Genomic DNA, 56,573 nt, shown 5'->3' on the forward strand with positions numbered 1-56,573 from the left:
ACGGTGGTGGCGACCATGGCCTCCACCGCGGGCTCGTCCGTCACGTCCACGACCGCCGCGACGGCCCGCCCGCCGTCTGCGCGGATCCCGGCGGCGACCTGCTCGGCGCCGGCGCCGTCGAGGTCGGCGACGGTGACGTGCGCCCCCTCGGCGGCCAGCAGCCGGGCGAGCGCACGGCCGAGACCGGACGCGCCGCCGGTCACCAGGACGCCCTTGTCCGGGTAGCGGGACACCTCAGACGCGCCGGGCGTCGAAACGCTGGGCGGCGGCGATGGCGCGGGCGGCCTCGTCGAAGCTCGGGTGGACCCGGATGCCGGTGTCGGTGACGAAGCGGCGCAACAGGTCCGCGTCCTCGCCCGCCGCCACGTCCGCGTTGCGGGTCACCACCGCGAGGCGGACCGGGTAGCGGCGCGCCACCAGGTCCTGCAGCTCGGCGACGAGCGGGGCGAGCCCGGCGGTGCCGTAGCTGTAGTACGAGGCGACGTTCACGTGGACGAGCAGATCGAGGTACGGCTGGCCGTCCGCCGCGAGGATCGGGGCCAGCGCGTTCCCGACGATGCCGGTTGGGGACGCAGGACCGACCGGCACCTCCAGCGGGTTCGCGACACTGGTTCCCGCACCGAACCCGTTGTCGCGCAGGGTCTCCCGCAGACCGTCGCGCAGCGGGGTGAGGGTCAGCCCGGCGCGGTCGCACGCGTCGGTGGCGAGCACGGAGGCGCCACCGCCGAGGCCGATCACGAGGACCCCCTCGGCACCCGGTGCCGGGACGTGGTGGCGGTGGTGCTGCAGGTACCCGAGCCCGGCGACGAGGTCCTCGAGGGTCTCGACGAGGGTGAGCCCGGTGGCCTCCGCGACGGCCTCCCAGACCTGGGTGGCGCCCGCCATCGACCCGGTGTGCGAGGCGACGGCCGCGGAGCCCTGGACGCTGGAGCCGCCGCGCAGCGCCACGACCGGCTTGTGGCCGTCGGCCCGGCGCAGCGCCGCGAGCAGGTCCCGGCCGTCCTTCGTGCCCTCGACGTAGAGCCCCACGACCTCGGTCTCCGGGTCGTCGACCAGCCAGCCGAGCAGCTCGGCCTGGGTGACGTCGATGGCGTTGCCGATGCTGACGACCTTGCCGAACCGCACTCCGCGCCGCGACCCCACGGTGACGAGGTCGCCGGACAGCCCGCCGCTCTGCGACACCACCGCCACGCTGCCGCCCTCCTTCGGCGCGCCGAGGGTGAAGGTCTGGCGGCCCGCGGGAGCGAAGACGCCCAGGCAGTTCGGGCCGATCAGCCGGGTCCCGGTGCCGCGCACCGCGTCCGCGACCCGCTGTTGCAGCTCCGCGCCCTCCGCGCCCATCTCGGCGAAGCCGCCGGTGATGACGTGCACGAAGGCCGTGCCCGCCGCGGCGGCCGCGGCGACGACTTCCGGCACGGCGCGGGCCGGCACGGCGACGACGAGGTAGTCCAGCCCACCGGGGACGTCCGCTGGCCCGGCGACGGCGGGCACCCCGTCGACCTCGGCGGCCGAGGGGTGGAGCGCGTAGAGCCCGTCGGTCCAGCCCATCTCGCGGTAGCCGGCGAGGAAGCGGTTGCCGAAGCTCGGCCGTTTGGTGGAGGCCCCCGCGACCGCGATCGTGCGCGGGGCGAACAGCGTGTCGAACGCGGTCGCCGGGTGGGTCGGGGCGGGCTGCGCCGCGTCCGGTTCGAGGACGAGCCGGGCGTCGAGCGCGGTGGCCCCCTCCGGCGTGACGACGACGGGGTTGCACTCGAACTCGACCAGCGCGTCCCCGACCGCGGCCACCAGCCCGTCCGGCCCCGCGACGGCGAGCAGCAGCCGGACCAGGGCCTCGGTGTCGACCGGCGCGCGGCCCCGGGCCCCGGACAGCAGCGGCGCCCCGGGGAAACCCTCGACCAGCGCGCGAGCGTCGTCCTCGGACAGTGGAGCGACCCGCAGGGCGTGCAGGCCGAGCAGCTCGGTGGCCACCCCGCCGAGCCCGAGCAGCAGGACGTGGCCGAAGGTCGCGTCCCGCACCACGCCGACGATGAGCTCCGTGCCGCCCGGGTGCTGCTCCTCGACCAGGAACCCGTCCGGGGTGATGCCCCGGGCGGCGAGTGCGGCGTCCATCGCGGCGACGGCCTCGTCCACCTCGGCCGGGGCGAGCCCCAGCCGCACGGCGCCGACGTCGCTCTTGTGCAGCAGGCCGGGTCCGAAGGCCTTGAGCACCACCGGGCCGGTGAGCGCGGACGCGTCGACCCGGTCCCCGCGGGCGGCGGTCGCGGACCGCGGGACGACCACGCCCCGCTGCGCGAGCAGAGCCTTGACCCGCGGCTCGGGGACACTGACCCGACCGGCGACCCCGCCCGCCTCCGCGCTGCTCAGGGCGACGGCGCCCGTCACCAGGTCGGACACGGGGCTGGTTGCTGATGAGGTCATCGACGCTCCTTCGAGTCGGGTGCACGCGCGTTGACGGGCCCGCTGCTGCACAGATACCTTGCAGTCGAAGCAAGCGCTTGGTCAAGCAGGAGGTCGACATGGGAGTCGAGACGCCCGAGGGTGCCGGCGCGGTGGTCCGCTACGAGCGCCGCGGCCCGGTGGCCGTGGTGACGATGGACCGTCCGGAGTACCGCAACGCCCAGAACTCGGTGATGACCTACGCCCTGGACGACGCGTTCTACCGCGCCGCGGAGGACGACGAGGTGTCCGTGGTGGTGCTGGCGGGGGAGGGGAAGCACTTCTCCGCCGGGCACGACATCGGGACCCCCGGCCGGGACGTCGAGGTCGCCTACGACCGGCGGGCCGGGCTGTGGTGGAGCCACGTCGGCCGCCAGGGCGCGGAGAACCGGCTGGCCCGCGAGTCCGAGGTCTACCTCGGAATGTGCCGGCGCTGGCGCGAGCTGCCCAAGCCGACCATCGCGATGGTCCAGGGTGCCTGCGTGGCCGGCGGGCTGATGCTCGCGTGGTCCTGCGACATGATCGTCGCGAGCGACGACGCCTTCTTCGCCGACCCGGTCGTGCGGATGGGCATCCCCGGCGTCGAGTACTTCGCCCACCCGTGGGTCATGGGCCCGCGCGCGGCGAAGGAGTTCCTGTTCACCGGGGAGCGGGTGCCCGCCCCGCGCGCCCTGGAGCTCGGCATGGTGAACCGGGTCGTGGCCCGGGACGCGCTGGAGGCCGAGACCTTCGCGATCGCCGAGAAGATCGCGGCGATGCCGCGGTTCGGGCTCGCGCTCACCAAGAAGGCCGTGAACCAGGCCGAGGACCTGATGGGCCTGCAGAGCGGCATGGACTCGGTGTTCGGCCTGCACCACCTCGCGCACGCGCACAACGCCGAGGTCGGCGGGGACTCGCTGGCGGGCCAGGACGCGCGGAGCATGCGCGACGCGGCGAAGTGACGGCGCCGTGAGCGACAACTGGGGTCGCTGGGGTGCGGACGACGAGCGGGGGGCCGCCAACCTGCTGACCCCCGACGTCGTCCTCGCGGCGGTGTCCTCGGTCCGGCAGGGGAGGGTCCTGCCGCTCGCCCAGCCGATCAGCGGCTCCACCTCGGGTCCCGGCGCGGGGCGCGTCCCGCACCTGGCCGGGCGGCCGCTGCCGCAGCACTTCATGTCCGTCGACGGCGGCGACTACGCCGCGGGGGCCCGGCGGCTGCAGGGCGAGATCGGCCTGTCCGACGACGCGCTCGTGCTCTCCCCGCACGGCACCACCACCCACATCGACGCGCTCGCGCACATGTGGCGCGGTGACGCGCTCTACAACGGCCACCCCGCCGACCGGGTCCGCAGCTACGGGGCGACCCGATGCGGGATCGACAAGCTGGGTCCGCTGGTCGCCCGCGGGGTGCTGCTCGATGTGGCCGCCCACCGCGGCATCCCGCACCTGCCCGCGGACACGCTCGTCGACGCCGCGCTGCTCGCCGAGGTCGCCGGCGCGGCGGAGGTCGAGCCGCGGGCCGGGGACGTGGTGCTGGTGCGGACCGGCTGGCCGCAGGTCTTCCGCGGCGAGCCCGCCCGCTACCAGGACGCGCAGCCGGGCCTCGACGGTTCCGGGGCGCGGTGGCTCGTGGAGCGGGACGTCGTGGCCATCGGCAGCGACAACGCCGCCGTCGGTGCCCTGGACCCCGGCTGCACGTTCCACGGAACCCTCGACGAGGACGTCCACCTGCTCACGCTGTGGCGGGCCGGGGTCACCCTGATCGAGATGATGGGGCTCGAGGAGCTCTCCGCCGCAGTCGCGGAGGGCGGGCGCGCCGACTTCCTGTTCGTCGCCGCGCCACTGCCCATCGAGGGGGGCACCGCCAGCCCTCTCACCCCGCTGGCGGTGCTGTAGGCCTCTGGCTGAACACCGTGCCGTCAGGACCCTCGACGGCGGTCGCGGCGCCGCGGGCGACCAGCAGGTCGAGGTGGGCCTTGGTCTCCATCGTCGCCAGCCCCTGCGAGAACTCGTCGAGCTCGGTGTAGGAGCGCTCGTGGCGGGTCCATGTCAGCTGTTGGGCGACCTCGTGCGCGGTCTGCGCGCCGTGGTCGAGCCCGGCGAGGCTGTTGCGCAGCCGGTCCTCGTGGTGCGCGGTGAGCTCGTCCACCCGGGTGTGGGACGACGGGGCCACCGGCCCGTGGGCCGGGAGGATCGTCAGGTCGGGCAGCGACCGGACCCGGGTGAGGGACGCCATGAAGTCGCCGAGGGGGTCGGGCACCGGCGGGACGGTGAACCCGATCGACGGGGTGATGGTGGGGAGCACGTGGTCGCCCGCGAAGAGCAGGCCGGCGCCCTCGTCGGCGAACACGTAGTGGCCGGGTGTGTGGCCCGGGGTGTGCACGGCGTCGAGGGCCCGGGTGCCGACGACGATCCGGTGGTCGGCCTCGAACCACCGGTCCGGGAGGCGCCAGCCCGCGGGGTCGGTCTCCTGGGGCGGCCGGGACGCCCAGTGCTCGGCGAGGTCCCGCGCGCCCGCGCGGACCAGCACCCGGGTGAACGGGGCCGCCTGGGCCTGCGGGTCCGCGTCGGGGGCGAGCAGGTCGAGGGCGGGCTTCTCCGGCAGGCCGAGGCTCACCTCCGCCCCGAAACTCGCGCCCCAGGACCGCAGCCAGGGTGTAGTGGTCGCGGTGGACGTGGGTGACCAGGAAGCGGCGGATGTCGCCGAACCCGTGTCCGAGCTCGCGCAGGCCTCGTTCGAGCACGTCGCGGGCGAGCGGGATGGACCACCCGCCGTCGATGAGGGTCAGCCCGTCCTCGCCCTGGAGCACGTAGACGTTGACGGCGCGCAGCGCGTCCGTCGGGAGGGGGAGCGGGATGCGGTGGACGCCGTCGGCGACCTTCCAAGCGCCCTCCGCCGCCCAGTGCTCGCCCGAGTCGGGGGACACGGCGTGGGCTGTGGACGTGCGCATGGAGGCTCCTCGCTGGTGTTCGATCCGGTCCGACCGAGCGCGTGTGCTCCACCCCGGACCGTAGACGGGGGCGCTCGGCGGAGTCGGCCAAGACGGCCGGCTGTACGTCAGTTCATGGTGATCCCGCCGTTGACGCTCAGGGTCTGCCCGGTCACGTAGGACGCCTCGGGGGAGCAGAGGAAGGAGATGCTCTGGGCGATCTCGTCCACGTCGCCGAGGCGGCGCATCGGAATCGCCTTGGTGAGCGCGTCGATCACGCCGGGCTTGGTCTCCGCGACCCCGCGCAGCATGGCGGTGTCGACGAGCCCGGGGCACACGACGTTGCTGGTCACCCCGGCGCGGGCAGACTCGCGGGCGAGGGTCTTGGCGAACCCGAGCAGGCCCGCCTTGGTCGCCGAGTAGACACCCTCGCCGCCCGCGCCGGCGCGGGCGCTGTCGGTCGCCACGAAGACCACGCGGCCCCAGCCGCGCTCGGTCATGCCGGGCAGCACGGCCTGGGCCAGCCGCATCGGCGCGCGCAGGTTCACCCGCCACAGCAGGTCCCAGCCAGCCGGGTCGCTGTCGACGAACCGCTCGACGCGGGACACGCCCGCGTTGTTCACCAGGATGTCCGCGGCAGCGAACCGGTCGGCGGCGGCCTCGATCGCGGCGTCGTCGCCGAGGTCCAGGGCGACGGGCTCGGCCGACGCGAGCCCCTTCGCCACCGCCGCGGCGGCTGCGGCGTCCCGGTCCACGACCAACACGTGCGCGCCCGCGGCGCCCAGCAGCTCCGCGGTGCGCGCGCCGATCCCGGCACCGCCTCCCGTGACGACGGCGGTTCGGCCGGACAGGGCGGCGGGGGAGAGGGTCATGGGGGCTCCTCGGGCTTCGACGACGACGAGACGTGTCCAGGGTATTGAGCAAGCGCTTGGTACACCATAGGCTGTCGGCAGGGCGAGAGGAGGACCGATGACGAACCTCGTGGACGCGCCGGTGCGCGCCGTCGTGGCGATGGTGCTCACCCACCGGGGTGACGTCTGTCTGCTGCGGCGCAGCGGGCGGGTCGGCTCGGACGTGGGGCGCTGGCACTGCGTCACCGGCTTCCTCGACCGCGGGGTGCCGCCCGCCCGCCACGTGCTCACCGAGCTCGTCGAGGAGACGGGGCTGACCGTCGCCGACCTGGACTGGTGGCGCCACGAGGCGGACCTCGTGCTGCCGGACGGGCGCTCGGGCAGCTGGCGGGTCCACGTCTACCGGGCCGAGGCCGCCACCCCCCGCGTCGTCCTGAACTGGGAGCACGACGACGTCCGCTGGACGCCCTGGGCGGCCGCCGCGGGCCTGGACCTCGTGCCCTGGCTCGGCGAGGTCGTCGCCGCCACGGACGTCGGCCACCCGGTCGCCGCCTGACCAGCCACCCGTTCGAACAGTGAGGTCTCCACGATGCCCGCAGTAGCTGACGGCACCGGCGCCGCCGGACCGGACGGGGGGTACGCCCTCGGAGTCGACGTCGGTGGCACGTTCACCGACGTCGTCCTGGCCGGACCGACCGGCCAGGTCGCCGTGGCCAAGACGCTCAGCACGCACGACGACCCGACCGAGGGGATCCTGACCGGGGTCGGCCAGGCGCTCGCCGCGGCCGGCGTCGCGCCGGGCGAGGTCACCCGGTTCGTGCACGCGACCACCCTGGCCACGAACCTGATCCTCGAGCGCAAGGGCACCCGGGTCGCCCACGTCGCGACCGCGGGCTTCCGCAGCATGCTGCCCCTGGGCCGGTACGCGCGGGTGGAGGAGGATCGGTTCGACACGTTCTTCGACCCGCCGTCCCCTCCGATCCCCGCGGCGGACTGCTTCGAGGTCCCGGAGCGGGTCTCCGCGCGCGGTGAGGTCCTGCTCCCGCTCGACGAGGAGGCCGTGCGCGGGGTGGCCGCGACCATCCGCGAGCGCGGCATCACCGCCGTGTCGGTGGCGCTGCTGCACTCCTACGCCGACGACCGCCACGAGCGGCGGGTCGCCGAGATCCTGCGCACCGAGCTGCCCGCGGGCTCCACGGTCGTCACCTCGTCGCAGGTGTGGCCGGAGCTGCGCGAGTACGAGCGGTCGACCACCACTCTGATGTCGGCCTACGTCGGGCCGATCATGGTCCGCTACCTGACCGGCCTGCAGGCCCGGCTCGCCGAGTCGGGCATCGCGGTCACCGTGCAGGTCATGGAGTCCGGCGGCGGCGTGATGTCCGCCGAGCTGGCCGGCCGCCGCGCGGTCGCGACCATCGAGTCCGGACCCGCCGCGGGCGTGCTCGCGGCGCGCGCGACCGGGCTGGCCGCTGGCCACGCCGACGTGCTGTCCTTCGACATGGGCGGCACCACGGCGAAGGCCTCGGTGATCCGCGGCGGCGAGCCTGCCATCACCACCGAGTTCCACGTCGGCGGCAAGGGCAGCTTCGGCGGCCGCCGGGCGGGCACCGGGGTGCCGATCAAGACCCCGGCGATCGACCTCGCCGAGGTCGGCGCGGGCGGCGGCAGCGTGGCCTGGGTGGACGAGGGCGGCGCGCTGCGGGTCGGCCCGCACTCGGCCGGGTCGCAGCCCGGCCCCGCCTGCTACGGGCTCGGCGGTTCCGAGCCGACCGTCACCGACGCGAACCTCGTGCTCGGCTACCTCGACCCCGACCACTTCGCGGGCGGCACCATGTCGCTCTCGCGCGACCTGGCCGAGAAGGCGGTCGACGACCGGGTCGCCGGTCCGCTCGGGGTGTCCCGCGAGCAGGCGGCGCAGGCAGTGCACGACATCGCGAACGCCGCGATGGGCGCGGCCTTCCGGGTCGTCACCGTGCAGCGCGGGCTCGACCCCCGCGGCTTCGCCGTGGTCGCCTCGGGCGGGGCCGGGCCGATGCACGCCGCCCGGGTCGCCGAGGCCTTCGACATCGGCACCGTGATCATCCCGCCGTCGTGCGGCGTCGGGTCGGCGGTCGGGCTGCTCGGCACGGACCTGTCCACCGACCGGCTCACCACCCGGCTGCGCCACGAGGACGCGCTCGACCCGGCCGAGCTCGACGCCGTGTTCGCGGAGCTGGCCACCGCGGCGGCCGACGACCTCGGCGTCGAGCTCGCCTCGGCGGACACGAAGGTCCTGCGCTCGGTGGACGTCCGGCTGGCGGGCCAGGCCCACGAGCTGACCGTCGACCTGCCGGGCGAGCGCTGGACCCCCGAGACCCTGGGAGCGCTCAAGGAGGCCTTCGGGCGGCGCTACAAGGAGTCGTACGGGATCGCCGCGCACGGCGCCGTCGAGCTCGTCAGCTACCGCGTGCGGGTCACCCGCGTCGTGCCGAAGGTGCCGCTGGGCCGCAGGCCGGGGGAGGGCGCCGGGTCCGGCCCGGTCGGCCACCGCCCGGTCTGGTTCGCCGAGTACGCGGGGTACCGGGATGTGCCGGTGCACGACCGGGACACGCTGCGCGCCACCGGTGCCGTGCCCGGCCCGCTGATCGTCGCGGACGAGGAGTCGACCGTCGTCGTCCCGCCGTCCTGGACCGCCCGCGTCGACGACGCCTTCGATGTCGTCCTCACCCGTTCCCCGGAGGACCGGTCATGACCACCCTCGAGACCGCCGAGACCCCCGACCTGCTCACCGCCGAGGTCCTGCGCAACGCACTGGTCGTCGCCGCGGAGGAGGCCAGCATCGTCGTGGTGCGCTCGGCCTACTCGACGTTCATCGTCGAGGGCTCCGACGCCTCCGCCGCGATCCTCGACGCCGACGGCAGGCTGATCGCGCACTCCATGGCGACCACCCTGATGAACTCCATGGCGCTGTCAGTGGCGGTGCCGTACCTGCTGCAGGACATCCCCGCCGAGACCATGCGGCCCGGGGACGTCTTCGCCACGAACGACGCCTACAAGGGCGGCATCCACACCAACGACATCCTGGTGTTCAAGCCGATCTTCGTCGACGGCCGGGTCGCCTACTTCACCGGCACGCTGATCCACGTCTCGGACATCGGCGGCGGCTCGGCGGGCGGCATGGCCTCGCTGGCCACCGACATCTTCGCGGAGGGGCTGCAGCTCCCGCCGGTGCGGATCGCGACCGCCGAGGGCCTGGAGGACTCCGTCCTGCGGATCCTCGCGCTCAACAGCCGCACGCCGGACAAGGTCGTGGGGGACGTCCGGGCGCTGATCGCCGGGGCCACCACCGCCGCCACCCGGGTCGAGGAGCTGATCGCCGAGCACGGCGCCGAGGGCCTCGCGGCCGGGGTGCGGGACTACCTGGAGTACAGCGAGGTGCGCACCCGCGCCGCCGTCGCCGCGCTGCCGGACGGCGTCTACCGCTCCTCTTACGTGATCGACGACGACGGGGTGCACGAGGGCGTCGAGCACACCGTGCGCGTGGCGGTGACGATCGAGGGCGAGGCGGTGCGCCTGGACTTCGAGGGCACCGACCCGCAGGTCGCGGCCGCGGTGAACGCCAGCATCTCGCAGTCGCTGGCCGGCGCGGTGTTCGCCTTCCGCTGCTTCCTCGACCCCACCATCCCGATGAACGACGGCTCGCTGCGGGTGCTCGACGTGCACCTGCCGCTCGGCTCGCTGCTCAACGCCACCTCGCCCTACCCGTGCGGCGGCCGGTTCCTCCCCGCCTACGCCGCGATGGAGTGCGTGCTCCAGGCGCTGTCCGAGGCCGTGCCGGAGCGGGCCATCGCCGCGTCGGGGATCCTGCAGCCCTTCTCCGTGGCCGCCACGACGGCGCCGTACTGGGTGCACCTGGCCTACGAGTTCGGCGGGGTCGGCGCACGGCACGGCAAGGACGGGCCCGACGCCAGCGGCATCCACTTCGGGCTCGGGCGCAACTCCGTCCCCCAGGTGGAGCCGGTCGAGGTCCGCTGCCCGCTGGTCGTCGAGGAGGTCGAGTACCTGCCGGACTCCGGCGGACCCGGCCGGTGGCGTGGCGGGCTGGGCACCCGCACGGTGTTCCGGCTGCTCGCCGACGCGCACGTGACGACGCGTGGGGACCGGCTGCGCAACGGCCCGCCCGGCCGCGACGGCGGGCGGCCCGGCGTGCCCGGCGGGTTCTTCAAGCGCACGGTCGACGGCGAGCTGGTCCGGCTGGCGGCCAAGGTCAACAACGAGCACTTCGCGGCGGGTGAGGCGTTCGTCGTCGAGACGACCGGTGGGGGCGGCATCGGCCGCCCCGAGGACCGGCCGGTGGCCGAGGTGGTCGCGGACGTCGCCGCCCACCGGATCACCGCCGCGGCGGCGGCGCGGGACTACGGCGTCGTCCTCGACGCGACCGGGCGGCCCGACGAGGTGGCGACGGCCGAGCTGCGCCGCACGCGGACCGGGGGGTGAGCGCGATGGACCTGACCTTCGACGAGGCCGACGAGCGGTTCCGGCTCGAGGCCCGCGAGTGGCTGGCGGCCCACGTGCCCACCGAGCCGCTGCCGTCGCTGGACACCGCGGAGGGGTTCGCCGCGCACCGCGCGTGGGAGCGGGAGCTCGACGCCGCGGGCTGGTCGGCGGTGCACTGGCCCACCGAGTACGGCGGCCGAGGGGTATCCCTGCTGCAGTGGCTGCTGTTCGAGGAGGAGTACTACGCGGCGGGCGCTCCCGGACGGGTGTCGCAGAACGGGCTGTTCCTGCTGGGCCCGACCCTGCTGGAGCACGGCACGCCCGAGCAGCGCGCCCGCTACCTGCCCGGCATCTCCTCCGCCGAGTCGATCTGGGCGCAGGCATGGTCGGAGCCCGGCGCGGGCAGCGACCTCGCCGCGATCCGCTCCACCGCGACCCGGGTGGAGGGCGGCTGGCGGCTGTCGGGGCAGAAGACCTGGAGCTCGCGGGCGGCCTTCGCCGACCAGGGGTTCGGGCTGTTCCGCTCCGAGCCCGGCTCCACGAAGCACCGCGGCCTGACCTACTTCCTCTTCCCGCTCACCGCCGAGGGCGTTTCGGTGCGCCCGATCCGCCAGCTCGACGGCGAGACGGGGTTCGCGGAGATCTTCTTCGACGAGGTCTTCGTCCCCGACGTCGACGTGCTCGGCGGGGTGGGGCAGGGCTGGTCGGTCGCCATGGCGACCGCGGCCTCGGAGCGCGGCATGTACCTGCGTAGCCCGGGCCGGTTCATGGCGACCGCGGACCGGCTCGTCGACCTGCTCGACCGGGTCGGCCCGGACGCGCACCCCGCCGCCGCCGACGCCGTCGCGAAGGCCTGGATCCAGGCCGACGCCTACCGGCTCTACACCTTCGCCAGCGCCACGACCCTCGCCGAGGGCGGGGACCTGGGCGTCTCGGCCAGCGTGAACAAGGTCTTCTGGTCCGAGCTGGACATCGCCATGCACGAGACCGCGCTGGAGCTGCTCGGACCGCTGGGTCCGCTCGACGCCGGGGCACCGGCCGCGGTCGACGGCGGCCGGTGGCTCGACGGGTACCTGTTCTCGCTGGCCGGCCCGATCTACGCGGGCACCAACGAGATCCAACGCAACGTGATCGCCGAGCGGCTGCTGGGCCTGCCGCGGGAGCCGCGAGGAGTGACGCAGTGAGGTTCGCGCTCAGTGAGGACCAGCAGGCCCTCGCCGACGGGGTGAGCGAGCTGCTCACCGCGGAGGCGACGGGCGAGCGGCTGCGCAAGGTCGTGGTGGACCCGGGGGAGCGCACGGGTGCCCTCTGGGGCCGGCTGCGCGACCTCGGCGTGTTTGGCGCGCTCGTGCCGGAGGACCGGGGCGGGCTCGGGCTGGGCGGGGTCGAGACGGTGCTGGTCGCCGAGCAGCTCGGCAGGCACACCGTGCCCGGGCCGGTCGCCGAGACCGCGCTGGTCGCCGGGCACGTGCTGGGCCGCTGGGGCGGCGCGGCCGCGAAGCCGTGGCTCGCCCGCCTCGCCGAGGGCGACGCCGTCATCGGGGTGCGCACCGACCCCGGCGGCCTGGTCGTCGACGCCGACCTGGCGCACCTCGTGCTCGCCGCGGGACCGGACGGCGTGGTCGGCTCGGCCGCGGCCGACCTGACGCTCACCGCCCAGCCCGGCGTCGACCCGACCCGCAGGCACTTCGCGGTCGCGGAGTCGGCCAGTGAGCTCCTCGCGCAGGGCGAGGCCGCCGCGGCGGCGTTGCGCCGGGCCGGTGCCGTGACGACCGCGGCCCAGCTCGTGGGCGCGGGCGCGGCGGTGCTCGACCAGGCCGTGGCCTATGCGCAGGAGCGTGCCCAGTTCGGCCGGGTGATCGGCTCCTACCAGGCGGTGAAGCACCAGCTCGCGACCGTCCGGATCGCCCTGGACTTCGCCCGCCCGCTCGTCCTGCGGGCGGGCCTGCAGCTCGACGGTGACGGTGGGCCGGTGGCGGACCGGGACGCGGTCGCGGCGAAGACCGCGGCGGCGGACGCGGCGAGGCTGGCTGCCGGCACGGCCCTGCAGGTGCACGGCGGCATCGGCTACACCGATGAGCTGGACCTGCAGCTCTGGCTCAAGCGCATCTGGTCGCTACTGCCGGAGTGGGGCACCGCCGAGGCCGGCCGCCGCGAGGTCCTGCGCGTCCTCCTGGGCGACCGCCGCCCTGTCCGCTACCCCTGAGCGGCCTCGATCGCGGTTCGTAGGTGCCGGATCCGGCACCTACGAACCGCGATCGGCTATTTGGCGTTCATGCCCGCATCCACCGGGAGCTGGATGCCGGTGACGTAGCGGGCCTCGTCCGACACCAGCCAGGCGACGGCGTTGGAGATGTCCCGCGGCTCCAACCAAGGGATCGGCAGCAGGTTCGTGGTGGCGAAGTTGGCCGACACGTCCTCCTTGGTGGGGTGCTCCAGGTCCGGGGCGAACACCTTGAACGTGGTGTCGTTGATGATCATCGTGGTGTCCACGCTGCCCGGGTGCACGCTGTTGACCCGGATGCCGTGCTCGGCGAGCTCCATGGCGAGGGTCTTGGCCAGGCCGGTGACGCCGTGCTTGGCCGCGGCGTAGTTGCCGTAGTTCGGGACGCCCTTGAGACCCGCTGCCGAGCTGGTGAGCACGATCGAGCCGCCGTTGCCCGCGGCGAGCATGTGCGGGACCGCCGCGCGGACGGTGGTGAACACGCCCGTCAGGTTGACGTCGATCGTGGTCTGCCACAGCTCGTCGGACATCTCCCAGACCTTGCCCGGGGTGCCGAAGATGCCCGCGTTGGCCAGCACGATGTCCAGCCGCCCGCCCAGCTCCGTGACCCCGTCCGAGACGGCCTCGGTCAGTGCGGAGACGTCCCGCACGTCCACCTGGCGGGCGACGATCCGCCGGTCGAGCTTCTCCACCAGCGAGACGGTCTCGGCGAGGTCCTCGGGGGTGGCGCCCGGGAACGGAACGGTCGGGATGTCCTCGGCGACGTCGATCGCGATGATGTCCGCGCCGTCCTCGGCGAGCCGGATCGCGTGCGACCGCCCCTGTCCGCGTGCCGCCCCGGTGATCAGGGCGACCTTGCCCTGCAGTCCTGACATGTGCTCCTCCTACAAATGCTCGTCCGGCCGCCTTGACACCTCAGCGGCGAGACTGCCAGTCTACCAAGCAAGCGATTGGTCACCAGTCTTTCGCCGGTTCGTCTCGGACCTTGCAGGCGCCGCAATGATGGGAGTCGCCCCACAATGAACGCTGACGTTCGTCGCCGGATGAAGTTCGGGGTCTTCCTGGGGCCGGAGCACAAGCCCAGCAACAATCCGACCTGGGACCTCGACCGGGACCTCGAGTTCGTCGAGCACCTGGACAAGATCGGGTTCGACGAGGCGTTCATCGGGGAGCACCACTCCAGCGGGTGGGAGATCATCTCCTCGCCGGAGCTGTTCATCGCCGCGGCCGCCCAGCGCACCAAGAACATCAAGTTGGGCACCGGCGTGATCTCACTGCCCTACCACCACCCGCTGATGGTCGCCGAGCGGATCACGCTGCTCGACCACCTGACCCACGGCAGGCTCATCGTGGGCGTGGGGCCGGGGGCGCTGCCCTCGGACGCCGCGATGATGGGCCTGGACTACACCTCGCTGCGGGAGCGGATGGAGGAGTCCCTCGAGGCGATCCTCGCGCTGTTCACCGAGGAGGGGCTGATCGACCGCAAGACCGACTGGTTCGAGCTCAACCAGGCCCAGCTGCAGATGCTGCCCTACACCCGCCCGCACCCGGAGATCGCCGTGACCGCGGTGATCTCCCCGGCCGGAGCGAACCTGGCCGGGCGCTACGGGCTCCCGATGCTGGCGCTGGCCGCGGCCACCCCCGCGGGGCAGAAGGTCCTGGCCTCGCACTGGAACATGTACAGCGAGCAGCTCGCCCGCCACGGCAAGGCCGAGCCGGACCGCAAGGACTGGCGGCTGGTCAGCTGCATCCACATCGCGCCCACGCGCGAGGAGGCCGAGCGGCAGGTCGCCTACGGCATCGACCACGCGGCGCGCTACGCGCTGCGGGACGCAAGCTTCCTGCAGGCGGTGCTGGACACCTCCGGGCTGCCCGCCGACGCGCCGTGGCTGGACATCTTCCGGGCCTCCGAGCTCGGGGTGGTCGGCACCCCGGAGGACGCCATCGAGCACATCGAGCGCATGCAGGAGATCTCCGGGGGCTACGGCACCCACCTGATCCGGGTGCTCGACTGGGCCAATCCGCGGGACACGTTCGACTCCTACGAGCTGTTCGCCCGCGAGGTCGCCCCCCACTTCCAGGACTCCAGCCGCCGTCGGGTGGAGAACTGGACGACCTTCTCGGGCTCGGAGAACGAGTTCCAGAAGGCGCTGACAGCCGCGAACGAGCGCGCCCGCAACCGGTACGAGGCCGAACGCTCCGCGGACGCGGCGCGCGGCGGAGCAGGAGCAGCGAAGTGAGTGACCAGCCGACGGTGGGGAACGTGCTGTACCCGACGTCTGATGTGGACGGAGCAGTCGCGTTCTACGGCAAGGCCCTCGGCCTGCCGGTGAAGTTCCAGGACGGTAGCCGCTTCGCGATGCTCGACGGCGGCGGGACGAGCTTCGCGCTCGCCGGCGCGGAGGAGGACGTCACCGCCGGCCGCGTCGCCGCGTCGCTGCGGGTGGCGGATGTCGCCGACGCCGTACGGGCCGCGGTCGCAGCAGGCGCCTCGGTGATCCGGGATGTGGAGCAGGGCCCGCACGAGACCCGCGCGGTCCTGCGGGACCCCTGGGGCAACCTGTTCGTCGTCTACCGGAGGAGCTGATCGCGGTGTCGACGACCAGGGAACTCTTTTCGCTCTCGCTGCCCGAGGTCGACCTGCCGGGGGAGGACCTGACCGCGGATCCCGCAGGGGCCTGCGACAGGCTGCGAGCCCATGGTCCGCTGGTCCGGACGGTGCGGGGAGTCGAGGTCCTGTCGTACGCCATGGCCCGGGCGATGTGCGTCGACCCGGCACTGGACTCGATCGGGGCCGGCTACTACGAGAACCTCGGCGCCTCCGATCCGATCATGTGGTGGGCGACGGAGGGCTCGCTACCGATGATCGAGGGCGCCCGCCACGATCGCATTCGGCGGGTGCTGCACCGGGCCTTCACCCGTCGCCGCATCTCCGCCCTCACCCCGGAGATGACGGCGCTCGCCCGGGAGTCGGTCGCGCGCCTGCCGTCCGACGAGCCGTTCGACCTCGTCGAACGATTCAGTGGGCGATTCCCCGTCGCAGTCCTCTGCTCGCTCCTCGGGGTGCCCGGTGACGACGTCGAGCTGTTCCGTGGATGGCTCATGGATCTGGGGCTGCTCGCCGCCATCCCGTTGGCGCCTCACACCCCGGTCATCGACGCAGCGATCGAGGGCCTCCGAGCCTATCTTCGCGACCTCATCGACCGTCGGCGGCGGCATCCGTCCGACGACATGGTCAGCGCGTTGGTCCAGGCTTCGGGCCCGGAGGGACGGCTGACCGAGAGCGAGCTGGAGGGCGCACTGCTCAACCTGCTCTTCGCCGGGCACGACACGACCCGCTACCAGTTCGCGTCGATCGTCGAGCTCGTCGTCGAGCAGGGGATGTGGGCGCAGCTCAGGGCTGAGCGCGACCTGATCCCGGCAGTGGTGGAGGAGTCGATGCGGCTACGACCGGCACTGCACATCCTCCTGCGCAGGGCGACCGCCGACGTTCACCATCTCGGGGTCGACATCCCCGCGGGCACCCTGCTGGCCGTGAACGTCTTCGCGGCCAACCGGGATCCCGAGGCGTTCCCCTCTCCGCACCGGATGGATCCACGGCGCGACGGGGTGGGCCGCCAACTCGGATTCGGGCACGGCGCGCACCTCTGCCTGGGCCACGCGTTGGCGCGTGCGGAGATGGCGATCGCGCTCGCGGCCTTCCTCGACCGGTTCGACGCCGTGGAGCTGGCTGCGCGACCGCGCTTCCCCGAGGGCTTCGCCTCCATGCACGGGCCCGAGGAGCTCACCCTGCGCGGGGTGTGATCAGGCCATCGAGGACGGAGATAGCAGCGTGGAACTCACGATCGGGTACAAGGCCTCGGCGGAGCAGTTCGGGCCCCGGGATCTGGTGGAGTACGCGGTGCGCGCGGAGGAGGTCGGGCTCGACAGCGTCTGGGTGTCGGACCACTTCCTGCCGTGGCGGCACGAGGGCGGGCATGCGCCGTCGGCCTTGACATGGATGGCGGCGGTGGGGGAGCGGACCTCACGTGTCCTGATCGGGACGTCGGTGACCACGCCGACCTTCCGCTACAACCCGGCGGTGATGGCGCAGACCTTCGCCACCATGGCGCTGCTCACCGGCGACCGGGTCATCCTGGGTGCCGGTACGGGTGAAGCGCTCAACGAGGTGGCGGTGTCGGGTCGGGAGTGGCCGGAGTTCAAGGAGCGCTACGCGCGGCTGCGCGAGGCGGTGAAGTTGATGCGGCTGTTATGGACCGAGGCCGAGGTCGACTTCGCCGGCGAGTACTACACGCTGGTCAACGCGTCGATCTACGACAAGCCGGAGAAGCTCGTCCCGGTCTACATCGCCGCGGGTGGCCCGCAGGTGGCGCGGTATGCCGGCCGTCAGGGCGACGGCATGATCTGCACCTCGGGCAAGGGCATGGACCTCTACACCGAAAAGCTGATGCCGGCGGTGACCGAGGGCGCGGAGAAGGAGTCCCGTGACCCCGGCTCGATCGACCGGACCATCGAGATCAAGATGTCGTATGACCGGGACGCGGACGTGGCGTTGGAGAACACCCGGTTCTGGGCGCCGTTGTCGTTGACCGCGGAGCAGAAGCACTCGGTGAACAGCGCGCAGGAGATGGAGCGCCTGGCCGATGAGCTGCCGATCGAGCAGGTGGCCAGACGCTGGATCGTGGCGTCGGACCCGGACGAGGCCGTCGCGCAGATCAAGCCCTACCTCGACGCGGGGCTCAACCACCTGGTCTTCCACGGCCCCGGCCACGACCAGGAGCGCTTCCTCACCCAGTTCGCCGAGGACGTCCTGCCCAAGCTGCGCGCACTCTGACCGACGGGAAAGGGCTCGCCCCGCGGGGCGAGCCCTTTCCCGTGTGCGCTGTCAGGTACCGGTGAGCACGGCGATCCGGTGCCCCATCCGCTCGTTCTTGGTGCGGAGGTAGGCCACGTTCTCGGCGGTGACTGCACTGGGCCGGGCCACCCGCTCGACGACGTCGATCCCGGCCGCCCGCAGCGCGTCGACCTTGTCGGGGTTGTTGGTCAGCAGGCGCACCCGGGCGAGGCCCAGGTGGTGAAGCATCCCGGCGGCGGTGCCGTACTCGCGCGCGTCGGCGGGCAGGCCCAGCGCCAGGTTGGCGTCGACGGTGTCGTGGCCCCGCTCCTGCAACGCGTAGGCGGCGATCTTCGCGGCCAGCCCGATTCCGCGACCCTCGTGCCCGCGGTGGTAGAGCAGCACCCCCGACCCTGCGGCGACGATCGTGTCGAGCGCGTCCTCCAGCTGGGAGCCGCAGTCGCAGCGCACCGAGCCCAGGACGTCCCCGGTGAGGCATTCGCTGTGCAGGCGAACCAGCGGCGTGGAATCCGCGGCCGGGTCGCCGTGCACCAACGCGAGGTGCTCGGTGCCGTCCGCTCCGCGGAAGGCGTGGGCTGCGAAGGTCCCCACGCGGGTGGGCAGGGTGCAGGTCGCGACCTCGACCACACCGGACTCCAGCCGTCTGCGGTGGGCGGCGATCTGGGCCACGGTGATGATCGGCAGGTCGTGCTCGCGGGCGAACGCGAGCAGCGCGGGCCTGCGGGCCATCTCCCCGTCCTCGGCGAGCAGCTCGCACAGCAGCCCGACGGGCGCCGCGCCGGCCAAGGTGCACAGGTCGACGGTCGCCTCGGTGTGGCCCGGGCGCTCCAGCACTCCGCCGGACCGGGCGCGCAAGGCCATTACGTGGCCGGGGCGCACCAGGTCGTCGGGGGAGCAGTCTGGGTCGGCCAGCAGCCGGATCGTGCGGCCGCGGTCTCGCGCCGAGATCCCGGTCGTCACGCCCTCGGCGGCGTCGACCGACACGGTGAAGGCCGTGCGCAGCGACTCGCCGTTGGACTCGTCCGGCACCATCAGCGGCAGCTCGAGGGCGTCGGCGCGCGAGTCGGGCATGGCGACGCAGAGGAAGCCCGAGGTGTGCCGTACGAAGAAGGCGGTCGTCGCCGTGGTGGCGAACTCCGCCGCCATCACAAGGTCGCCCTCGTTCTCGCGGGACTCGTCGTCGACGACCACGACGATGCCGCCGCGGGCGATCGCCGCGACCGCCTCCGGCACAGAATCGAAGACCCGCTCCTCGTCCGTGTCCGGCACTGCCTGAATGGTTCGCCCCATCGCATCCTCCAACCAAGCGCTTGCTCAAATCGTAGGGACGGTCTCGGGAGCTGTCAACGCAAGGAGGGGCCGATGCGCCTCGTGCGCATCGGCCCCTCCGGACGAACAGGTCGAAATCAGGCCGGCGGCACCTCGCGGTCCCGGGCGCCCCGCGGGTCGAGTACCTCGCGGATAATCCGCAGCTCCTCGGCGTCGGGCTCGCGGGTGGTGGGCACCTCGCCGGTGAGCACGAGCTCGAAGCCGGTCGCCTCCTGCACCTGGTCGACGGTCACGCCCGGGTGGACCGACCGCAGCCGCAGCAGTCCGGCCGGGTCGTAGTCCAGCACGGCGAGGTCGGTCACCACGACCCGCAGATCGTGGAACCGGCGCGCGGACGCCGGTGCCGCGGCGGCCCGGTCGTTGCCCACTCCGCTCACCACGTCCACCGCCGGGACAAAGACGCGGGTGGAGTGCTTGGGCACCCAGTAGCTGGTGGGGTTGTTCACGGTGTTGCCGGGCGCGCCGCGCACGCCCAGGAGCTGGCGCTTCGGTTTCGCCCAGTCGCCGATCGCGGAGATGTTCTGGTTGCCGTACCGGTCGAGCTGGCTCGCGCCCATCATCACGTGCCGCTTGCCGTAGGCGACGACGTCGAACACCGTGCGGAACGGCAGCCAGCCCTCCACGACCGCGGGCGGGGTGCCGACGGGCGGGACCTCGCCGAGCAGCAGGGCCTCGCCGTCGGACAGGACGAGATCGGGGTTCGTGGTCAGCCGGCAGAGCCGGGCGCCGATCGTGGGGACCAGGCCCATCGGGCTGGCGAGGATCTCACCGTCGCCTGCCCAGGCGTCCGCGCAGGCGGCGACGCAGACCTCGGCGCGGGTGACCGTCGTGGTGGGGGTGCTCACGGTCGGCTGCTCCCGTTCTCGGCGTGGAACGCGTCCACCGACCGCTGGTAGTGGGCCTCGTCGCCGGCGAAGTGGCGCTCGTGGAAGGCGGGCCAGGCCTCCGGGTCCTTCGCCGCGGCGGCGTAGGCCTTCTGGAAGCGCTCGTCGCGCTCGTAGTCCGGGGCGGCGGTGGTGAAGTGCCCGCCACCGGGTGTCTCGACGACCGCGTCGACCGCGAGCCGGGGGATCCGCAGGCTCTGCAGCGGGCCCTCCTTGAGCAGCTGGTCGGTCGGCACGATCCGCTCGGTCGAGACGATGCTCGTGGTCGCGGCGAGCACGAACAGGTCGTCGAAGTACGGGTCCGGGCCCAGGTACTGGGCGTTGCCGCGGGCGTCGGCCCGGTTCTGGTGGACCAGCGCCACGTCGAGCGTGAGCGCGGGTACCGCGGTGAGCTCCTCGCCGTCCGCGTAGGGGGAGGTGACCGTGCGCAGGCTGGTGTCCAACCGCGGCACGTCCGAGCCCAGGCCCGCGCGCATCGGCAGGAACGGCAGCCGGTGCGAAGCGGCCAGCAGGCCCCACTGGAACATGCCCTCGTCCCACTCGGTCAGCTCCACCGTGCCCTCGGCGCGGGCCCGCTGGAAGTGCGGCTCGAGCGGGATCGAGTCCAGCGTGACGAACCCGGTGACCAGCCTGCGGACCTTCCCGGCGGCCAGCAGCAGCCCGACGTCCGGGCCGCCGTAGGAGACCACGGTCAGGTCGCGCACTGAGGAGTTCGCCAGGGCGCGGACCAGGGCCATCGGCTTGCGTCGCGAGCCCCACCCGCCGATGCCGACGGTGGCGCCGTCCGGGACGAGGGCGACGGCCTCGTCGATCGTCGCGGTCTTGTCAGCCACGTGCGGGCTCCTTTCCGGAGGGGGTGCGGCTGTCGTCGCGGTCGCGCTTTTCCACGAACGCGGCGCGGTGCTCGTCGGCCACCCCAGAGACGTGCAGCTCGTAGGTGAAGCCCTGCTCGTAGCGGTAGCTCTTGTGGACGTCGACCGGGTCGATCCCGTTGAGCGACTCCTTGGCCCGCCGGATGACGTAGCCGTTGCGGGTCGCGATGTCGCGGGCGAGGCCGAGCGCGGTGTCGCGCAGCTGCTCGCGGGGCACCACGTCGAGCAGGGCGCCGTAGCGGGCCAGCTCCTCGGCGCTCAGGTTGCGGCAGGTGTAGACCATCATCCGCATGACCTGCTGGGGGACCAGCCGGGACAGGTGGGTGGCCGCGCCGAGCGCGCCGCGGTCGACCTCGGGCAGGCCGAAGACCGCGTCGCTCGAGGCCACCACGATGTCGGCGTTGCCGACCAGGCCGATGCCGCCGCCCAGGCAGTAGCCCTGCACCGCGGCGATCACGGGGACCTGGCAGTCGTAGACCGCGTTGAAGGCCGCGTAGCAGCCCCGGTTGGCCCCGACGAGCGCGACGTCGCCCTCCGCCTGGATCTCCTTGATGTCGACCCCGGCGCAGAAGGCGCGTCCCTCCGCGCGCAGGACGACCGCGGTGACGGCCGGGTCCCGGCCCGCCGCGGTGACGGCGTCGGCGATCGCGTACCAGTCGGCGACGGTGAATGCGTTGACGGGCGGTTTGTCGAGAACGATCTCGGCGACGCCCGCGTCGGTGGTGGCGGTGATGCCCATGTGCGGAGTTTAACCAAGTGCTTGCTCAAATCACCATCCCTTGCGAGGCTGTTCCGGAACCGACCGACGAGGATGGGGAAGCGGCGATGGCGCAGGCATGGGGGCCGGCGGTCCGATACGACTACGAGGGCCGGGTCGTGCTGGTGACCGGCGGTGTCCGGGGGGTCGGCGCCGGGATCACCCGCCGCTTCCTGGCGGCCGGGGCCACGGTGGTGGCGGGGGCGCGGGGGGTCCCTGCCGCCGTCCCGAAGGTCGACGGCAGGCGTGCGGACGTGGTCACCGCGGACGTGCGGGACCCGGCGGAGGCCGCCGGGCTGGTCGAGCAGGTCGTCGCGCGGCACGGCCGGCTCGACGTCGTCGTGAACAACGCCGGCGGGGCCCCCTTCGCCACGGCGGACACCGCGTCGCCCCGGCTGCACCAGCGGGTCGTCGAGCTGAACCTGCTCGCCCCGCTGCACGTGGCACAGGCCGCGAACCGCGTGATGCAGGAGCAGGAGGGGGGCGGCTCGATCATCATGATCGGCAGCGTCTCCGGGGTTCGGCCCTCGCCCGGCACGGCGGCCTACGGCGCGGCCAAGGCGGGACTGGACAACCTGGCCCGTTCGCTCGCCGTGGAGTGGGCGCCGCGGGTCCGGGTCAACACGGTGACGGTCGGGCTGGTGCAGACCGAGTCCGCCGATCTCCACTACGGCGACGCCGAGGGGGTCGCGGCGGTCGCGCGCACCGTACCGCTGGGGCGGATGGCCTGCCCCGAGGACGTCGGGGACGTGTGTCTCTACCTGGGGTCGGCGGGCGCGGCCTACGTCAGCGGTGCGTCGCTGCTGCTGCACGGCGGCGGCGAGCGGCCCGCCTTCCTCGATGCTGCGACCACCAACCACGCACAGAGCGGGAGCAACGCATGACCAGGAACGGACCGGGCCTCGTCGAGGGCCGCGTGGTGATCGTGACCGGGGCAGGCCGGGGGATCGGGCGCGGGCACGCGCTGGAGTTCGCCCGCCAGGGCGCCGCCGTCGTCGTCAACGACATCGGGGTGGGCAACGACGGGTCCGGCGGCTCCGACGGGCCGGCCCAGGACGTGGTCGACGAGATCGTCGCCGCGGGCGGGCGCGCGATCGCGAACCGCAGCGACATCGCGACCTGGGAGGGCGCCGAGGAGCTGGTCCGGACCGCGGTGACCGAGTTCGGCCGGCTCGACGTGCTGGTCAACAACGCGGGCTTCGTCCGCGACCGGATGCTGGTGTCGACCTCCCTGCAGGAGTGGGAGGACGTGGTCCGGGTGCACCTGACCGGTCACTTCCTCACCCTGCGGCACGCGGCCGGGTACTGGCGCGAGCAGACCAAGGCGGGGGAGAAGGTCAACGCGCGGGTGATCAACACCAGCTCGGGCGCCGGGCTGCTGGGCAGCGTCGGGCAGGGCAACTACTCGTCGGCGAAGGCGGGCATCCTCGGGCTGACGCTGGTGGCGTCGGCCGAGCTCGCCCGCTACGGCGTCACGGTGAACGCGATCGCCCCCGCGGCCCGGACCCGGATGACCGAGGGCATCTTCGCCCACCTCGAGAAGCCAGAGTCCGGCTTCGACGCCGCCGCCCCGGAGAACGTCGCGCCGCTGGTCGTGTGGCTGGGCAGCGCGGAGTCCGCCGGGGTCACCGGCCGGGTGTTCGAGGTCGAGGGCGGCCGGATCTCGGTCGCGACGGGCTACCGGCACGGACCCGAGGTCGACAACGGCGCCCGCTGGGACCCGGCCCAGGTCGGCAAGGCGGTCACCGAACTGCTCGCCGAGTCGCCGGCTCCCGAACCCGTGTACGGCGCGGGCTGAGCCGTGCTGAAGGGCAGGGTCGCCCTGGTGACCGGGGCCGCGCGAGGGATCGGGTTTGCGATCGCCCGCAGGCTCGCCGAGGCCGGGGCGGCCGTGGTCGTGAACGACGTCGACCCCGCTGCCACCGAGGCGGCGGTCGCTGAGCTGGCGGGCCTCGGGGTCGGGGCCGTGGGCTGTCCCGCGGACGTGACCGCGCCGGACACGCCGGACCGGCTCGTCGCCGCGGCGGTCGACGCCTTCGGGACCCTCGACGTGGTCGTGAACAACGCCGGGTACGGGACCTACGCACCGGTGCTGGAGATGTCCGACGCGAAGTGGACCCCGATGCTCGACACCCTGCTCACCGCACCGTTTCGGATCCTGCGGGCGGCCGGGCCCCTGCTGACGCGGCCCGCGGACCACGTCCGCAAGGTGGTCACCGTGTCGTCGGTCGCGGGCGTCGCCGGTTCCCCGGGCTCGGCGAGCTACGCCGCCGCCAAGGCTGGTGTGCACGGCCTGACGGCGACGTTGGCGAAGGAGTGGGGCCGGTACGGGGTGACCGTGAACGCCGTCGCACCCGGGCTGATCAGGACCAGGCTGACCGAGGGGCGCGCGGACGGGGTGGAGACGATCGATGTCGGCGGACGCCGGACCGAGCTGGTCGACATCCCCCTGCAGAAGCTCGAGTCCCACATCCCGGTGGGGCGGATCGGCACGCCCGAGGATGTCGCCGGCGCGGTGTACCTGCTGTGCTCGCCCGACGCCGACTACATCACCGGCCAGACCCTGGTGGTGAGTGGCGGCTGGCTGCCCTGAGCCCGGCGGCCCGTGGTGGACGGTGTCGTGTGGCCTGGGGTTTCCTGCTGGCGGGCGGGCAGACTGGGATTCAGCGACATGATCGGCGGGCACGTCATGTCGCTCGCACTCGACTCGCGTCCGCGCGGCGATCCCGGAGACGATCCTTGAGGTCGACGACGTACCGTCCGAACTGGCCCGGCTGCCGGACGGGCGGCTGCTGGTCGTCCTGATGAAGGGCGCCAGGTTTTGCGGCAGGAGTCCGACGGCCGGTTCGTGGGGCAGCCGATCTCTCCGAGGTGGCCAGCGGGACGACCACCGACATGATCGTCACCCGGACGGGGCCTCCTACGGGGATAACCTCGGCATGGACCTGGTCCGCGGGGGCCCGACCGTCAGGTGGCGGCTCCTCCGGATCTGGCCGGACGGCACCGTGTCGGCGGCCGCGCGGAGGGCCTCCCCTTCCCGAACGGGATAGTCCTGCCCTGACGAGCACACCTCGTGGTCATGCGAAGCGGGGGAGCGTGCCTCACCGAGTTCGACGTGCGCCCGGACGGGGGAGCACGCCGCCACGCGGGCCCGGTGGCACGGGCCCGCGTGGCGGCGTGCTCACGGACGTCCTCGACCTGAGCCCGGCGACCCCGCCTCCGTCCTCGGCGGCCCGGACCGCCGCACTGGCCTGCAGCGCGCGCCCGAAAGGCCCCGACGAGCTGCGCGCACCCGACCGGGCTACAACCTCGCCTTCGACGTGGCGGTCCCGGACGACGGAAACCTGACCCGCTCGCCGCGCCTAGAGCAGACCGTGTTGGGTGGCCAGCCACACGACTTCGGTGCGACGGGTTGCGCCGAACTTGGTCATCAGGCTCCGCACGTGGAACTTGGCGGTCGTCTCGCTGACGTGCAGAGCGAGGGCGATCTCCCGGTTGGTGCGGCCCGTGACCAGGAGCTGCAGGACCTCGCGCTCGCGTGCGGTCAGCCGGGCGGCACCCCCTGCACCGCTCTGTGTGGCTCGCCGACGGGCTGTGGGCTCTCCGTAGTGGAGGCGGAACACCGCGTCCCCGCGGTGCACTGCCCCGATCGCCGACGGCAGCTCGGCCGGATCGCCGTCACGGCTGAGCACCCCGGCGACACCGGAGCGGATCAGCCCGGCGAGCGCGCTGCGTGTCTGCCCGTCGGCGATCGCCAGCACGCGGCAGGGCGGACCTGCGCGGTGCACCTCGTCCACCAGCCGGGAACTCATCCGACCGGCCGCGTTCGGGCCGACGTCGAGGACGACGACGTCCGGCCGCAGCCTGCCCACCTGGTGCACGGCGTCGAGCGGTTTCTCGGCCTCGCCGACGATCCGGACGTCCTCGGCGTCGCGCAGGGCGTGCCGCAGGCCGCCACGGATCAGCGGTTGGGCGGAGACGATCACCACGCGGATCGGGGTGCCCAGGCCGATCCCCGGGGGCGTGTCGTCCTCGAGCGTCGACACGGCTCAGGCGTGCTGGCTGGAGACTGACACGACCTCGCCGGTGAGGTAGGTCGAGTAATCGCTGGCCAGGAAGGCCATCACGGTCGCGATCTCCCAGGGCTCGGCCGCTCGCCCGAAGGCTTCCCGTGACGTCAGGGTCGCGAGCAGGTCGTCGTCGGTGACCTTGGCCAGGTTCGCGTGCATCGCCAGGCTGGGCGCCACCGCGTTGATCCTGACCCCCCGGGGGGCGGCCTCCATCGCAACGCACCGGGTGAACGCCATGACGCCGGCCTTGGCGGCGGCGTAGTGGGCCTGTCCGGCCTGGGCGCGCCAGCCCAGCACGGACGCGTTGTTGACGATCACACCCGAGCCCTGCGCGTAGAAGACCTTGAGCGCCGCACGGGTGACCCGGAACGTCGCGGTGAGCGTAACGTCGAGGACCTTGGCCCACTGGTCGTCGGTCATCTCGTGGACCTCGGCGGTGCCGCCGAGCCCGGCGTTGTTGATCAGCACGTCCAACCGGCCGTGCCGCTCGACCACACCGTCGATCAGCCGCTGGACCGCGGCTTCGTTGGTGACGTCGCACGGGATCGCCAGCGGCGCCTCGTCCGCCGAACCGGTGAGCGCGGCGAGCTTCTCCGCGGTCTCGGCGAGCCGGCGCTCGTGACGGTCCGACACCACGATGGTGGCGCCCTCCTCGACCATCCGCTGTGCGGCGGAGAACCCGATGCCGGTGCCCGCCGCTGCGGTCACCAGCACGATCTTGCCCTCCAGCAGGCCCCTGCCGGGCGGGTACGGGGGAACGGTCACGGCGTCTCGCCTCACTTAGGTCCGCGGGGCAGCCCGAGGGTGCGCTCCGCGATGATGGTGCGCTGGATCTCGTTGGACCCCGCGTAGATCGTGTCGGCCCGGCTGAACAGGAACAGCCGCTGGGCCAGGGACAGCTCGTAGGGCAGGCCCTCGGCGACCAGCGCCTGCTCGCCGAGCGCCGCCATCGCGAGCTCGCCGAAGTCCCGGTGCCAGTTCGACCAATAGAGCTTGGCGATCGACACCTCGGGGCCGGGCTCGCCGCCGCCGAGGGAGGTCATGGTGCGCAGCGCGTTGAGCCGCATGATCTCCAGCCGCACCCAGGACTGCACCAGCCTGTCGCGCAGCACCGGGTCGTCGGTGGTGCCCAGCTCGGCGGCCCGGCGCAGCACGTGGTCGAACTCGTGCCGGAAGGCGAGCTGCTGGCCCAGCGTGGAGGCGCCGCGCTCATAGGCCAGCGTGGCCATGGCGACCCGCCAGCCCTGCCCGACCTCGCCGACCACGCAGTCCGCGTCGGTCACGGCGTCGTCGAAGAAGACCTCGTTGAACTCGCTGGTGCCGGTGGGCTGCACGATCGGCCGCACGGTCACACCCGGCTGGTCCATCGGCACGAGCAGGTAGGACAGCCCGGCGTGGCGCTTCGAGCCGGGCTCGGTGCGGGCCAGCACGAAGGCCCAGTCCGCCTCGTGCGCCAGCGAGGTCCACACCTTCTGCCCGTCGAGGTGCCAGCGGCCGTCGACCAGCCGCGCCCGGGTGCTCACCCCGGCCAGGTCCGAGCCGGCGCCGGGCTCGGAGTAGCCCTGGCACCACAGCTCCTCGCCGCGGGCGATCGGCGGCAGGAACCGCTCCTTCTGCGCGTCGGTGCCCAGCGCGATCAGGGTCGGCCCGATCAGGCCCTCGCCGATGTGCCCGACGCGGGTCGGGGCCTGCGCCCGCACGTACTCCTCGTGGAAGATCACCTGCTGTGGCAGCGTCGCGTCGCGGCCGCCGTGCTCCTTGGGCCAGCCCAGGCAGGTCCAGCCCGCTCGGCCGAGCTCGCGCTCCCACTCCCGGCGCAGCTCCACGGCCTCGTGCTCGCGGCCGGGGCCGCCGAGCCCGCGGGCCTGCGCGAACCGGCCGGTGAGGTTCGCGGCCAGCCAGTCGGCGGCCTCGCGGCGGAAGGCCTCGTCCTCGTCGCTGAAGGTCAGGTCCATGTCAGCCCGAGATCCCGCCGTACGCGCCCCGGAAGAACAGCAGCGGGGTGCGCTCGGACGCGTAGATGTGCCGTACGTTCGCGACGACGATGGTGTGGTCCCCGGCGGGGTGCTCGGCGGCCACGTCCGCCTCCAGCCAGGCGAGGCCCTCGGCCAGGATCGGCGCGCCGCCGGGCGAGGGCTCCCACTCGAGGCCCGCGAACTTGTCCCCGCCCTTGACCGCGAGCTGGCGGCACACGTGCTCCTGCTCGGCCGCCAGCACGTTCACCACGAACGTGCCCGCGGCCTTGAGCAGCGGCCAGGTGCTGCTGGTGTGCGCCACGCAGAAGGCGACCAGCGGCGGGTCGAGCGACACGGAGGTGAACGAGTTCGCCGCGAGCCCGGTCGGTCGCCCTGTGGCGGGGTCGACGGCGGTGATCGCCACGACCCCGGTCGCGAAGTGGCCGAGGACCGCGCGGAAGTCCGCGGGGTTCAGCTCGTGGGTGGTCTCGGTCATGGGGTTCTCCTCAACCTGGTCAGGGGGTCCCGACGTGCTGGCCGCGGGCGTCGGCGATCACCGGCGGCTGCGGCGTCTCCCGGACCTCGGGATCGATCTCGACCGCGATCGACACCGGTGTGAGGGTGGCCAGGGTCTGCTGGATGCGACCGCGCCACATGCCGTTCTGCACCAGGCTGGCGCGGTTGAACGACACGGTCAGCGTGGCCGCGTCGAGCGTGCCCTCGCGGGCCACGTCGAGCCGCCAATGGCTGATCCCGTCGATGCCGCGCAGCGCCTTGGTGAGTGCCGCGATGGAGAGCCAGCGCCCGCGCACCAGTAGTAGGTCGCCGCCGGTCTGGGCCGGCGCCGGAACCGCGTCGCCCTCGGCGGGCGCGGTCACCAGGTAGCCGGTCCGCACCCCGGTGCCCGCCAGCGCGGCGAGCCAGGGGTGGGCGACGGCGATCTCCGCGGGCTCGCCGGGGGTGACCTCGTCCTTCTCCGCCCCGAGCAGGTGCAGGGTGCCGGGCCGGGTCTCGACGAGCGTGTCGCCCTCCCGGCGCGCCACCGGCACCGTGGTGACCGGGTCGGTCCACAGCTCGACGACCGTGGCCCCGAACTCCTTGGCCAGGTGCGCCCGGGTGCGCTCGTCGCCCACCTCGCCGGTGAGCACCAGCAGCCGCAGCTCCAGGTCGAGCGGGTCGACCAGGAACTCCAGGTGCAGCCGGGCGAGGAAGTCCGCCGCGCCCGTCGGGGTGATGACCAGCACCGACCCCCGAACTGCTTCGATCACCTTGAGCAGTCGCATGCGGCCGCGCGGTCCCGGGGCGACCGCCGCGGCGGCGACCTCCGCGGCCGCCTCGGCGATCAGCGCGCCGCCCAGGTCGCCGTCGGAGTTGAGCGCGACGACCACCCGGTCGCTCGCCTTCACCCCCGCGGCCTGCAGCGTCTCCGCGGTGAGCGCGCGGGCCTCGGGGACCTCGGTCGGGCCCAGCGGCACGGCGACCGACCCGGTCGGGTCGATGCGCAGCAGCCCCTTCGCCGTGCCGGGCCGGAGCCCGGCCTTGGCGAGCTCGTCGCGGCGCACCCACCGCGCGGGCGCGGCGGTCGGGGCGCTCACCTGATCTCCGCAACGTCGCTCGCGAACAGCTTGATCGAGCTGAGCACGTGCTCGTTCGCCAGACCGCCGACCTGGAACTGGCCGATCAGGTCGGTGACCCCGGCCTCCTCCAGCTTCTGCAGCGCCTTGCGGGAGCCGCCCACGTCGTCCAGCACGATCATCAGGTTGTCGCGCAGGGTCTCGATCGCCTCGTCCTGCGACTGGCCCGCGGCCATGGCGCCGAGGACCCGGTGGCTGGCGTGCCGGGCGTCGTAGTAGTCGGGCGGGGCGACCAGGTTGACCTGCCGGCGGATGTACCACATGACGGCGTCCGCGGCGTTCTCGTACGCCTCGTCCTTGGTGGGGGCGACGTGCCACGGGATCATCAGCCCGACCTTGCGGGTCTCCGGGTCGAAGCCGTGCTTCGCAAGCTCCTCCTTGTACTTGGCGATGTCCTCGGCCACGTCGTCGATGCCCTTGAGCATCGTCATGCCCAGCAGGTTGTAGCCGCGGCGGGCGGCCTGCAGGTAGCCGTCGAGGCTGGTCGAGGCGACCCACACCGGCGGGTGCGGCTCCTGGACCGGACGGGGGTAGACGCCCACGTCCGGCACGCTCCAGTACTCGTGCTCGGCGCTGTAGTTCTCGCCGTCCGCCTCCCAGATGCCCAGCACCGTGTCGAGGTTGTCCTCCCACAGCTGCCGGGACTGCTCGAACGGCCGCTGGAAGGCCTGGTACTCGAGCGGCGACGCGCCGCGACCGGTACCGAACTCGATCCGGCCGCCGGACAGGATGTCCATCGTCGCGACCCGCTCCGCGGTGCGGATCGGGTGCGAGAACGGCAGCAGCACCACACCGAGACCCAGCCGGATCCGCTCCGTCACCCGGGAGAGCGCCGCCAGCACGATGTCCGGCGCCGAGGAGTGCGAGAACCCCCGGGTGAAGTGGTGCTCGACCATCCAGGCGGTCGAGTAGCCGAGCTGGTCGGCGAGGCGGACCTGCGCGACCAAGTTCTCGAAGGCCTGCTGCTCGACGGCCTTCGTGCGGCCCCTGACCTCGAGCTCGTAGCCGAGGCCGACCCGGAGATTCCCCATCACTTCCTCCTGTTACCCAAGCGCTTGCTTGGTAAGTTACCGGCTGGCCGACGGCTCGACAAGCCCGGCTTCGGTCGACGTGGCGAGCGACTCCCACAGCAGCCTGCGGTGCTCGGTGGGGGAGCCGTACAGGGCCTCGAGGGTCGCGGCCCGCTTGAGGTGCAGGTGGGCGTCGTGTTCCCAGGTGAAGCCGATGCCGCCGTGGATCTGGATCTGCTCGCCCGCGGCCCGGCGGTAGGCCTCCGTGGCGTAGGACTTGGCGACCGACGCATAGACGGGCAGGGCCGCCGGGTCCGCCACCGCGCACCACGAGGCGTAGTACGCGGCGGACCGCGCCGACTCGACCTCCAGCAGCATGTCCGCGCAGCGGTGCTGGATCGCCTGGAACGAGCCGATCGGGCGGCCGAACTGCACCCGGGTCCGCGCGTACTCCACGCTGGCGTCCAGGCAGGTCGCCGCGCCGCCCACGGCGAGCAGGGCGAGGCCCACGGCCGCGAGCTGCTCGACCCGGGCCAGGACGGCCTCGGCGACGCCGGCGCCGCCGAGCGGGGTGGCCGGGGTGTCGTCGAGCACCAGATGGGCGAGCCGCACCGTCTGGTCCATCGTCGGCAGTCGGGCGCCGGAGTCCGACGAGACCGTGAACAGCCGCGTCGCCCCCGACGGGTCCGTCGCCGCGACGACGACGAGATCGGCGGACGCGCCGTCGAGCACCGTCCCGAGGTCCCCGGTCAGTCGCCACCGGCCGTCTGCCCGGAGCACGGCGGTGCAGGCGGCCGGCGCCGAGCGGGCGACGGTCAGGGTGATCGTCCCGGCCGCCACGCCGGGAAGGATCTCGGCGGCGCGGGCCGGGTCCTCGGCCGCCAGGACGGCGGTCACGCCCAGCACGGCGGTGCTCAGCAGCGGCGCGGGGAGCAGGGCGCGGCCCGCCTCCTCGAGGGCGACGGCGAGCTCGAGGAACCCGAAGCCCAGCCCGTCGTACTCCTCGGGGACGAGCATCCCCGCGATCCCCATCTCGGCGAGCGCGCGCCAGAGCTCGCGGTCCACGCCGTCCGGCGTCTGCATGATCTCGCGGACCCGCGCGGAGGGCGCGCGGTCGGTGAGCAGGTCGCGCAGCGCGGCGCGGAGCTCCTCCTGCTCGTCGGTGAAGGCGAATCGCATCTGGGGCTCCCTGCGGGCGCGTCGGCGATGACGGACCGGTGCGGTCCGGGGGTGATTGACCCCTCCACCGGCCCTTCCTACTGTACAACCAAGCGCTAGCTCAACAAGTCGACGACGGAGGTCACGATGGGTCTGGCGGAGATGGTGGGGACCGACCTCGGGTCGCGCACGGTCGCGTACGAGGAGCGGGACGCGATCCTGTACGCACTGGCGGTCGGCGCCGCGCATGACGACCTCCCCCTGGTGTTCGAGCGCGACCTGCGGGTCCTGCCCACCTTCGCGCTCCCGCTCGGGCTGTGGGTCGCGGACGCGGCGGGGGCGGCGGGCGCCTTCACCCCGGAGCGGTCCCTGCACGGCTCGCAGACCCTCCAGGTGCACGCCCCGCTGCCGCGGCGGGGGAGCGTCGAGGTGCGTGGCCGGATCGCCGCGGCCTGGGACAAGGGCCGCGCCGCGATCCTCGACGTGGTCGCAGAGTCGGAGTACTTCTCGGCGACCTACTCGATCTTCCTGCCGGGACAGGGCGGCTGGGGCGGTGACCCCGGACCGCGGAGCGCGGGGGCCGAGGTCGAGGGGCCCGAGCGCACCGCCGAGGTGGCGACCGACCCGGGCCAGGCCACGCTCTACCGGCTCACCGGGGACCGGCACCTGATCCACATCGACCCCGAGGCCGCGAAGGCGGCGGGCTTCCCGGGGCCGATCCTGCACGGGCTCGCCACGCTCGGGGTGGCCGCACGAAAGGTCGCGGCGCTGGTCGGGGCGCAGCCGTGGGAGCTGACCACGCTCTCGGCCCGGTTCTCAGGGCCGGTCACGCCGGGGGACCGGCTCGCGCTGACCACTCGGGGCGACGCGGCGCGGTGCACCTTCGCCGCCGCCGTCGGGGGGACGGCGGTGCTGTCGGCCGGCGAGGCGGCCTTCGGCTGAACCGTCAGGTCCGGCGCAGCACCGCGGCGCTGCCGTAGCTCCCGCCGAACCCGGTGACCAGCGCGAACTCCGGATCGACGACCTGGTTCGCCTGCGCCTCGCCGCGCAGCTGCCGCACCGCCTCCAGGACGTTGTTCAGGCCGTGGACGTAGCCCTCGGAGAGCAGGCCGCCGTGCGGGTTGACCGGGACCGGCCCCTTCGGGTCGGTTCCGCCGGACCGGACGAGCTCGCCCGCCTCCCCGGGGCGGCAGAACCCGAGGTCCTCGAGCTGCTGGAGCACGATGGGGGAGTAGGCGTCGTAGAGCAGGGACACGTCGACGTCCGCGGGACGCAGGCCGGCCGTCTCCCAGAGCCGGTCGGCCAGGTAGTGGGTGAAGATCCAGGACGGGTCCGGCGCCTTGTCCATCCCGGTGGCCCCCGGCCCGCCGCCACGCACCACGGCGTGCACCACCGGGCTGCCGGGCCGGGCGGCGCCGGCGGCGCTGACGACCAGGGCCGCCGCCCCGTCGGTCTCCTGGCAGCAGTCCGCGCGCCGCAGCGGCTCGGCGATCCAGGGCTCGCCGAGGTAGTCCTCGCTCGTCATCCCCTCGCGGCGCAGCGCCCGCGGGTTGTTCACTGCGAGTCGGCGCGAGGCGAGGACCACGCCCTCCAGGTCCTCCGGTCGCGCGGCGGTCAGGTGCATCCAGCGGCTCGTCGACAGCGCGAACAGTGCGATTGGGCCCGCCATCCCGTAGGGGTGCAGGAACTGGGCCTCGGCACCCTCGCCCAGGCGCAGCCCGGCCTGTCCCATCCGCTGTCCGGAGCGGCCGTTGAGCGCGCGCAGCACCAGGACGTTTCGGGCGGTGCCCGAGTCGACCAGCATCGCCGCGTCGCCCAGGATCGACGCGGACTGGGTCCCGCCGCCGTAGATCTCGTTGGTCCACACCGCGGGTGGGACGCCGAGGGCGCGCGCCACGTCGTTGACCGGCACCGAGTCGCCGAGGTGGTAGAGCAGCACGCCGTCGATGTCCGCCGGGGCGAGCCGGGCGTCCGCCAGCGCGGCCTCGGCGGCCTCGACCGCCTGGTCGAGCACGCTGCGGCCGGAGCGCCTGCTCAGCTTCGTCATGCCGATCCCGGCCACCGCCGCGCGCCCGGAGAACGCCTGTCGCGCCGCCATGGCCACCACCCGCCTTGTTCGATCAAGCGCTTGCTCGGCATAGTAGTCCCATGGGTGCGCTGCCAACACCGGTCCCGTCCGGCCTGACCGAGCCGTTCTGGGCGGCCGCGGCGCGCGGTGTCCTGGCGCTGCAGCGGTGCGCGCGGTGTCGCCGGTTCGTCCACTTCCCCGAGTACCGGTGTCCCTTCTGCCACGGGACGCGGCTGGCGTTCGAGGAGGTGGACCCGCGCGGGGTGGTCGCTGCGGTGACCGTGGTCCACCGGGCGCTGCTGCCCGGCGCCGAGCCCCCGTACGCGCTGGCATGGGCCGAGCTCGCGGTGCAGTCCGGGCTGCGGTTCTTCGCCGCGGTCGAGTCTGGCGGGGCTCGGGTCGCCGTGGGCGACCCTGTCGAGGTCGGCTTCCGGCCGCTGCCGGACTCGGGCATGCTGCCGGTCCTGCGGGCGGTGCCGTAGCGCTCCGGTCCGGGATAGGTCAGGATCATCTGATCCGATCAGATGATTCACCTCCCAGGGGAGCGACGATGAGCGAGCCGAGGGTCATGCCGGCCCGGGGGCGACTCCGGTCCGCCGCCAGCGCCTCCGGGCCCGAGACCGGCGGGCCCAGGCACGTCGAGGTGCTCGGCAGGCGGGTGCGCGTCGACGTCCGGCCCGGTCCGGACGGCGGTCGGCCGCTACTCATGCTGATGGGGCTGGGCGGCAACATCGAGATGTGGGAGCCGTTCCGGCGGCTGCTCGCCGAGCGGACCGGCCGGACCACCGTCGCCTACGACGTCCCGGGCACCGGGGAGTCCCCGGCTCCGCTGCTGCCGTGGCCGCTGCCCCTGCACGGCGCCCTCGCCGCACGGCTGATGACGCAGCTCGGTCTCTCGGAGTTCGACGTCATGGGTCTCTCCTGGGGCGGTCTGCTCGTCCAGCAGGTGGCCCTGACCGTGCCGAACCGGGTGGGCCGGGTGGTGCTGGCCAACACCAACTTCGGCATCGGCAGCGTGCCGGGGCGACCGAGCGTCATCCGGGTGCTGGCCACCCTCGACCGCTACCGGTCCGCGGCGGCGCTCGCCGACGCGGCGTCGGCTTTCGGCGGCGGGGCCGCGCCGGACACGATGTCCGAGCACTCCGCGGCCCGGCTCGCCCGGCCGCCGTCGTGGCGCGGGTACTACTATCAGATGTTGGCGCTCTCGGGCTGGAGCAGCCTGGCCACGCTGCCGCTGCTGCGGCGTCCGGTCCTGCTGCTCACCGGCGACGACGATCCGGCGATCCCGGTGATCAACGCGCGCGTCATGAGCGCCCTGCTGCCGGACTCGCGGCTGCACGTGGTCGCGGGCGCCGGTCATCTGCTGCTCTTCGACCGCCCGGCCGAGGCCGCCGACGTGGTGGCCGGGTTCCTGGGTGCCGAGAAGGGGTGAACGCCCGGTTCGACCACCTGATCGGATCGACCGGCTAGTATCGCCGTGCGCAGTGCACCGGAGCTGCGGGAGGAGGCCAGGATGGCCGTCAAGCGCACCCCTTTCGACGGCGACCAGACACGGTTGGCACTGATCACGGCCGCTGAGGAGCTGTTCGCCGACGAGGGGGTCGAAGCCACGTCGATCCGGTCGATCAACAAGGCGGCCGGGGTCGCTCCCGCGGCGGTGCACTACCACTTCGGCTCGAAGGACGCCCTGCTCGATGCGGTGCTCGCCCGCCGGGGCGGAGTGATCCTGCCGCAGATCCTCACGCGGGCCGGTGAGCTCGTCGAGCGGCGTCGCAGGCCGACCGCCCACGAGATCGTGGACTGCGTCGCCGTGCCCTACCTCGAGCTCCTCGCCGACGACCCCGTCGGGGGTGGTCGGTGGCTGCGCATCATCGCCCAGCTCAGCCTCGCGCAGGACGTGCGGATGAGCCGGCAGGGTGACCCCGCGGCGCGGGTGCTCAAGGAGCTCTGCGAGAAGGCCTACCCGAAGGCCGACCCGGAGACGGTCCCGGCGCTGGTGGCGCTCGCGCTGAACACGCTGATCCAGATGATCGGGCGCACCCCCGGCGATGCGGACGCGGAGGCGGAGGCGGCCTACCGGACGCAGCTCGTCGACTTCGTCGCAGGCGGACTGGACGCGATCCTGCGCGCCGCGTCGCACCCGTCCACCGCCTCGTCGAGCCCCTCCGCCGAGAGCGCCTGAGGTGTGGGGGGCGTGCACCTGCGCACCTGGGGCGCGGCGGGGCCGACCCTCGTACTTGTGCACGGGTCGATCCTGGGCGGGCGGGCCACGTGGCGTGCCTTCCGCGGGCTTGCGGACAGGAACCGGCTGCTCGTGCCCACCCGGCGCGGGTACGCCCCGGGGCCGCCGCTGGAACCCGGCGCCGTCGAGGACCACGAGCGGGACGCCGCGGACCTCGTCGAGCTCCTGTCGGGGCCGCTCGTCGACGAGCCCGTCCACCTAGTCGGGCACTCGTTCGGCGCCGTCGTCGCGCTGCTCGCGGCGGCCGCCGCGCCGAGCCGGGTGGGGTCGCTGACCCTGCTCGAGCCCCCGCCGCTGCCGCCCGTGCACGAGCGGCCCGCCGTCCGCGAGTGGGTGGGCGGGCTCGAGGCGCTGCAGGGGCGCGCGGACCTGGCCGACGGTGCCTGGCTGCGGGCGTTCGCGCAGCTGGTGGGCGCCGAGATCGAGGTCGACGAGCCGCTGCCCCGCGAGACGGCCCGACACGTCGGGCTGGCCCGCTCCGCCCGTCCGGTCTGGCGGGCGGAGGTCGACTACCGGGCGGTCGCTGCGGCAGGGATGGTCGCGACCGTCGTCTCGGGCGGGCACGCGGAGGCGTTCGAGACCGGCTGCGACGACGTGGCGGAGCGGCTGGGTGCCGAGCGTCTCGTCGTTCCCGGCGCGGGACATAACGTGCCGTGGGCGCCCGGAGCGGCCGAGGCCGTGGAGAAACTCTCGCACGCTCGGTAGCGCCGCGCGTCCTCGGGCGGGGGGATTCGGGCCCGTCCGATCGATTGACCCGATCACTTGATTCAACTACTCTCTCGGAATCGCCGGGGTCGCTGACGGACCGCGGCCTTGCCGACTGCAGCGAAGGAGTCTCCGGTGAGCGAGCTCGTCGAGGTCAAGATCCCGTTCAGCGGGTCCGTCGAGAACGTCGAGATCAACGAGTGGCTGGTCGCCGAGGGCGACGTCATCGCGGAGGGCGACTCCCTCGCGGACGTCAGCACCGACAAGGTCGACACCGAGCTCGAGGCCGAGGCCGCGGGCCGGCTGGTGAAGATCTACGTCGCGGCCGGCACCGAGATCCCGGTGGGGACCACGGTCGCCCTGCTCGCGGACCCGGACGCGGACGCCGAGGTAATCGCCAAGGCGGTCGCCGAGCACGTTCCGTCGAGCCCGGACGCATGAGCGCGCCGGTGGCCGCCGAGCCCACCACGGACGTGGTGCCGGAGGGCTACGCCGACGTCCCGCACACCAGGGTTCGGCTCAAGGCGCGGCGGCGCGCGATCGCCCGCAACCTCGAGGCGGCCGCCCGTATCCCCAGCCTGACCGCGGACGTCCAGATGGACATGACGGCGCTGCTCGCCGCCCGGTCGGAGTGGAACGCCGGGCACCCCGAGGCGAAGCTGTCGGTGCTCGCGTTCCTCATGCGGGCGGCCGTCGCCGCCCTCCGGGTGCACCCGGACCTGAACGCCAGCTACACCGAGACCGCGATGCTGCAGTGGAGCACGGTCAACCTCGGGGTCGCCGTGGACTCGCCCGGCGGCCTGGTGGTCCCCGTGGTGCGGGCCGCCGAGCGGCTCGGCGTGGCCGAGCTGGGCGTGGCGGTCAAGGACCTCGCCGAGCGCGTGCGCGGTCGCGGGCTGACCGGGGAGGACCTCGTCGGCGGCACGTTCACCGTGTCCAACCCGGGCGCGGTCGGGCCGTCGCTGCGGGCCGAGGCCCTGCTCAACCCCCCGCAGGTGGGCCTGCTCGGGCTGCCCGGCCTGCGCCGGGTCCCGATCGTGGTGGGCGCGGGTGCCGAGGAGCGGGTGGAGATCCGTTCCGTGCTGTGCCCGTCGCTGACCTTCGACCACCGCGCGCTCGACGGCGGCGAGGCGATCCGCTACCTCACCACGCTGACCGCCGCGGTCGAGTCCTGGTCACTGTCCGACTACCTGGTTCCCGCACACCGTCCCGACGAGGAGACACCGTGACCGCGACCCTTCCCCCCGAGCTGTCCCAGACCTGGGCGGAGTCGGTCTTCCGGCAGATGGCACTGGCCCGCGCGGTCGACGTGACGATGACCGACCACCTGAAGAAGCACCGGTTCGACGGCTGGTACCACCCCGGCATGGGCCAGGAGGCCGCCCCGATCGGGGCGTGCGCCGCCCTGCGGACCGACGACTACCTCTTCTACCAGGGCCGCGGCACCGCCTGGGCGATCGGCAAGGGCATGGGCCTCGGCCCGATCTTCGGCGACCTGTTCGGGCGCACCACCGGGGCCACCCGCGGCAAGGGTGGCGGTGTGCCGCACTGGGCCGACCCCGAGATCGGGCTGATGGGTGAGGGCGCCACGCTGGGCAGCGTCTTCCCGCTCGCCGGCGGCGCCGCCCTCGCCGAGTGGATCAAGGGCAGCGACCGGGTCGCGCTCGCGGACTTCGGGGACGGCGCCGCGGCTCGCGGCACCTTCCACGAGACCCTGCTCGAGGCCGCCACATGGAAGCTGCCGCTGGTCCTGTTCTGCGAGAACAACCTGATCTCGGTGAACGAGCCCTTCGCGGCGCACAGCCCCACCGAGACGGTGGCCGAGCGGGCCGCCGCCTACGGGATTCCGGGCGTGCGCGTCGACGGCCAGGACGCCGTCGCGGTGTACGAGGCCGTGACCGAGGCCGTGGGGCGGGCCCGCCGCGGCGAGGGGCCCACGCTCATCGAGGCCCGGGTGTACCGGGTGCAGACCCACGCTCACGGCGTCCCGGACCCCACGAGCGACCTACACCTGCAGGGCTACCGCGACCCGCTCGACGTCCTGCGGGCCACCATCGGCGACGAGGCGGCGGACCGGCTCACCGCCGAGGCCGACGCCGAGGTCGCGAAGGCCTACGAGCAGTCGCTCACCGAGCCGAAGGCCGGGCCCGAGGTGCTGGGCCGGGACGTGTTCATCCCGAGCGAGCAGCCCGCCGAGCCGGAGCTGGAGGGCCGCGAGCTCGTCCGCACCCGCTACGCCCAGGCGACCGGGCTGGCGATCGAGGAGGAGATGCGCCGCGACCCGACGGTCTTCGTCTTCGGCCAGGGTGTCGCGGACGGCGGCTGGTTCGGCGGCGAGCGCGGGCTGGCGGCCGAGTTCGGTGCGCGGCGCGTGCTCAACACCGGTATCACCGAGGCGTTCATGTGCGGGGCGGCGCTCGGTGCGTCGCTGGCTGGGCTCAAGCCGATCCTGCAGCTCGGGTTCGGCGGGTTCACCCTCATCGGCGGCGACGAGGTCTACCACAAGCTCGCCAAGTGGAACGAGATGCACGGCGGCGTCTTCCCGGCGCTCCCCAGCGTGATCATCGCGCCGATCGGCCCGAACGCGGGCTCCGGTCCCGAGCACGGCACCAACATCGAGGTGCTGGGCATGCACTTCCCGGGGCTGAAGGTCGTCGTGCCGGGCACGGCGGCGGACGCGAAGGGCCTGCTCAAGGCCGCTGTGCGGGACCCCAACCCGGTGCTCTACCACCAGGTCTTCCCGCTGCAGTTCGACCGGGCGATGGTCCCGGCCGACGCCGACTACGTGGTTCCGATCGGCAAGGCGAAGCTCGCCCGCGAGGGCTCCTCGGTCACCCTGGTGACCTACGGCTACATGCTCAAGCGGTCGCTGAAGGTGGCCGAGGAGCTGGCCGCTGAGGGGATCGAGGTCGAGGTCGTCGACCTGCGTTCGCTGGTTCCGCTGGACTGGGACACCGTCTACGCGTCGGTGGCGAAGACCGGCTCGGCGCTCGTCGTGCACGACGCTGCGCTCACCGCGGGGCCGGGCGCCGAGATCGTGGCGCGCATCGCCGAGGCCTCGTCGACCGGTGTGCTGCCGACCGGGATCCGGGTGCGCAGGCTGGGTGCGCTGGACGCCGTCGCGCCGCAGCTGATCGCGCTCGAGGAGGCCATGCTGCCCTCCCCAGAGGCGATCACCGAGGCCCTGCGGGACCTCGGTCGCCCGCGGTAACCCACGAACCACGGGGACGTCGGCCTGCGACGAGCGCGGTCGGCGTCCCCGTCGTCATCTCGCCCCCGGGCGGGAGGGAGTCTTCGATGGCACGCTCGCGCACCGTCCACGACGGGGAGCGCACCCGCGACGCGTTGATCGACGCCGCGGCGGAGCTGTTCGCCGAGCACGGCGTGGACGCCGTCAGCGTGCGCTCGATCAACAAGGCCGCCGGCGTGGCACCGGCCGCCGTGCACTACCACTTCGGGTCCCGCGACGGCCTGCTGCAGGCCGTCCTGGTCCGCGACGGCGACGCAGTCCTGCGCCGCGTCGCCGAGCTCGCCCGGGTGCTGGCGGCCAGGCCGACGGTCCCGACGGCGCGCGAGCTGGTGCTCTGCGTCGCGCGTCCCTACCTCGAGCTGCTGCAGCGCGAGCCGGTCCGCGGACGGCACTGGCTGCGTGTGGTCGCCCAGCTCACCCTCAGTGACGACGAGCGGCTCGAACGCACGGCGAGCGAGGCGTCGGCGCTGCTGCTGGCCCAGGTCCGCCGGCGCTTCGGCGACGGGTCGGACCCCGTCCTGCGCTGGGCGCTCGCGGTCACGACGCTCGTGCAGATGCTGGGCGGCCCGCTCGCCCACGACGACGACCAGGTCGAGGCCCTGCTGAACTTCGTCTGCGGGGGGCTGGAGGCGGCGGACCGCAGGCGCGGCCGGGTGGCCGTCGTCGGCGACTGACCGCGGGGCGCCTGACCGCGGGGCAACGGGGCCTCGGCCAGGTGGCGAGCCCATCGCCGGGGTGCAGTGTAGCGACGCGGCGGCCGGGGGGCGGACCGCCGCGTCGGCGGGATCACACCTGCTGGTAGCGCCGCAGCTCGCGGCGGGCCAGCACGGTGCGGTGGACCTCCTCGGGGCCGTCGGCGAACCGCAGGCCGCGGGCCTGGGTCCACAGCATCGCGAGCGGGTGGTCGGCGGTGAGACCGCCCGCCCCGTGCACGTGGAGCGCCTTGTCGATCACCCACTGGGCGGTCTCCGGCGCGGCGATCTTGATGGCCGAGATCTCCGACGCCGCCGCCTTCGCGCCCACGGTGTCGATCAGCCACGCGCAGCGCAACACCTGCAGGCGCAGCTGCTCGAGCTTGATCCGGGAGTCCGCGATGATCTCGCGGACCACGCCCTGCTCGGCGAGCGGCCTGCCGAAGGCGACGCGCTCGGTGACCCGCGCGCAGAGCAGGTCGAAGGCCCGCTCCGCCATGCCGATCAGCCGCATGCAGTGGTGGATGCGGCCAGGCCCGAGCCGGGCCTGCGCCAGGGCGAAGCCCTTCCCGGGCTCGCCGAGGACGGCCTCGGGGCCCACCTCGACGCCGTCGAACCGCACCTCGGCGTGGCCGCCGTGGGTCTCGTCCCAGTAGCCGAAGGCCGACAGCCCGCGCGCCAAGGTCACCCCCGGGGTGTCCCGGGGGATCAGCAGGATCGTGTGCCGCTCGTGGCGGGGCGCGTCCGGGTGGCTGCGACCCATCACCAGTAGGACCCGGCAGTCGCTGCTCAGCGCGCCGGTGGACCACCACTTGCGGCCGTCGACGCGGAACCCGCCGTTCGGCAGCGGCGTCATCTCCAGCGCGATGTTCGAGGCGTCGGAGGAGGCCACGTCCGGCTCGGTCATGCAGAAGGCCGAACGGATCTCGGCGGTGAGCAGCGGCTCCAGCCACCGCTCGCGCTGCTCCGGGGTCGCGAACATGTGCAGCAGCTCGATGTTCCCGGTGTCCGGCGCCGCGCAGTTCAGCGCCTCGGGGGCCACGTGCGGGCTGCGGCCGGTGATCTCCGCGAGCGGCGCGTACTGCAGGTTCGTGAGGCCGGCGCCGTGCTCGGCGTCGGGCAGGAAGAGGTTCCACAGCCCCAGCGAGCGGGCCGTGGCCTGCAGCTCGGCCATCACCGGCGGGCGTTCCCAGCTGAACGGCTGCGTGGGGTCGGTCCGCTCGAAGGCCTGCTCGGCGGGGTAGACGTGCTCCTCCATGAACGCGAGGAGCGTCTTCTTCAGTTCCTCGGTGCGGGGATCGGCCGAGAAGTCCATGGTCGTGTCTCCGGTGGGTCGGGTTCCGAAAGGGACGGTCAGCGGCCGAGCGCCGCCACGCCGCGCCGGGCGAGCTCGGGAACCATGGCGCCGAAACGGTCGAAGCCCTCCCCGACGGTCAGGCCGCTCACGTGCCGGTAGTGGATGCCCTCGCAGATCGCGGCGAACTTGAAGTAGGCGAAGCCCGCGTACCAGCCCCCGTCGTCGAGCGTGGCGCCGGTGCGCCGGGCGTAGCGCTCCAGCAGGCCCGGCGTCGTCGGGAAGCCGTGCTCGGTCGGCGTGGCCGCGAACGGGTTGTCCAACCCCGCCCACCCCTCCCAGTACAGGGCGAACAGCGCGAGGTCGGCGAGCGGGTCGCCCATGGTGGCCATCTCCCAGTCGAGGACTGCCAGTACGCGGGCCGGGTCGGTGTGGTCGAGGATGGCGTTGTCGAGCCGGAAGTCCCCGTGCACGATCGCGCCGCCGCGCGAGGGCGGCACGCTCTGCGCGAGGCGCTCGGCTAGCCGGTCGAGGTCGTGCAGCTCCCGGGACCGGGAGGCGGCCAGCTGGGTGCGCCAGCGGCGGACCTGGCGCTCCAGGTAGCCGTCCGGGCGGCCGAGGTCGGCGAGCCCGACCGCCGCGGGGTCGACGGTGTGCAGGTCGGCGAGGGCGTCGACGAAGGCCTCGGCGAGGCGGGCCCGGTCCCCGGGTGCAACGCCGTCGAGGTCGGCGCCGTCGCGCAGTACGGTCCCCTCGACCTTGTCCATGATGTAGCAGGGCGCGCCGAGCAGCTCGCCGGCCTCGTCCAGCAGCACCGTGCGGGGGACGGGCACGGGGGTGGTGGCCAGCGCGGCCATCACGCGGTACTCCCGCCCCATGTCGTGGGCCGTGGCGAGCACGTGGCCCAACGGCGGCCTGCGCAGCACCCAGCTCCGGTGCCCGTCGGTCACCGTGTAGGTGAGGTTGGAGCGCCCACCGGACAGCAGCGACGCCCGCAGCTCGCGCGGCCGCTCGCCGTGCTCCTCGAGCAGCGAACGCAGGGCGGCGAGGGCCTCGGGCCCCGGGGCGGCGCCGGTCGCCGTGGGGGCGGACGCGGGGGAGGGCGTCGGGGGCATGGCGGCTCCTTTGCTCGCAGCTCGTCGAGGGTGCCCACCGTACGGAGAGTTGGAGCACCTGACCAGAACAAACGATTGAATCAGTTGTTCAAATCACTCTTGGCGGGAGTGCCCCTCCAGCTCTACCGTCGAGGGGCGCCGAGGTGGGAACGCCCCCTCGAGCATGCAAGTGCCGGCGTCGTCGCACGTGGACGGCGGCTTCCGGAGACCCGTCCGCTCGCCACAACGGAGTGTGCCCCTATGCGAGACCTCGGTCGACCCGACGCCCGCACCGGCAGGAGCAGCCTCGACGGGGCGGTCCCCGCGCCCCGGCTCACGAGTCCCCCGGACCAGTCCGTCGCCGCGGTGAGCGGCACCGACCCGGTACCGATCCCCGCCGCCGTCGACCTCGTCCGCGGAGCCGCCCGGACCCTGCTGCAGGGCCGGTCCACGGTCCGCGAGGCGGTGCGGCTCGCCAAGGCGGGCGTCGAGCTGGTCCGCGGTCCGGTGACCGTCCGGCCGGACCCGCGCGACCGGCGGTTCGCCGACCCGGCGTGGGCGCTGAGCCCGATCTACTCCCGGGTGGCATCGCTCTACCTGCAGACCTGCCGCTCGCTCGACCTGCTGCTCGAGGACCTGGAGGCGGCCCGCGGCACCGACGAGAGCGCGCGGTTCGTGGTGCAGGCGGCGGAGGCGCTGCTGGCGCCGACGAACCAGCTGTGGGGCAACCCCGCGGCGCTCAAGCACGCCTTCGACACCGCGGGTGCCAGTCTGGTGCGCGGAGCGCGCAACGCGCTGGACGACCTGCAGCACAACGGCGGCATGCCGTCCACGGTGGACCGCACGGCCCTGGCGGTCGGCCGGGACATGGCGGTGACCCCGGGCTGGGTGGTCCGCCGCGACGAGATGGCCGAGCTGATCGCTTACACGCCGACCACCGCCGAGGTCCGCGAGCGTCCGCTGCTCGTGGTCCCGCCACCGATCGGCCGCTACTACTTCCTCGACCTGCGGCCGGGGCGCAGTTTCGTCGAGTACGCCGTTCTCCAGGGGGTCTCCACCCACCTGCTGTCCTGGCGCAACCCGCAGAAGCACCAGAGCGGGTGGGGCATCGACGACTACGCCGCCCAGATCCTTACGGCGGTGGACGCCGTCCGCCAGGCCACCGGGAGCCCGGACGTCAACGTCGTCGGGTTCTGCGCGGGTGGGCTGCTGACCGCCACGGTGCTCAACCACCTGGCCGCCCTCGGCGACGAGCGGATCCACTCGGCCACCCTCGCGGTCACGCTGCTGGACTTCGACGCGCCCGCCCCGATCGAGGCGTTCTCCGCGCCCCGGCTCCTGGCGCTGGCGCGCAGCCGGTCCGACCGCGCCGGGGTCATCGACGCCCGCAGCATGGCCGCCGTGTTCGCCTGGATGCGACCGAACGACCTGATCTTCAACTACGTCGTCGCGAACTGGCTGCGCGGCGAGCGTCCGCCGGTCTTCGACATCCTCGCCTGGAACGCCGACGGCACGAACCTGCCCGCCGCCCTGCACCGCACCTTCCTCGACTGCTTCGAGGACAACCTGATGTGCGAGCCGGGCGCGCTCACGGTCCTGGGCACGCCGGTGGACCTGTCCCGGATCACGGTGCCCACCTACGTCACCGGCGCGATCAACGACCACCTGACGCCGTGGCGGGGCACCTACCGGACCACGCAGCTGCTGTCGGGGCCCTCGACCTACGTGCTCAGCAACGCCGGGCACATCCAGGCCCTGGTCAACCCGCCCGGCAACCCCAAGGCCACCTACACGACCGACGGCGCCACGGACTCGGACCCGGACGTCTGGGCGAAGGCCGCGCACACCCGCCGGGGCAGCTGGTGGGAGCACTGGGCGCGGTGGCTGCTCGAGCGCTCGGGCGCCGAGGTCCCCGCCCTCGACCCCCGGCTCCGGCCGGGCTTCGCCCCGCTCGACCCTGCCCCGGGGCGTTACGTCCACGACCGCGGCCCCGCCGCCGCACCAGGAGGGAAGCACTGATGCCCGACACCGACACCCCCGAGACCGAGTTCGACGTCGTCGTCGTGGGCGGGGGGAGCGGCGGCTACGCCTGCGCCCTGCGCGCGGCGGGCCTCGGCCTGTCGGTCGCGCTCGTGGAGCGCGACAAGGTCGGCGGCACCTGCCTGCATCGCGGCTGCATCCCGACCAAGGCCCTGCTGCAGGCCGCCGAGGTCGCCGACCGCACCCGGGAGTCCGAGACCTTCGGGGTCCGCGCGACCCTGGAGGGCATCGACCCGGCGGGGCTCGCGAGCTACCGGGACCGGGTGGTGGACAAGCTGTACCGCGGCCTGGAGGGGCTCGTCGACAGCCGGGGGATCACCGTCCTGCGCGGCACCGGGCGGCTGGTGTCGCCGGTGGCGGTCGACGTCGAGGGGCGGACCGTCGTCGCCCGGCGCGGGCTCGTGCTGGCCACCGGGTCGCGGCCGCGGTCGGTCCCCGGCATCGAGCCCGACGGCGTGCGCGTGCTGACCAGCGACCACGCCCTGACCCTGGACCGGGTGCCGCGCTCCGCGGTGGTGCTGGGCGGCGGGGTGATCGGCACCGAGTTCGCCAGCGCGTGGCGCTCGTTCGGCGTCGAGGTCACCATCGTCGAGGCCGCCTCGCACCTGCTGCCGACCGAGCAGGTGTCCAGCTCGAAGGCCCTCGAGCGGGCGTTCCGGCGGCGGAAGATCGCGCAGAAACTGCGGAGCACGGTCACCGAGGTGAAGGCGACCGAGGAGGGCGTCGAGGTGACCCTCGGCTCCGGCGCCACGCTGGAGGCAGAGGTCCTGCTCGTCGCGGTGGGCCGGGAGCCGGCGACCGACGGGCTGGACCTGGCGGCCGCGGGCCTGGACACCGACCGCGGCTTCGTCCCGGTCGACGAGCACTGCCGGACCAAGGTCGACGGGATCTTCGCCGTCGGCGACGTCCGCCCAGGGCTGCAGCTCGCCCACGTCGGGTTCGCGGAGGGGATCATGGTCGCCGAGCTCGTCGCGGGGCTCGACCCCGAGCCCGTCGACCACGTCGGGGTGCCGCGGGTGACCTACTCCGACCCGCAGGTCGCCTCCGTGGGGCTCACCGCGGCGCAGGCCGCCGAGCGCGGCCTGGAGACCGTCGAGGTGAGCTACGACCTCGCCGGCAACGGCCGCACCCAGATCCTCGCGGGGAGCGGCTCGGTGACCCTGGTGGCCGAGCCCGACGGCCGGCGCGTCCTGGGGATGCACCTGGTGGGCCCGAACGTCGGCGAGCTCATCGCCGAGGGACAGCTGATCACCAACCTCGGGCTGCCGGCCGCGCAGGTCGCGCGCCTGGTGCACCCGCACCCGACCGTAGCCGAGGCCGTCGGCGAGGCGCATCTCGCCCTCGTCGGCAAGCCTCTGCACGCCCACGGCTGAACCGAGCGGCAGAGCGACGAGAACAGTCGACCGAAACGGTTGACCCGATCAACTGATCGAATCTATAGTTCGTCCACGCCGCCTGCTGTGACGCCCACTACGTCCCGGCCGGCCACCTCGGATCGTTGCGCAGAGAGGCCACGACCATGTCCGAGCAGTCACCGTCGACCACGGGCCGAGCTCCCGACGCGGGAGAGCCCGCCGTCGGGGGAGGCACCGTCACGGCGAACGCGGTGCCGGAGCGCCCGCTCGCCTACTGGATCGGCGTCCTCCTCGTCCTCGTCCTGTTGTCGGAGGAGGTGGCGTACGCGTTCAACCTCGTGACGCCCGCCCTCCCGGGCATGGCCGAGGCGTTCCAGACCACCCAGATCGGCTGGGTGTCGACCGCGTTCTCGCTCGCCGGCGCGATCACCGCGCCGCTGGTGGGCAAGCTGGCCGACATGTACGGCAAGAAGCGCTGGCTGTTGATCGCCGCCGGGACCATGGTCGTCGGGTCCGCGATCGTCGCGCTCGCGCCGTCCTTCGCGTTCGTGGTCGTCGGTCGCACCATCGAGGGCGTCGGCCTGGCCATCGTCCCGATCACCTACTCGCTGATGCGGGACATCTTCCCCAAGCGGATGCTCGCGATGGCGGTCAGCATCTCCGTCGCCGGCATCGGCCTGACCGGGATCGTCGGTCCGATCATCGCCGGCGTCCTGATCGACAACTTCGGCTACCGGGGCGTGTTCTGGGCGCTCGCGCTGTTCCCGCTGGCCATCGGGATCCTCGTGTTCCTGGTGGTCCCGGAGAGCCCGGTGCGGGTGCGCTCGCGCATCGACTGGGCCGGGGCGGGCCTGCTGGGCCTCGCGCTCGCGGTGCTGCTGCTGGGGGTGGGCGAGGGCGCCACGTGGGGCTGGACGGACTGGAAGACCCTGGGCTGCTTCGTCGTCGCCGTCCTGGTCTTCATGGCCTGGGTCGGCTACGAGCGCAGGCCGGAGTTCCCGCTGGTGGACCTGACCCTGGTCCGCAGCCGCGCGGTGGTCACCACCATGCTCGCGAGCTTCACCTCGCAGGGTGTCATCGCGCTGCAGTTCGTGCTGCTGTCGTTCGTGGTTCAGGTCCCGCGCGAACTGGGGGGCACCTACGGGTTCGGCGAGTCCGCCTCGGCGATGGCCGCCTACACCAGCCCTGCGGGTGTCATCTCCATGGCGATGGGCTTCGTCGTCGGCTGGCTGGCCGAGCGGCGCGGCGCCCGGCTCCCGCTCTGGGTCGGCTTCGCCCTTGCCGCGGCCGGGTCGCTCGTGCTGGCATTCGCCCACGACACGCCTACGCAGGTCGTGATCGGGTATTTCGTCTACGCCGTCGGTGGCGGCTTGATCAGCGCGGCGGTGCCGAACCTGGTCATCGCGGCCGTGCCCGTCGAGCAGCAGGCGGTCTCGGCGAGCACGATCAACGTCGTCGGCAGCCTGGGGTCCACCATCGCGGTGCAGGTGGGCTTCGCCATCCTGCTGACGACCGTCGTCACGGTCGTGCAGGGCACGCCGATCTATGGCGGCGCGGGCATCACGGCGGTCTACGTGCTCGCCGCGGTGCTGTCGGTCGTGGGTCTGGTGGCCGGTCTGCTCATGCGTCACGGCCGCCGTCCGCAGTCCGCCGAGGCCGTCTCGACAGTCTGAGCGGCTCCGCCCACCGGGCAGTCCCCACAGAGCAGTCCCACCGGGGCCGGCCGACGACCGTCGGTCGGCCCCGCCGTCCCGAGAGGTACGCACCACCGTGACCATCGCTCCCGAGGGCCGCAAGCTGCTCCGCCTGGAGGTTCGCAACGCCGAGACCCCGATCGAGGACAAGCCGGCGTGGATCCGGACCAGGGCTCGCCGGGGTCCGCACTACAGGGAGCTCACCACCCTGGTTCGCTCCGGTGGCCTGCACACCGTGTGCGAGGAGGCCGGCTGCCCCAACATCTACGAGTGCTGGGAGGACCGCGAGGCCACCTTCCTCATCGGGGGCGAGCAGTGCACCCGGCGCTGCGACTTCTGCCAGATCGACACCGGCAAGCCCGCCGAGCTCGACCGCGACGAGCCCCGCCGGGTCGCCGAGTCCGTGCAGCAGATGGGCCTGCGCTACTCCACCGTCACCGGCGTCGCCCGGGACGACCTGCCCGACGGCGGCGCCTGGCTCTACGCCGAGACCGTCCGGCAGATCCACGCGATGAACCCGGGCACCGGCGTCGAGCTGCTCATCCCCGACTTCAACGCCCGCCCCGAGCAGCTCGCCGAGGTGTTCGCCTCCCGCCCCGAGGTGCTCGCACACAACCTCGAGACCGTGCCCCGGATCTTCAAGCGGATCCGCCCGGCCTTCCGCTACTCGCGGTCCCTCGAGGTCCTCACCGCCGCGCGCGAGGACGGCCTGGTCACCAAGTCCAACCTCATCCTCGGCATGGGCGAGACCCCCGACGAGGTCACCGCCGCACTGCAGGACCTGCACGACGCCGGCTGCGAGATCATCACGATCACCCAGTACCTGCGCCCCTCCAAGCGCCACCACCCCGTCGAGCGCTGGGTCAAGCCCGAGGAGTTCGTCGCGCACGCCGAGACCGCCGAGCAGATCGGCTTCGCCGGCGTCATGGCCGGCCCGCTGGTGCGCTCGTCGTACCGGGCCGGGCGGCTCTACGCCCAGACCGTCGCGCACCGCGGCGAGGAGCTCTCCCCCGGGCTCGCGCACCTCGCCGCCGAGGCCCCGGCCGCGCAGGAGGCGCGCTCCCTGCTCGACCGGCGTATGTGAGGTACAGCATCGTCCTGTCAGCTTCTGCCATCTGGCAGAGGCTGACAGAATGGGGTGGTGCCGCACTCGACGCCCGGACTCCGCGAGCTCAAGCGCCGACGCACGCATGAACTCCTGATCGACACCGCTGTGCGCCTGTTCCTCGAGAACGGCTACGCCCAGACCACGGTCGAGCAGATCGCTGCTGAGGCGGAGGTGTCCGCCCGCACGTTCTTCCGGTACTTCGCGTCCAAGGACGACGTCGCGATGGCGCCGCTGGACGAGGTCGACGCCCACTTCCTGCGGATGGTCGAGGCGCGTCCGGAGGAGGAGACGATCCTGGAGGCCTTCTCGGCGGCGATCGACGCCAGTTGGGGCACCGACTGGTCCGTCCCCGCCCTTGCCCGACGACTCCGCCTCGCTCGCCTTGTTCAGGACGAGCCCGCCCTCTACGCAGTGAACCTGCGGCGCGGAGCGGACCACGAGGACCGGTTGGTCGTTGCCGTCGCCCGTCGGTTGGGAGACGGTTCCGATCACGTCCTGCGTGCTCGTCTCGCGGTCGCCGCCCTCGCCGCTGCTTCTCGAGTGGCGTTGCAGGAGTGGTTGCGCCGCAACGACTCGCCCGACGCCGACGATGTCAGATCCGCTGTCGCCCTCTTCCAGCGCTGCCTGTACGAGATGGTCGGCGCCCTCGCTCCGGTGAACGGTCGCGCGGCGCGCTGACTCTCCGGTCATCTCACCTTCACCCTCGAGACGGAAGGAAGTCCGTGTCCTCATCCCCGCCATCGAGCTCCTGCGCAGCGCTGAACGGCGACGGCCAGGATGATCGCGCTGATGACCCGGTGCGGTCAGAAGCAGCGCGGTCGGTCAATCCCTGGCTTGCGCTCGTGACGATCGCGATCGGGGTATTCCTGGTCGCGCTCGACGGCACGATCACAGCGGTGGCCAATCCGGTGCTGGGCGCCCAGCTCGGCGCGTCGCTGGGCGGGCTGCAATGGGTCACCAACATCTATTTGCTGGCGCTGGCGTCCACCCTGGTCCTCGCGGGGAGGCTGGGGGACAGGTGGGGCCGGCGCCGGGTCTTCCTGATCGGGGTGACGGGCTTCGCGATCGCGTCGGCGGTCGTCGGACTGGCGGTGTCGGTCGAGATGGCCGTCGTCGGACGAGGGTTACAGGGTCTGTTCGGCTCACTCATCATCACGAACGCCATCTCGCTGCTGCGGCTCTCGTTCCCGCCGGAACGGTTGCCGATCGCCCTGTCCACCTTCGCTGCCGTGATCGGCGCCTCGTCGGCAGCGGGCCCGATCATCGGGGGCGTGCTCGTGGAGCAGCTCAGCTGGCGTTGGGCCTTCCTGATCAATGCGCCGATCGCCGTAGTGGGCGTCGTTGCCGGCCTGCGGCTGCTCCGCCGGGGCGAGGCAGCCCCAGGTGGTCGCTTCGATGTACCCGGCGTCGCGCTGCTGATGGCCACCATGCTGGCCTTGGTATTCGGCTTGATCACCGCGCCAGAAACGAGCTGGACCGCCCCGGTCGTGGTGGCCTGCCTCGCCCTGGCCTTGGTGCTCGGGGTGGCCTTCGTGTTGGTCGAGCGCAGGGCGAAGAACCCGCTCCTACCGCTGAGCCTGTTCGCCGACAGGTCGGTCAGCGCGGCTGCGGGGCTCACGGTGCTCACCTTCTTCTCGCTGGTCGGGTCTCTGTTCTTCGTGCTGCTGTTCCTGCAGCAGGTGAACGGGGACTCGCCAATCGAGGCCGGGCTGCACGTGCTCCCGCTGAGCATCGCGAACGTGGTCGCGTCGTCACTGGCCGGTCGGATCGTCCTGCGATTCGGGGTCCGGATGCCGCTCGTCTCCGGAATGGCACTTGCCGCGCTCGGCTTCCTGCTGTTCGGCTTCGTCGAGATCCAAGGGCCCTTCCTCCAGCTCGCAGCACCCTTCGCCGTGCTCGGGCTGGGGCTCGGTCTGGTCATGACCTGCGGCATGCAGGCAATTCTCATGAACACTCCCGAGGTGCACACGGGTGCAGCCTCGGGCGTTCACCAGACCGCGAACCAGATCGGGGGAGTACTCGGCACATCCGTGCTCGGCGCCGTGATGGCCGGAGCCGTGGCAGGTCAGTTCCCGGACCGACTGCGCGTCAGCGGGGTGCCCGAGAGCCTCATCTCAGAACTTGCCGGGGAGTCGTCCAGGGCCGTCGCACAGGGAGTCCCTCCGACGATTACCGGCGTGGGCGCCGAGATCACATCGGCCATCAGCATCGCCACCGATGAGGCGTTCCTCTCGGGTATGCACACAACCATGTTCTTCGGGGCAGCCTTCGCCTTGGTCGGGATGGTGATCGCACTGTTCGTGCAACAAGGCCGCCCCCTTCCCGACACCGATACCGTGATCGTCCACTAGCGACCAGACAGGGGCTCTGCGCACAAAATTGCAAACGTCAGCCGGCTGACTTGCGCATTTCCCGCAGTGCGGTGCCGAAGGGGCGGAAAGGGTTGCCGGGTGTGGGACCGCGGGACGCAGCTGAGGCGTGGCGTCCCGAGCTACTGGGCGTCGCTCCTCCTCCTTGCCGGCAGTTATACGGACCGGGGGGTGCGCCACGGCAAAGGCCACCCCTGCTGCTGCGACGATCTCGGCTCCGGTTCGTCCTCGCAGGCCAGAACCGACACGGCCCGGCGGGGGCGCAAATAGTCAGGAGCGTCAGGCTCGACGACCTCGGCGTAGGGCATCTCATGACACCAGTCATGACACGAAATCTCGTTCAAGGGTGCTGCCGAGGGGGCTGGAGGGGGAGTTCGCGCCAGCATTGTCGCTGGTAGGAGGCCTGAGAGGGGAGTGCCGCGCGCTTTACACCCGAGCGGTCGCAGGTTCGATCCCTGCCGCGCCCACCCAGCTCAACACGGCATTGCTGCTCAGTTCTGTCACGACACGCCGGTCTCATGACACCAGTTGTGACACCACCTCCTTCAGTCGCGCTCCAGGGTGCGGTGTTGGCGAGGTGAAGCTGTGCCACGACACGCCATCGAACGCAGCGTGTCGGCGCGCAGGGCGCGGGGCCTCGGGCCCGCGAGAGGCCGGGGTTCTCTTGGGCCGACTCGGAGCGATCGGTCAGGGTTGGAGCACGGCGCTCAGCGCGTGGAGCGCCGCATCGAGCAGACGGGGGTCCGAGCCTGATCGCACCCGCAGGTGCAGCCGTTCCGACGGGACCGGCGGGAGGTCGGTGCAAGGCTCGAGGCCTTCCGGAGCAGCGACATCGGCGATGAGGGCGACGCCCAGCCCCCCGCGGGCGGCGTTGAGCACGCCGGCCAGATACGCTGCCTCGCCGACAACCGTGGCGCTGAGGCCGTTGTCCGCCAACGTCTGCAACGCGCGCCGCCGGATCGTGCACGGGCTGTCGATCACGACCAGGGGGATCGGCCCGTCGGTCGGGCGGCGCCATCCCGGGGCGGCGTACCAGGTCAGCGGCAGGGCGCCGGCCGAGACGCTCTCGCCGTCGACGACGTCGCCGATGTACATCGCGAGGTCGAGCGTGCCGCGGTCGATGGCGTCGTTGAGGCGGCTGGACCGGTCGAGCCGGAACCGGACGGCGGTGCCTGGGAAGACCTCCTGAAGCGCGTCCATGACGCGGGGCAGCAGTTCGTCGGCGGCGTGATCGGTAGAGCCGAGGACCAGGGAGTCGCGGGGATCGCCGACGCCGAGCCGGCCGAGCGCCGCGTCGTGTGCGGCGAGGATCCGCCGGGCCTCCCCGAGCAGAGCCTCGCCCTCGGGGGTGAACCGGCTGAGCCGGCCCTCGCGCTGGACCAGTGGGCGACCGATGGTCTTCTCCAGCCGCCGGACGTGCTGGCTCACCGCCGACTGGGACAGCATCAGAGTCTCGGCCGCGCGGTGGAAGCCGCCACAGTCGGCCACCGCCACGACACTGCGCAGCGCGACGATGTCCAGGACAGCGGCCATGTCCGACAAGCTAACACCACCGATCGCATTCGCTGATCGATTGTGATGCACATTCGTCGTTGGACAAGGGGCCGCGGCTCGGCTTGGCTCGGTGCGTGGCCAGCACGACGACTTCGCACCGGACGGGCGCTCTGCCCTCCGTGCCGACCGTCGTCCGTCGTGCGGCTCGGCTGACGCAGCGCCGGGTCATCGACCACGGCACCGTTCACTCGGCGGCCTGTTCCCGCTGATCGCGGCTCCTGCCGCGCCCGGTCATCCCCGTGCCGGTCCGAGGTCGAACCTGTCCCACCCCTGTCGGCGCTCCGCCGATGCAGGAACCCTGAAGGAATCGTGAGGTGATCCCGCATGACCGTCGCGGGTGCAGTCCCCGTCGTCGCGTCCTGGGCCGAGCCGCAGGGCATCAAGGCCCGCGGCACTCTCGTCGTCGTGCCCGGGCGGGGCGAGCATGCCGGGGTGTACGAACGGTTCGGTCGGCGCGTTGCGGCCGACGGATACCGAGTGTGGGCGGTGTCGGACCCCACCGTCGACGAGGCGCGGGCGCGGTCGCAGATCCGCGCGCTGCTGGAGAGCGTCCCCTCCGACGAGCCCGGGGAGACCGGGCCGCCGCCGCGGGTGCTGGTGGGCTCGGACACCGGCGCGCTGTTCGCCGCCGCGCTGGCTGCCGAGGGCACCGCCGGGATCGACGCGCTCGTGCTCGCCGGACTGCCTACGGCCGACGCCAGGTCCACCGCGGCCTGGGACGACGAGTTGGTCCTGCGGACCTCCTGCCCGACCCACCGCGGCCGGCTGGACGGCGACGATGCCGTGCGTCGAGGTGCGCTCGCCGGTGCGGTGTCGGGCGAGTGGCTCGACCGGGCGCGGGCCGCCGCGATCACGGTCCCGGTGTTGGGCCTGCACGGGGCGGCCGACGGGGTGAGCCCGCTCGACACCGTCCGCGCCTGGTACGCGGACCTGCCCCAGGGGGAGCTGGTCAGTATCGCCGGCGGTGTGCACGACGCCCTCAACGACCAGACCCACCGCACCGCTGCCGCGACCGCTGTGCTGTTCCTCGAGCGCCTGCGTCTCGGCGGGGGCCCCATCGCGCGTGTCGAGGACCTGGGATGAGCCGCTACGTCGTGATCGGGGCGGGTGCGGTCGGCGCCACTCTCGCCGCCGAGCTGCACACCGCGGAGCGGGCCGTCGTGCTGGTCGCGCGAGGAGCCCACCTCACCGCCCTGCGGGACGGGCTGCGCTACCTGCGTCCGGACGGCGAACACCGGGTCCCCGTGCCAGTGGCGGCCGCCGACGAGGTGGACCTGCGGGCCGACGACGTCCTCGTGCTGGCCACCAAGGCCCAGGACGCGGAGGGCGCGGTCGCCGACTGGGCCTGGCGGCCGGTCAAGGACGCCGCCGGCCGGGCCCGGTCGGCGGCCGAGGTGCTGCCCGTCGTGACCCTGCAGAACGGCCTCGACGCCGAGCGGGTCGCCCTGCGCCGCTTCGCGACGGTGTACGGCGCCGTCGTGTGGTCACCCTCGGCCTATCTGACGCCGGGGGAGATCGAGTCGCCCGCGGCCCCGGCGGTCGGGGTGGTGTGGATCGGTCGATATCCGGCCGGCCGGGACGAGCGCGTCGAGCGGATCGCCGCGGACCTGCGTGCCGCCCGGCACCTGGCCGAGGTCGTCGACGACCTGCCGCGGTGGAAGGCGGGCAAGCTGCTGCCGATCCTGGGCAACGCCCTCGACGCGCTCTACCCGGCCGGACCGCTGCGCAACCGGGCGGCGGCCGCGCTGCGCGACGAGGCCCGCGCGGTCTACCGCGCCGCGGGCGAGTCGCCCGCGGACCTGCCCGGCGAGACCTCGCTCGACCTGAGCCTCTTCGCGTCGCAGCCGATCCCGGGGCGTTCGCCGACCGGGCGTTCGACCTGGCAGAGTTTGCGGCGCGGTGCGCCGCCCGAGACCGACTTCCTCAACGGCGAGATCGCGCTGCTCGCCCGCCTGCACGGCACCGCGGCGCCGCGCAACGCCGCGATCCAGGCGCGGCTGCAGCGGGCCGTCACCGACGGTGTGCCGGTGGGGTCGCTCGACGAGTCCGACCTGCGGGCCGTCCTGCCCGAGCTCGACGTGCTCGTCGACGCCGACGGGCTGGCGGAGGAGCTGGCCGGGCCGCGGCCGCCGGTACTGCTCGACGTCAGGTGGGCGCTCGGTGACCCGCGGGGGCGTGAGCACCATCGCGAGGGTCACCTGCCGGGTGCTGTCTACGTCGACCTCGACACCGAACTCGCCGGGCACACCGGGAACCCGACCGACGGCCGGCACCCGCTGCCCGACCTCGCGGACCTGCAGGCCGCCGCACGGCGCTGGGGCGTGCGGGCCGACCGCCCCGTCGTCGCCTACGACGCCTCGGGGGGGCTGGCGGCGGCACGCGCGTGGTGGCTGCTGCGGTGGGCAGGGCACACCGACGTCCGGCTGCTCGACGGCGGCCTCGCGGCCTGGGCCGGCCCGCTCGAGACCGGAGACGTGCATCCGGAGCCCGGCGACGTCGTGCTGGAGGGCGGCCACCTGCCCGTCCTGGACGCCGACGAGGCCGCCGAGCTCGCCCGTACCGGCCTGCTCCTCGACGCCCGCGCCGCGGAGCGCTACCGGGGCGAGGTGGAGCCGGTCGACCCCCGGGCCGGGCACGTCCCGGGCGCGGTGAGCGCCCCCACCGGCGACAACCTCGGGCCCGACGGGCGCTTCCGCCCGACCACCGAGCTGCGGGAACGCTTCGCCGGGCTCGGGGTGGGGGAGGGGACCGTCGGGGTCTACTGCGGGTCCGGAGTGACTGCGGCGCACCAGGTCGCGGCCCTCGCCGCGCTGGGCGTGCGGGCCGCGCTGTTCCCGGGCTCGTGGTCGGCGTGGTCCTCCGACCCGGACCGGCCCGTGGCGACCGGTGCCGGGCGGGGCGGGGCATGACGTCCGCGCCGACCGATCACGATCCACGATCGATACCGATGCGGATTCGTCGCTGGACCTCACCCGCGGTCATGGGTTTCACTCTTCGGGTGCGGAACTCGACGACACCTCGGCGCGCGGGGCAGTGCCCGCCCGTGGCGTCGTCACGGTTCGTGGTCGTCGGCGGCGGGTTGACCCAGCGTCGGGTGATCGACCACGGCACGGTGCACTCCGCCGGCTGTCGCTTCCTCTGAGCCCGGCGCGGCCCTCTCCGCGGGTCCGTCGCCCTCCGAGTCCGACCGTCGCGTGTCCCCACGGACTCGCCTCCTCCGACCCGCCCGAGGCGGGCCGCCGCCCCGCCGCGTCCGTCGACACGGCCGGGAGGCCGAATCCGGAAGCAGAACGATGAGCGATCCCACCGCCCCGACAGGGGCACGCCCGTGACCGGCACCCTGCCGGCCCCGTCGATCCAGGCCGCCCTGTCCTCCCTCGCCGGCTGGACCACCCAGCCGGCAGTGCGAGACGCGCACCGGCTGGACCGGTCCGGGTACGACCCGGGCACCGGGCCTGACGCGGTCGTGTTCGCGGAGTCGGCCGCCGACGTCTCGGCCGTCCTCGCGCACGCCCACGCCACCCGGACGCCAGTCGTCGTCCGCGGGGCGGGTACCGGCCTCTCCGGCGGGGCCGTGGCCGGCGAGGGCAGCATCGTCCTCGACCTGACCCGGATGGACCGGATCGTGGAGATCTCGCCGGAGGACGAGCTCGCGGTCGTCGAGCCCGGGGTGATCACCGCGCACCTC

52 protein-coding genes and 1 pseudogene (2 of these 53 cut by a window edge) are annotated in these 56,573 nt (G+C 73.3%); 33 read left to right on the forward strand and 20 right to left on the reverse strand.

The window, feature by feature from the left end; genetic code table 11:
- Positions 1-233, reverse strand: partial view of an SDR family NAD(P)-dependent oxidoreductase gene (locus ACFQH9_RS19345; protein WP_379567561.1) — the 5' end (the start) only. Its footprint begins 583 nt before the window's first position; the window shows 233 of its 816 coding nt (coding positions 1-233); it begins with the start codon at positions 231-233; its stop codon lies off the left edge, out of view.
- A gap of 1 nt (position 234) precedes the next feature.
- On the reverse strand, positions 235-2,418 hold the full coding sequence (locus ACFQH9_RS19350; protein ID WP_379567562.1) for an acetate--CoA ligase family protein: 2,184 nt from the start codon (positions 2,416-2,418) through the stop codon (positions 235-237).
- Between the two features lie 98 nt (positions 2,419-2,516).
- Here ACFQH9_RS19350 and ACFQH9_RS19355 point away from each other — a divergent pair, with 98 nt between their 5' ends.
- Both ACFQH9_RS19355 and ACFQH9_RS19360 read left to right on the forward strand, forming a co-directional pair.
- Positions 2,517-3,377, forward strand: coding sequence for an enoyl-CoA hydratase (locus ACFQH9_RS19355; protein ID WP_379567563.1), 861 nt, complete (start codon positions 2,517-2,519; stop codon positions 3,375-3,377).
- 7 nt (positions 3,378-3,384) lie between these two features.
- Positions 3,385-4,311: a cyclase family protein gene (locus tag ACFQH9_RS19360; RefSeq protein WP_379567564.1), complete on the forward strand. Its 927-nt coding sequence runs from the start codon at positions 3,385-3,387 to the stop codon at positions 4,309-4,311.
- Here ACFQH9_RS19360 and ACFQH9_RS19365 read toward each other — a convergent pair.
- Together ACFQH9_RS19365 and ACFQH9_RS19370 are read right to left on the reverse strand one after the other, a co-directional pair.
- Positions 4,289-5,032 carry an MBL fold metallo-hydrolase gene (locus ACFQH9_RS19365; RefSeq protein ID WP_379567565.1) on the reverse strand — a complete coding sequence of 248 codons (744 nt, stop codon included), beginning with the start codon at positions 5,030-5,032 and terminating at the stop codon, positions 4,289-4,291. The genes ACFQH9_RS19360 and ACFQH9_RS19365 overlap by 23 nt on opposite strands.
- A 441-nt stretch (positions 5,033-5,473) precedes the next feature.
- A complete protein-coding gene (locus ACFQH9_RS19370; RefSeq protein WP_379567566.1) occupies positions 5,474-6,217 on the reverse strand; it encodes an SDR family NAD(P)-dependent oxidoreductase in 744 nt (247 codons plus the stop codon).
- A 97-nt stretch (positions 6,218-6,314) separates the two neighbouring features.
- On the opposite strand from ACFQH9_RS19370, the gene ACFQH9_RS19375 reads away from it, so the two are divergent.
- The 5 genes from ACFQH9_RS19375 to ACFQH9_RS19395 are packed head-to-tail and all read left to right on the forward strand — an operon-like array spanning position 6,315 to position 12,878.
- The gene (locus tag ACFQH9_RS19375) at positions 6,315-6,752 is read left to right on the forward strand and encodes an NUDIX domain-containing protein (protein ID WP_379567567.1); all 438 of its coding nucleotides are present in this window, start codon (positions 6,315-6,317) and stop codon (positions 6,750-6,752) included.
- A 33-nt stretch (positions 6,753-6,785) separates the two neighbouring features.
- Positions 6,786-8,927: a hydantoinase/oxoprolinase family protein gene (locus ACFQH9_RS19380; RefSeq protein ID WP_379567568.1), complete on the forward strand. Its 2,142-nt coding sequence runs from the start codon at positions 6,786-6,788 to the stop codon at positions 8,925-8,927.
- Positions 8,924-10,672, forward strand: a complete 1,749-nt coding sequence (locus tag ACFQH9_RS19385) for a hydantoinase B/oxoprolinase family protein (RefSeq protein WP_379567569.1) — start codon at positions 8,924-8,926, stop codon at positions 10,670-10,672. The genes ACFQH9_RS19380 and ACFQH9_RS19385 overlap by 4 nt, the downstream gene beginning before the upstream one ends.
- Positions 10,673-10,677: 5 nt before the next feature.
- The gene (locus ACFQH9_RS19390; protein WP_379567627.1) at positions 10,678-11,856 is read left to right on the forward strand and encodes an acyl-CoA dehydrogenase family protein; all 1,179 of its coding nucleotides are present in this window, start codon (positions 10,678-10,680) and stop codon (positions 11,854-11,856) included.
- The gene (locus ACFQH9_RS19395) at positions 11,853-12,878 is read left to right on the forward strand and encodes an acyl-CoA dehydrogenase family protein (protein WP_379567570.1); all 1,026 of its coding nucleotides are present in this window, start codon (positions 11,853-11,855) and stop codon (positions 12,876-12,878) included. Before ACFQH9_RS19390 ends, ACFQH9_RS19395 begins: the two co-directional genes overlap by 4 nt.
- Positions 12,879-12,934: 56 nt before the next feature.
- Here ACFQH9_RS19395 and ACFQH9_RS19400 read toward each other — a convergent pair whose 3' ends face one another.
- The gene (locus tag ACFQH9_RS19400; protein ID WP_379567571.1) at positions 12,935-13,771 is read right to left on the reverse strand and encodes a mycofactocin-coupled SDR family oxidoreductase; all 837 of its coding nucleotides are present in this window, start codon (positions 13,769-13,771) and stop codon (positions 12,935-12,937) included.
- Positions 13,772-13,939: 168 nt separating this feature from the next.
- On the opposite strand from ACFQH9_RS19400, the gene ACFQH9_RS19405 reads away from it, so the two are divergent.
- The 4 genes from ACFQH9_RS19405 to fgd are packed head-to-tail and all read left to right on the forward strand — an operon-like array spanning position 13,940 to position 17,730.
- Entirely contained in the window at positions 13,940-15,136 is a 1,197-nt protein-coding gene (locus ACFQH9_RS19405; RefSeq protein ID WP_379567572.1) for an LLM class flavin-dependent oxidoreductase, read from the forward strand.
- On the forward strand, positions 15,133-15,483 hold the full coding sequence (locus tag ACFQH9_RS19410; RefSeq protein ID WP_379567573.1) for a VOC family protein: 351 nt from the start codon (positions 15,133-15,135) through the stop codon (positions 15,481-15,483). Before ACFQH9_RS19405 ends, ACFQH9_RS19410 begins: the two co-directional genes overlap by 4 nt.
- Before the next feature lie 5 nt (positions 15,484-15,488).
- Positions 15,489-16,700, forward strand: a complete 1,212-nt coding sequence (locus ACFQH9_RS19415) for a cytochrome P450 (protein ID WP_379567574.1) — start codon at positions 15,489-15,491, stop codon at positions 16,698-16,700.
- A 28-nt stretch (positions 16,701-16,728) separates the two neighbouring features.
- Positions 16,729-17,730, forward strand: a complete 1,002-nt coding sequence (gene fgd, locus ACFQH9_RS19420; RefSeq protein WP_379567575.1) for a glucose-6-phosphate dehydrogenase (coenzyme-F420) — start codon at positions 16,729-16,731, stop codon at positions 17,728-17,730.
- Positions 17,731-17,781: 51 nt separating this feature from the next.
- Here fgd and ribA read toward each other — a convergent pair whose 3' ends face one another.
- From ribA to ACFQH9_RS19440, 4 genes are all read right to left on the reverse strand, one after another.
- Positions 17,782-19,020, reverse strand: a complete 1,239-nt coding sequence (gene ribA, locus ACFQH9_RS19425; protein WP_379567576.1) for a GTP cyclohydrolase II — start codon at positions 19,018-19,020, stop codon at positions 17,782-17,784.
- A 137-nt stretch (positions 19,021-19,157) separates the two neighbouring features.
- Positions 19,158-19,925 carry a CoA-transferase subunit beta gene (locus ACFQH9_RS19430; RefSeq protein WP_379567577.1) on the reverse strand — a complete coding sequence of 256 codons (768 nt, stop codon included), beginning with the start codon at positions 19,923-19,925 and terminating at the stop codon, positions 19,158-19,160.
- Positions 19,922-20,797, reverse strand: coding sequence for a CoA transferase subunit A (locus ACFQH9_RS19435; RefSeq protein WP_379567578.1), 876 nt, complete (start codon positions 20,795-20,797; stop codon positions 19,922-19,924). The genes ACFQH9_RS19430 and ACFQH9_RS19435 overlap by 4 nt, the downstream gene beginning before the upstream one ends.
- A complete protein-coding gene (locus ACFQH9_RS19440) occupies positions 20,790-21,575 on the reverse strand; it encodes an enoyl-CoA hydratase family protein (protein ID WP_379567579.1) in 786 nt (261 codons plus the stop codon). Before ACFQH9_RS19440 ends, ACFQH9_RS19435 begins: the two co-directional genes overlap by 8 nt.
- Before the next feature lie 86 nt (positions 21,576-21,661).
- On the opposite strand from ACFQH9_RS19440, the gene ACFQH9_RS19445 reads away from it, so the two are divergent.
- From ACFQH9_RS19445 to ACFQH9_RS19455, 3 genes are read left to right on the forward strand one after another with little or no spacing between them, the layout of a single operon-like run.
- Positions 21,662-22,477, forward strand: coding sequence for an SDR family oxidoreductase (locus ACFQH9_RS19445; protein WP_379567580.1), 816 nt, complete (start codon positions 21,662-21,664; stop codon positions 22,475-22,477).
- Complete coding sequence (locus tag ACFQH9_RS19450; protein WP_379567581.1) at positions 22,474-23,391, forward strand: SDR family oxidoreductase; 918 nt, start codon at positions 22,474-22,476, stop codon at positions 23,389-23,391. Before ACFQH9_RS19445 ends, ACFQH9_RS19450 begins: the two co-directional genes overlap by 4 nt.
- 3 nt (positions 23,392-23,394) lie before the next feature.
- Entirely contained in the window at positions 23,395-24,186 is a 792-nt protein-coding gene (locus ACFQH9_RS19455) for an SDR family NAD(P)-dependent oxidoreductase (protein ID WP_379567582.1), read from the forward strand.
- A 769-nt stretch (positions 24,187-24,955) separates the two neighbouring features.
- On the opposite strand, the gene ACFQH9_RS19460 is transcribed toward ACFQH9_RS19455, so the two are convergent.
- Genes ACFQH9_RS19460 through ACFQH9_RS19490 form a run of 7 tightly spaced genes read right to left on the reverse strand, consistent with a single transcriptional unit; the run spans position 24,956 to position 31,441 of the window.
- Positions 24,956-25,639, reverse strand: a complete 684-nt coding sequence (locus tag ACFQH9_RS19460) for a response regulator transcription factor (protein ID WP_379567583.1) — start codon at positions 25,637-25,639, stop codon at positions 24,956-24,958.
- 3 nt (positions 25,640-25,642) lie between these two features.
- Positions 25,643-26,428 carry an SDR family oxidoreductase gene (locus ACFQH9_RS19465; RefSeq protein ID WP_379567584.1) on the reverse strand — a complete coding sequence of 262 codons (786 nt, stop codon included), beginning with the start codon at positions 26,426-26,428 and terminating at the stop codon, positions 25,643-25,645.
- Between the two features lie 11 nt (positions 26,429-26,439).
- Positions 26,440-27,618 carry an acyl-CoA dehydrogenase family protein gene (locus tag ACFQH9_RS19470; RefSeq protein WP_379567585.1) on the reverse strand — a complete coding sequence of 393 codons (1,179 nt, stop codon included), beginning with the start codon at positions 27,616-27,618 and terminating at the stop codon, positions 26,440-26,442.
- A 1-nt stretch (position 27,619) separates the two neighbouring features.
- Positions 27,620-28,114, reverse strand: coding sequence for a flavin reductase family protein (locus tag ACFQH9_RS19475; RefSeq protein WP_379567586.1), 495 nt, complete (start codon positions 28,112-28,114; stop codon positions 27,620-27,622).
- Between the two features lie 19 nt (positions 28,115-28,133).
- Positions 28,134-29,213, reverse strand: a complete 1,080-nt coding sequence (locus ACFQH9_RS19480; RefSeq protein WP_379567587.1) for a hypothetical protein — start codon at positions 29,211-29,213, stop codon at positions 28,134-28,136.
- Entirely contained in the window at positions 29,210-30,283 is a 1,074-nt protein-coding gene (locus tag ACFQH9_RS19485) for an LLM class flavin-dependent oxidoreductase (protein ID WP_379567588.1), read from the reverse strand. The genes ACFQH9_RS19480 and ACFQH9_RS19485 overlap by 4 nt, the downstream gene beginning before the upstream one ends.
- 36 nt (positions 30,284-30,319) lie before the next feature.
- The gene (locus tag ACFQH9_RS19490) at positions 30,320-31,441 is read right to left on the reverse strand and encodes an acyl-CoA dehydrogenase family protein (protein ID WP_379567589.1); all 1,122 of its coding nucleotides are present in this window, start codon (positions 31,439-31,441) and stop codon (positions 30,320-30,322) included.
- A gap of 126 nt (positions 31,442-31,567) precedes the next feature.
- On the opposite strand from ACFQH9_RS19490, the gene ACFQH9_RS19495 reads away from it, so the two are divergent.
- Positions 31,568-32,362, forward strand: coding sequence for a MaoC/PaaZ C-terminal domain-containing protein (locus ACFQH9_RS19495; protein WP_379567590.1), 795 nt, complete (start codon positions 31,568-31,570; stop codon positions 32,360-32,362).
- 4 nt (positions 32,363-32,366) lie between these two features.
- Here the strand turns inward: ACFQH9_RS19495 and ACFQH9_RS19500 are convergent, their stop codons facing one another.
- On the reverse strand, positions 32,367-33,518 hold the full coding sequence (locus ACFQH9_RS19500) for a thiolase C-terminal domain-containing protein (RefSeq protein WP_379567591.1): 1,152 nt from the start codon (positions 33,516-33,518) through the stop codon (positions 32,367-32,369).
- Between the two features lie 50 nt (positions 33,519-33,568).
- Here ACFQH9_RS19500 and ACFQH9_RS19505 point away from each other — a divergent pair, with 50 nt between their 5' ends.
- From ACFQH9_RS19505 to ACFQH9_RS19540, 8 genes are all read left to right on the forward strand, one after another.
- Positions 33,569-33,970 carry a Zn-ribbon domain-containing OB-fold protein gene (locus ACFQH9_RS19505; protein WP_379567592.1) on the forward strand — a complete coding sequence of 134 codons (402 nt, stop codon included), beginning with the start codon at positions 33,569-33,571 and terminating at the stop codon, positions 33,968-33,970.
- A 68-nt stretch (positions 33,971-34,038) separates the two neighbouring features.
- Positions 34,039-34,920, forward strand: a complete 882-nt coding sequence (locus ACFQH9_RS19510; RefSeq protein WP_379567593.1) for an alpha/beta fold hydrolase — start codon at positions 34,039-34,041, stop codon at positions 34,918-34,920.
- An 81-nt stretch (positions 34,921-35,001) separates the two neighbouring features.
- The gene (locus tag ACFQH9_RS19515; protein WP_379567594.1) at positions 35,002-35,670 is read left to right on the forward strand and encodes a TetR/AcrR family transcriptional regulator; all 669 of its coding nucleotides are present in this window, start codon (positions 35,002-35,004) and stop codon (positions 35,668-35,670) included.
- A gap of 12 nt (positions 35,671-35,682) precedes the next feature.
- Complete coding sequence (locus ACFQH9_RS19520) at positions 35,683-36,435, forward strand: alpha/beta fold hydrolase (protein ID WP_379567595.1); 753 nt, start codon at positions 35,683-35,685, stop codon at positions 36,433-36,435.
- Positions 36,436-36,570: 135 nt separating this feature from the next.
- On the forward strand, positions 36,571-36,876 hold the full coding sequence (locus tag ACFQH9_RS19525) for a biotin/lipoyl-containing protein (protein ID WP_379567596.1): 306 nt from the start codon (positions 36,571-36,573) through the stop codon (positions 36,874-36,876).
- Positions 36,873-37,664 carry a 2-oxo acid dehydrogenase subunit E2 gene (locus tag ACFQH9_RS19530; protein WP_379567597.1) on the forward strand — a complete coding sequence of 264 codons (792 nt, stop codon included), beginning with the start codon at positions 36,873-36,875 and terminating at the stop codon, positions 37,662-37,664. Before ACFQH9_RS19525 ends, ACFQH9_RS19530 begins: the two co-directional genes overlap by 4 nt.
- Positions 37,661-39,646 (forward strand): alpha-ketoacid dehydrogenase subunit alpha/beta, encoded by a 1,986-nt coding sequence (locus ACFQH9_RS19535; RefSeq protein WP_379567598.1) that lies wholly within the window; start codon positions 37,661-37,663, stop codon positions 39,644-39,646. The genes ACFQH9_RS19530 and ACFQH9_RS19535 overlap by 4 nt, the downstream gene beginning before the upstream one ends.
- Positions 39,647-39,732: 86 nt before the next feature.
- Positions 39,733-40,359, forward strand: a complete 627-nt coding sequence (locus ACFQH9_RS19540) for a TetR/AcrR family transcriptional regulator (RefSeq protein WP_379567599.1) — start codon at positions 39,733-39,735, stop codon at positions 40,357-40,359.
- 112 nt (positions 40,360-40,471) lie between these two features.
- On the opposite strand, the gene ACFQH9_RS19545 is transcribed toward ACFQH9_RS19540, so the two are convergent.
- Both ACFQH9_RS19545 and ACFQH9_RS19550 read right to left on the reverse strand, forming a co-directional pair.
- Positions 40,472-41,692 (reverse strand): acyl-CoA dehydrogenase family protein, encoded by a 1,221-nt coding sequence (locus ACFQH9_RS19545; RefSeq protein ID WP_379567600.1) that lies wholly within the window; start codon positions 41,690-41,692, stop codon positions 40,472-40,474.
- 38 nt (positions 41,693-41,730) lie between these two features.
- Complete coding sequence (locus tag ACFQH9_RS19550) at positions 41,731-42,786, reverse strand: phosphotransferase family protein (protein ID WP_379567601.1); 1,056 nt, start codon at positions 42,784-42,786, stop codon at positions 41,731-41,733.
- A gap of 345 nt (positions 42,787-43,131) precedes the next feature.
- Between ACFQH9_RS19550 and ACFQH9_RS19555 the strand changes: the two genes are divergently transcribed.
- The 6 genes from ACFQH9_RS19555 to ACFQH9_RS19580 all read left to right on the forward strand — a co-directional run bounded on the left by ACFQH9_RS19555 (position 43,132) and on the right by ACFQH9_RS19580 (position 51,313).
- Entirely contained in the window at positions 43,132-44,784 is a 1,653-nt protein-coding gene (locus tag ACFQH9_RS19555) for a PHA/PHB synthase family protein (RefSeq protein ID WP_379567602.1), read from the forward strand.
- Positions 44,784-46,178 (forward strand): dihydrolipoyl dehydrogenase, encoded by a 1,395-nt coding sequence (gene lpdA / locus ACFQH9_RS19560; protein ID WP_379567603.1) that lies wholly within the window; start codon positions 44,784-44,786, stop codon positions 46,176-46,178. Before ACFQH9_RS19555 ends, lpdA begins: the two co-directional genes overlap by 1 nt.
- 146 nt (positions 46,179-46,324) lie before the next feature.
- Entirely contained in the window at positions 46,325-47,833 is a 1,509-nt protein-coding gene (locus ACFQH9_RS19565; protein WP_379567604.1) for an MFS transporter, read from the forward strand.
- Positions 47,834-47,930: 97 nt separating this feature from the next.
- Positions 47,931-48,938 (forward strand): lipoyl synthase, encoded by a 1,008-nt coding sequence (gene lipA, locus ACFQH9_RS19570; protein WP_379567605.1) that lies wholly within the window; start codon positions 47,931-47,933, stop codon positions 48,936-48,938.
- 57 nt (positions 48,939-48,995) lie between these two features.
- Complete coding sequence (locus ACFQH9_RS19575; RefSeq protein WP_379567606.1) at positions 48,996-49,640, forward strand: TetR/AcrR family transcriptional regulator; 645 nt, start codon at positions 48,996-48,998, stop codon at positions 49,638-49,640.
- Between the two features lie 164 nt (positions 49,641-49,804).
- A complete protein-coding gene (locus ACFQH9_RS19580) occupies positions 49,805-51,313 on the forward strand; it encodes a DHA2 family efflux MFS transporter permease subunit (RefSeq protein WP_379567607.1) in 1,509 nt (502 codons plus the stop codon).
- 705 nt (positions 51,314-52,018) lie between these two features.
- Here ACFQH9_RS19580 and ACFQH9_RS19585 read toward each other — a convergent pair.
- A complete protein-coding gene (locus ACFQH9_RS19585) occupies positions 52,019-52,915 on the reverse strand; it encodes a LysR substrate-binding domain-containing protein (protein WP_379567608.1) in 897 nt (298 codons plus the stop codon).
- A gap of 294 nt (positions 52,916-53,209) precedes the next feature.
- Here ACFQH9_RS19585 and ACFQH9_RS19590 point away from each other — a divergent pair, with 294 nt between their 5' ends.
- The 4 genes and pseudogenes from ACFQH9_RS19590 to ACFQH9_RS19605 all read left to right on the forward strand — a co-directional run.
- A complete protein-coding gene (locus tag ACFQH9_RS19590; protein WP_379567609.1) occupies positions 53,210-53,968 on the forward strand; it encodes an alpha/beta fold hydrolase domain-containing protein in 759 nt (252 codons plus the stop codon).
- A pseudogene (locus tag ACFQH9_RS19595) lies at positions 53,965-54,873 on the forward strand (ketopantoate reductase family protein); the annotation flags it as partial. The gene ACFQH9_RS19590 and the pseudogene ACFQH9_RS19595, both read left to right, overlap by 4 nt.
- 90 nt (positions 54,874-54,963) lie before the next feature.
- A complete protein-coding gene (locus ACFQH9_RS19600; protein WP_379567628.1) occupies positions 54,964-55,794 on the forward strand; it encodes a sulfurtransferase in 831 nt (276 codons plus the stop codon).
- Between the two features lie 419 nt (positions 55,795-56,213).
- On the forward strand, positions 56,214-56,573 hold the start of the coding sequence (locus ACFQH9_RS19605) for an FAD-binding oxidoreductase (RefSeq protein ID WP_379567610.1). It continues 987 nt past the right edge of the window; 360 of the gene's 1,347 nt are visible here — the first part of the coding sequence; it begins with the start codon at positions 56,214-56,216; its stop codon lies beyond the right edge, outside the window.

This window comes from Pseudonocardia lutea (genome assembly GCF_042658055.1).
GTDB classification, from domain to species: domain Bacteria; phylum Actinomycetota; class Actinomycetes; order Mycobacteriales; family Pseudonocardiaceae; genus Pseudonocardia; species Pseudonocardia lutea.

Coding starts and splice junctions, on each gene's coding strand:
- ACFQH9_RS19350 (WP_379567562.1), bottom strand. CDS start 2,418: ATGACCTCATCAGCAACCAGCCCCGTGTCCGACCTGGTGACGGGCGCC.
- ACFQH9_RS19355 (WP_379567563.1), top strand. CDS start 2,517: ATGGGAGTCGAGACGCCCGAGGGTGCCGGCGCGGTGGTCCGCTACGAG.
- ACFQH9_RS19370 (WP_379567566.1), bottom strand. CDS start 6,217: ATGACCCTCTCCCCCGCCGCCCTGTCCGGCCGAACCGCCGTCGTCACG.
- ACFQH9_RS19375 (WP_379567567.1), top strand. CDS start 6,315: ATGACGAACCTCGTGGACGCGCCGGTGCGCGCCGTCGTGGCGATGGTG.
- ACFQH9_RS19380 (WP_379567568.1), top strand. CDS start 6,786: ATGCCCGCAGTAGCTGACGGCACCGGCGCCGCCGGACCGGACGGGGGG.
- ACFQH9_RS19385 (WP_379567569.1), top strand. CDS start 8,924: ATGACCACCCTCGAGACCGCCGAGACCCCCGACCTGCTCACCGCCGAG.
- ACFQH9_RS19390 (WP_379567627.1), top strand. CDS start 10,678: ATGGACCTGACCTTCGACGAGGCCGACGAGCGGTTCCGGCTCGAGGCC.
- ACFQH9_RS19400 (WP_379567571.1), bottom strand. CDS start 13,771: ATGTCAGGACTGCAGGGCAAGGTCGCCCTGATCACCGGGGCGGCACGC.
- ACFQH9_RS19405 (WP_379567572.1), top strand. CDS start 13,940: ATGAAGTTCGGGGTCTTCCTGGGGCCGGAGCACAAGCCCAGCAACAAT.
- ACFQH9_RS19440 (WP_379567579.1), bottom strand. CDS start 21,575: ATGGGCATCACCGCCACCACCGACGCGGGCGTCGCCGAGATCGTTCTC.
- ACFQH9_RS19445 (WP_379567580.1), top strand. CDS start 21,662: ATGGCGCAGGCATGGGGGCCGGCGGTCCGATACGACTACGAGGGCCGG.
- ACFQH9_RS19450 (WP_379567581.1), top strand. CDS start 22,474: ATGACCAGGAACGGACCGGGCCTCGTCGAGGGCCGCGTGGTGATCGTG.
- ACFQH9_RS19470 (WP_379567585.1), bottom strand. CDS start 27,618: ATGGACCTGACCTTCAGCGACGAGGACGAGGCCTTCCGCCGCGAGGCC.
- ACFQH9_RS19475 (WP_379567586.1), bottom strand. CDS start 28,114: ATGACCGAGACCACCCACGAGCTGAACCCCGCGGACTTCCGCGCGGTC.
- ACFQH9_RS19485 (WP_379567588.1), bottom strand. CDS start 30,283: ATGGGGAATCTCCGGGTCGGCCTCGGCTACGAGCTCGAGGTCAGGGGC.
- ACFQH9_RS19490 (WP_379567589.1), bottom strand. CDS start 31,441: ATGCGATTCGCCTTCACCGACGAGCAGGAGGAGCTCCGCGCCGCGCTG.
- ACFQH9_RS19495 (WP_379567590.1), top strand. CDS start 31,568: ATGGGTCTGGCGGAGATGGTGGGGACCGACCTCGGGTCGCGCACGGTC.
- ACFQH9_RS19500 (WP_379567591.1), bottom strand. CDS start 33,518: ATGGCGGCGCGACAGGCGTTCTCCGGGCGCGCGGCGGTGGCCGGGATC.
- ACFQH9_RS19505 (WP_379567592.1), top strand. CDS start 33,569: ATGGGTGCGCTGCCAACACCGGTCCCGTCCGGCCTGACCGAGCCGTTC.
- ACFQH9_RS19510 (WP_379567593.1), top strand. CDS start 34,039: ATGAGCGAGCCGAGGGTCATGCCGGCCCGGGGGCGACTCCGGTCCGCC.
- ACFQH9_RS19515 (WP_379567594.1), top strand. CDS start 35,002: ATGGCCGTCAAGCGCACCCCTTTCGACGGCGACCAGACACGGTTGGCA.
- ACFQH9_RS19530 (WP_379567597.1), top strand. CDS start 36,873: ATGAGCGCGCCGGTGGCCGCCGAGCCCACCACGGACGTGGTGCCGGAG.
- ACFQH9_RS19540 (WP_379567599.1), top strand. CDS start 39,733: ATGGCACGCTCGCGCACCGTCCACGACGGGGAGCGCACCCGCGACGCG.
- ACFQH9_RS19545 (WP_379567600.1), bottom strand. CDS start 41,692: ATGGACTTCTCGGCCGATCCCCGCACCGAGGAACTGAAGAAGACGCTC.
- ACFQH9_RS19550 (WP_379567601.1), bottom strand. CDS start 42,786: ATGCCCCCGACGCCCTCCCCCGCGTCCGCCCCCACGGCGACCGGCGCC.
- lpdA (WP_379567603.1), top strand. CDS start 44,784: ATGCCCGACACCGACACCCCCGAGACCGAGTTCGACGTCGTCGTCGTG.
- ACFQH9_RS19565 (WP_379567604.1), top strand. CDS start 46,325: ATGTCCGAGCAGTCACCGTCGACCACGGGCCGAGCTCCCGACGCGGGA.
- ACFQH9_RS19590 (WP_379567609.1), top strand. CDS start 53,210: ATGACCGTCGCGGGTGCAGTCCCCGTCGTCGCGTCCTGGGCCGAGCCG.